The following is a 55,217-nucleotide window of genomic DNA, read 5'->3' as shown; positions in this document are numbered from 1 at the left end:
CAGATCCGCAAGTTCCTGCGCATCAGCCTGGCGTCCCAAGGCTACAAAGTACTCGAGGCCGGCACCGGTGCCGAAGGCCTGGCCCAGGCGGCGCTGAACAAGCCCGATCTGCTGGTGCTCGACCTCGGCCTGCCGGACATGGACGGCCAGCAAGTGCTGCGCGAATTTCGCGAATGGGCGACAGCGCCGGTGCTGGTGCTGTCGGTGCGCGCCAGCGAAGGGCAGAAAGTCGAGGCGCTGGATGGCGGCGCGAATGACTACGTGACCAAGCCGTTCGGCATCCAGGAATTCCTCGCCCGGGTTCGCGCATTGTTACGTCAGGCTCCGGCAGGAGAGGCGCAGCAGGCCGCATTGAAGTTCGGCCCGTTGACCGTGGATCTGGCTTATCGGCGGGTGCTGCTCGACGACGTCGAAGTGGCGCTGACTCGCAAGGAATACGCGGTGCTCGCGCAACTGGCGCGGCATCCCGGGCGGGTGATCACCCAGCAGCAGTTGCTCAAGGACATCTGGGGGCCGACGCATACCGAGGACAGCCATTACTTGAGGATCGTGGTTGGGCATCTTCGGCAGAAACTGGCGGATGATCCGACGCGGCCGCGATTTATTGTGACCGAGGCGGGGGTTGGGTATCGGTTGTTGAGTGCTGATGGGTTGTAGTTTTGTGTTGTAGGGTCGGGCGCCATCGCGGGCAAGCCCGCTCCCACAATGAGCTATGTATGACCCAGATTTCATTTCCCGCCGAGAACCCTGTGGGAGCGGGCTTGCCCGCGATGAGGCTGGAACATTCACCCACAGCTTCAGGTAATCAACCCTGCTCCTGCTCATACCGATCCAGTGTATCGCTGGCAATCTCCCGCCCCAGCGCGATCAGTTCCGGCGCCTTGTAGAACTCGAAAAACCGGCACACGCGTTTCGGCACGTTGATCAGGATATCCGGCGGGTACCCGGCGATCTTGTACTGCGCCAGTGAGGTCTGCATCACCTCGAAACTCTGGTTGATCAGATCGAGCAGCGAGGCCGGCCCGACGTTGTCGATGATGAACGAACCCGTCGCCGATTTCGGCGCGCCCTCACGCTCGGGCGCGGCGGCCGGTTGCTGGCTTTCCGGTTCGGCGCCTTCGAGCCAGGGATTGATGGCGGCCGCTTCGGCGCGCAGCGCTTCCTGTTCGAGCTTCAATAATTGCTCCGCCTGTGTGCGGCGGAACGGCAGCTTCGAACCCAGCGAATTGATAAGGCTGTCAAAACGCGAGCGGAACGCTGGCGGGCGTTCAATGATCGGCAGTTTGTATTGGCGCTGGTTGGTTGCATTGAGATTGACCGCGATGATCAGATCACAGTGGCTCGACACCACCGGCACGATCGGCAATGGATTGAGAATGCCGCCGTCGACCAGCATACGATTGCCCTGCATCACCGGCGTGAACAGGCTGGGAATCGCCGCCGAGGCGCGCATTGCCTGATGCAAACAGCCTTCCTGAAACCAGATCTCCTGTTGATTGGTGAGGTCGGCGGCGACGGCGGTATAGGGGATGCGCAAATCTTCGATATTGATCTCGCCGACGATCTTGCGGATCTGCCCGAAGACTTTTTCGCCGCGAATCGCGCCGAGGCGAAAGCTCACGTCGACCAGCCGCAGCACATCGAGGTAGTCGAGGCGTTCGATCCAGTTGCGGTACTCGTCGAGCTTGCCCGCAGCGTAGATTCCGCCGACCACCGCACCCATCGAACAGCCGGCGATGCAGGCGATTTCGTAACCGCGTCTTTCGATTTCTTCGATGACGCCGATATGGGCATAGCCCCGGGCGCCACCGGAACCCAACACCAGTGCGACTCGTTTTTTCATCCAGCTTCCTCCCCGGCAAGCTTGCACAATGCACTGATCGCCGGGCTGGCTCAATCGTCGAGGTCGCTGAGCGCGGCGGTGACGTCGTTTTTTTGCCCTTGCCTCGCGCTTCAGCGCTATCCTTCAGCCGCTTGTTTCATGCGCCGGCAAGGCACTTTTTCCCCGCCTGACCGTCTTACCTGCACGACTGTTGACCTACTTTGAGGTGTGAGTGATGAAAGCCTGGATCTGTGTGCCGTTGTTGGCGTTGGCATTGGCCGGTTGCGCCGGTAAAACGGCTTACCGCGACAGCTGTGGCAGCCAGCTCGACGCCGCCTGGCATGAGTTGGACCTGGCCAAGGCCGAAGGCTTTGCCGGCACCGTCAGTTATTCCAAAGCCTTGTCGCTGCTGACCGCAGCCAAGACCCAGCAGCAATTCGAAGGCTTCGAGGGCTGCAGCAAGAAAGCCGAAAAAGCGCGTTTCTACATCCGCGAATCCCGCGCAGGACGTTAAAACAGCAGCTGCAAGTTTCGAGCTGCAAGCCGCAAGCTCAAGCCAGTACGGGCTCAGCTTGCAGCTTGCAGCTAGGAGCTTGCAGCTGTCTACGGAGTAGACCCCATGATTGACCGGTTGGTGGCTCATATCCTGAGTCTGGAAGTGCGATTGCTGGCCTGCCAGGCGCGCATGACGGCGAGAACCGATCCTGAGGCGCTGCACGATTTGCGTACCACCGTGCGACGGTTGCGCAGTCTGTTGCGGCCGCTGCGCGGCTTGCCGGGTGTCGAGCAGCTTGAAGGCGCGGCGTCTGCAGTCGGTGAACTGACCACGCCGTGGCGCGATCGCGAAGTGCTGGCGGCGTATCTGCTCAAACATGATCAGCCGCAAGCCGCCGAGCGGCGCATGGTGCAGATGGCCGAAGCCTATCCGGCGTTGGCTGCGAGCAACGAAGTGGCGTCGTTGATGATGATCCTCGATGCGTTTCCGCGTTTCCTGCGTGCTTCCCAGCGTCAGGGCTTGCTCAAGGGCCTGGATAAACGCATCGAAAAACGCTTGGGCAAGCAATGGCAGAAACTCGATGAAGCGCTGCACGATCCCGCCCATGACCGCCATCGCTTGCGTCTGTTGATCAAACGCGTGCGCTATGGCATCGAAGCTTATCCCGAACTGGACCGCTTGCCCGCGGCAGCCTACAAGCGCTTGAAGTCTGCCCAGGGTGCGTTGGGTGACTGGCACGATTGCTGGCAGTGGCTGGCGAAGGCCGAGCTGGAAGCGGATCTGCAACCGTGTGTCGCCACTTGGCAGGCGGGGTTGATCAAGGCAGAGCTGAAGGCCGATCAAGTGCTGGAAAAACTCGATACAGACTGCTTCAAACATTCCTGAAACAACACCGATCCCCTGTAGGAGTGAGCCTGCTCGCGATAGCAATCTGTCAGCCAGCACATCGTTGAATGTCCGACCGCTATCGCGAGCAGGCTCACTCCTACAGAAGGCTTTGGGCTGTATATGGCACCTAGGCCTTTCTGTCAGTCCATTTGACCGGAATAGACGCTGCGGCGCGCGGCGGGTCTGGTTAAGATCCGTGCATCCCTTTTCCGCTTGCCGAGGTTGCCATGCGCTTTTGCGATTTGCTCGATGCTGTCCGCCAACAACCTGAAGTGACGATTCCTGCCGAATGGGGTCAGGGCCGGGCCAGTTTTGGCGGGCTGGTGGCTGCGCTGCAATATGAAGCCATGCGCGGCAAAGTGCCGGCGGAGCGCCCGGTGCGTTCGCTGGCGATCACCTTCGTCGGCCCGGTTGAGCCGGGCGTGCCGGTGAGCTTCGAAGTGGAAGTGTTGCGTGAAGGCAAAGCCGTCAGCCAGGTGTTGGGGCGGGCGTTGCAGAACGGTCAGGTGGTAACGATCGTGCAAGGCAGCTTCGGTGCCTCGCGGCCTTCGGAAGTAGCGGTTGAAGCGTATCCGGCGCCGTCGATGAAACACTGGGACGAATGCCAGGAGTTGCCGTACATCAAAAGCGTGACCCCGGAATTCATGCGGCACCTGGCGATGCGCTGGAGCGTCGGCGGCATGCCGTTCACCGGCATTGCGTCGCGCTTGATGGGCGGTTGGGTACGCTTGCGTGGAGATGTCAAGGAAGAGCCGGTCAACGAGGCGCATCTGCTGGCGCTGGTCGATGCCTGGCCGCCGGCGCTGTTGCCGTATCTGAAGAAACCTGCACCGGGCAGCACGCTGACCTGGACGATCGAGTTCGTGCAGCCGTTACACGATTTGAGCACGCTGGACTGGTGCCAGTACCTGGCCGATATCGAGTACGCCGCCGACGGTTATGGCCACGTTGCGGCCAAGCTGTGGAGCGCGAAAGGCGAGTTGATTGCCATGAGCCGGCAAACCGTAACGATCTTCGCCTGAGTCAATGCCGGCGGTGGCGCTCACGCCAGGCGCGCCACCAGCCGCCACTTAAAAAGAATCGCGGAAAGGTCAGAAACTGCTCGACCAGCAAACGCGATACCGCATCTTTGCGATCACTGAACGGCTCGGAGGCTTGCGCCTCCAGGCTGTGGCCGTGGCGCTGAAGACCCAGCGCCGCGACAATCCCGATCACGCCGATGGCCACGCTCGCCAGACTCAGGCTGAACACCCCGGACACGATCAGCAGAAACGCCACGATGAACAACGGTACCGCGATCAGGTGCAGCACCAGATTGGTCGGGTGTTGGTGATTGCCGGGGTAGGCGCGCCATTGCCACGCGGGAAGGTTGGGGTGACGTTTGCCCATGTTGCTACTCCTCGATCCATGTTTGAACTCATGGTTGAAGAATAGGCCCAGGCGCGCAGGGCGACGAATCAAGGTTGGCTATGGGAGTGATAGGCGTCATCGCCGGATTTGATGTTGTCTTGGCTGGCGCCATCGCTAGCAGGCTAGCTCCCACAGGTCATTCGTTCACGACACAAATCCAATGTGGGAGCCAGCCTGCTGGCGATAGGGCCTTCAGAGTTTCAACTGCCCGATCGCCTTGTTGAGTTCCCCGGCCAACGTCGCCAACTTGTTACTGGTGGTCGCCGAGTCCACCGTCTGCTGCACGGTGTTTTCGGTTACATCGCGGATGCTCACCACCGCCCGGTTCATTTCCTCGGCGACCTGGCTCTGCTGTTCCGCCGCCACGGCTATCTGCGTGTTGCTCTCGCGCATCTGCGCCACTGCTCCGGTAATTTCCGCCAGCGCCTCGCCAGCCTCCTGCGCCTGCTGCACGCAATCGTCGGCCTTGTATGAACTCTCCTGCATGAAATCCACCGCATCACGGGTACCGGCCTGCAATGCGGAAACCATGGTGGTGATCTCGTCGGTTGAGGCCTGCACTCGTTTGGCGAGGTTGCGCACCTCATCGGCGACCACCGCAAACCCCCGGCCCATCTCACCGGCGCGCGCGGCTTCGATGGCCGCGTTCAGGGCGAGCAGGTTGGTCTGTTCGGCGATGCTGTGAATCACGCTGACCACACCGTTGATCTTCTGACTGTCTTCGGCCAGGCGTTGAATCATTTGCGCGGTCTGCTGCACGCCGCTGGATAAACCGGCGATCGAATGCTGCACCCGGGCGACCACTTGCTGGCCGCTGCCGGCCAGGCCGTCGGCGGACTTGGACAGGTCGCGGGTGGCGCCAGCGTGTTGGGCGATGTGGTAAACCGTGGCGGTCATTTCGTTGATCGCGGTGGCTGCCTGATCGGTCTCGCTCTGCTGGCCGAGCATGCCGTGGCGCACCTCGTTCATGCTCGACGCCAGTCGCGCGGCGCCGACATCCAGCTGCCGCGCTGTATTGGCGACGGTGCTGACCACGCGCTGATAGCCGGCCTGCATGGCGTTGAACGCATTGGCCATTTGCCCGACTTCATCTTTGCCGGCCAGCGGCACCCGCGCGCTGAGATCGCCACTTTTCTCGACATGCAGCATGACGTCTTTGAGGGTGTTGAGCTGGCTGAGCAAAAAGCGGATCAGCAATTGCGAGGCGCCGAGCATTGCCAGCATCAGGATGAACACCGCTACCGCGTAATGGGTAAAACGCTCGCGGAACACTTGGCTCAGGCTCGGTCCATAGGCGATCACCGCAACCTGTTCGCCATCAGCGCGACTGAACACCTCGGCGCCCAGCAACGGGTTCTCGCCGAACAAGGGCAGGGCGTTGATCTCGTTCCAGCCGTTGCTGCCGGTGATCTCCAGCAGCGGCTGACCGTTGAGCCGCGGTGCTTCGCCGCGTTTGAAGGTCAGCACCTGCTCGACCTGAGGCAGCGGCTGGCCCGGTGGCCAGGCCTTGAGTAACTGCGCTTGCGCCTGCGCGGACGCTTGAGCGGCATGATTGCGAGCTTGTTGTTCGAGCTGCACGGCATACAACACCAGCAGCAGGGTGGTGACAAAGGCGACCGCATTGACCGCCCAGAATTTGTATTTCAGCGAGATATTGCTAAGCCAGGCACCCATGGAGGTCTTCTCTGATAGCGGAAACAGTTTTGGCAAGGTGCCATAATTGTGCCGCTATGCAGGCGCGAAGACCTTGATATGAATCAACAGACGACGCGGTCCCGCTTTTATGTAGGAGTGAGCCTGCTCGCGATAGCGGAATATCAGGCAAGAAATCCGTTGACTGACCCACCGCCATCGCGAGCAGGCTCACTCCTACATGGGGTTTCGGGTGTGTCAGGGAAGGGGGGGCAGGTTGAAAAACGCCCGCGCACAGGCGGTGGTATGCGCCGCCAGATCCTCTTCGCTTTCACCACGATGCAGCGCCACTTCGCGCAGCACTTCGGTCAGATAGGCCGGTTCATTGCGGCCGTTTTTCGGCTTCGGTCGCAACGTGCGTGGCAGCAGATAGGGCGCATCGCTTTCCAGCATCAAGCGCCCGCGTTTGATCTCTTTCACCAGCGGATGCAAGTGCGTGCCGCGGCGCTCGTCGCAGATCCAGCCGGTAATGCCGATGTGCAGATCGAGGTCGAGGTAACTGAACAACGCCTTGCGCTCGCCAGTGAAGCAATGCACCACGGCGGCGGGCAGTTGATCGCGAAAATCCTTGAGGATCTCCAGTAGGCGCTGGTTGGCATCACGCTCGTGCAGGAACACCGGCAATTGCAGCTCGACGGCCAGCGCCAGATGCTCTTCGAGGACTTTTTCCTGCTGCGGGCGCGGCGAGAAATCACGGTTGAAGTCCAGCCCGCATTCGCCCACCGCGACCACATTGGCTTCGTTGAGCAGACTGCGCAGGCGTCGCGCGCTGTCGGCATTCCAGTCGCTGGCCGAATGCGGATGAATGCCGGCGGTGGCGAACAGCCGCTGGGCGCTGGCATCCAGTTGCTGACACAGCTCCAGCGCCTGTTCGCTGCCTTCGACGCTGGTGCCGGTCAGCACCAGTTGGCAGACGCCGGCCGCGTAGGCGCGCTCGAGCACCGCCGCGTGTTTGTCGGCGAAACTGGGGTTGGTCAGGTTGACGCCGATATCGATGAGTTGCATGGTGCTACCTCGGGCCGAAGGCCGGAAAGCATACCAGAGCTGTAGATTCATAAGAAAAGCCAAGAACTACAACGACTTATGGCTGTCTGTTGAGGCCGCGAGAGTTCCGGGGTGGCGACAATGCCATCACTGTGCCAGTCTCTCGCACTTTACCAGCGCTCCAGGCGCTCTGTTTTCGTCGGTGATTTCAGCTGAAATCACCCCGTATTCTTTTCGGAGAGTGGATGCATCGTCCCTCGGTTTTGCTGCTCTTGTGCGCCTCGCTGCTGCTGCCGCTGACGGCGGCCGCGCGCTTGCCCGGGCCGTTGCAGGCAGTGCCGGCAGCCAAGGTCCGGGACTTGTCGGAGATCCGCAGCAGCCGCGTCCTGCGCGTGCTGGTCAATCAGAGCCGCAACAGCTCCGGTGAGGTTCAAGGCCAGGCCATCGGCGTCGAATACCATCGCCTGCGCGCCTTCGAGCAATACCTCAATGGCCATGCTCGCGATGGCCAGGAAGTCACCCTGAAGATCATTCCCAAGGCCAAGGACCAGTTGCTCGGCGCGTTGCAGCGTGGCGAAGGCGATATGGTCGCGCCTGGTGAATTGATGGACTTGCCGAGTGGTTATGCGGTTTCCAGTAGCGAGCCGATCGCCCGTGACGTGCCGTTGGTACTGGTCGGCATCAAGGGCCAGCGGCGCTACACCAAAGTCGAACAACTGTCCGGCAAGACCCTGGCGTTACCCACCGGCAGCGCGGCGGGGGAGGCGGTCAGTCAGCTCAATCAGAAACTGGCGCTGCACAAACTGGCGCCCATCAATATCGAATGGGTCGATCCGACGCTGGCCGTGGAAGATGTGCTGGAAATGGTTCAGGGCGGAATCTTTCACCTGACTATCGTCGAACAGCCGATTGCCGAACGCTGGGGCAAGATTCTGCCGAAACTGCGTCTTGACCGGCAACTGGTCATCAGCGAGCCGGGGGAGGAGCACTGGTTCGTGCGCCGCGATGCCTCGATGTTGCGCGCCAGCATCGACCGCTTTCTGAGCGGCTACAAGAAGCCCTCCAACGAAGACGCCGCGTTTCTGCGCATCTATCGACGCCTGTACCAGGTCCACTATCCGTTGGCGAAGGCTGACCGCCAGCGTCTGGAAAAACTGCGCCCGACCCTGCAGAAACACGCTCAGGCGCAGAACATGGACTGGCTCAATCTGGCAGCGCTGGCGTTCAAGGAATCGCGTCTGCAACCCAATGCCCGCAGCGGCAGCGGCCCGACCGGGTTGATGCAGATCACGCCGTCGGCAGCCCAGCGCGTCGGCGTCAGCAATATCCAGAATCTCGATGCCAACGTGCAGGCCGGGGCCAAGTACCTGGCGATGATCCGCCGCAAGTTTTTCAACAGCCCAAAACTCAACGAGCGTGAACGCATGGCCTTCACCCTCGCGGCGTACAACATCGGCCCGGAACGTGTGCAGGGCATGCGCGCCGAAGCCCGGCGCCGCGGGCTCAACCCCAATCAATGGTTCTTTCAGGTCGAGCGCATTGCCATGGAGCAAGTGGGGATGGGCGCCGTCAGCTATGTTAATAGTGTGAACAAATACTACTTGGCGTACGACCGGGAACGGGAGTCGTTGGAGCCCGGGGCGCAAAAAGTCGTCACACGTAAATGATCTAATAAATTGATTATTATGGCGGATTTTTTGCGCTTTTAACATGAAATTTATCGATTAATATAGCGGCCAACCAACACATACAACCTCTCGCAACAACAAGGAACGCCCCATGAGCTCTCTGATCAACAAAGTATTGTTCACCCGCGCTGGCTACGGCCTGACTGTTCTGCGCATCGTTGTCGGCGTGATCTTCGCCGCCCACGGTTCGCAGAAATTGTTCGGCCTGTTCGGTGGCTACGGTCTGGCGGGCACTGCCCAATGGATGGAAAGCATCGGCCTGACGCCAGGCTACCTGATGGCGACATTGGCTGGCGGTACCGAATTCTTCGCCGGTCTGGCGCTGATCATCGGCCTGCTGACCCGTCCGGCAGCGCTGGGTCTGGCGTTCCTTTCGCTGGTCGCGATCTTCTCGGTGCACATCGGCAACGGTCTGTTCATGGCCAACAACGGTTACGAGTTCGCCCTGGCCTTGCTGGCCGGCAGCATCGCGGTGCTGATCGAAGGCGCCGGCAAACTCTCGGCGGATCGTGCCATCGCCGGTTGAGCGCTCTAACTCAAGGCAAAGGCCCGCATTGTGCGGGCCTTTTTTGTTGCGGGCGATTCTTGACACTGGTCGGTCACGTTATCTAGGATGTTGCCCATGCGCCGATTTAAACAGCTACTTGCGGGGCGCCAGGTGACTCAGACAGTTGCCGTCAGAAGCCGGAACAGGGCTTCGAAATACCGCTAAAGCGCTGGTTCGGTGTTGCCTCTCACCTGCCATGCAGACTTTTGAGGCAGAGACACGACACGATGAATGCACTACGCCCTCCAGCACGTCCCGCACCGATCACGGCGCATATCACCCAGCGCAATCCAAAAATTCTGCTTGGCGGCAAACACCAGCCGACGCTGTTGCGCTATCTCGATGGCTGGCCACGTCGCAGCGGCGGTCCTGCCGCCTTCCTGATTCAGTTTGTTGACGACGGTGAGTCGCTGGCGCGGTTTGCCAGTGACAGTTTCGATCTGGCGGTGATTCAGGCGCCCAGCGCAGAAGAGGCGCCGGAAATGATCAAGCAACTGACCCGCGTCGCGCGGCAGGGTCTGATCACTCGGCGCTGAAGCGCTTTACGGATATTCAATCGCAACGATGTAAACCAACTGCTCGCCTGTCGGCGTCTGTACCCGGACTTCCGCGTCCAGCGCCTTGCCTATCAAGGCGCGGGCCAGCGGCGAATCGATGCTGATCAGTCCGAGTTTCAGGTCCAGTTCATCCGGGCCGACGATGCGGTAGCGCGACTGCTTGCCGTCTTCGTCCTCGATGGTCACCCAGGCGCCGAAGTAAACCTTGTTCGGATCGCTGGGTTTTTCGCTGACGACTTTCAGCGCTTCCAGGCGTTTGGTGAGAAAGCGCACGCGGCTGTCGATCTCGCGGAGCATTTTTTTGCCGTAGGTGTACTCGGCGTTTTCCGACCGATCACCTTGCGCCGCCGCCTCACTGACCGCTTGCGTCACTTGGGGGCGGCGCACATGCCACAACTCATGGAATTCGGCGCGCATCCGCGCTTCACCTTCTGGGGTGATCAGCGCGGTGCCGGCGGTGCGGGGAGGGCGATAACGGCTCATGGCAACTTCTTGTGATTGAGACCGCCGGAGTCTATCAACCCTCGCGCAACACTGTCAGTGGGCTGGCGTTCAATGCGCGACGCGTGCCGAACACACCGGCACCGCCGATCAGCACTGCGCCTATCAATGGCAGCACCAGCAACCACGGATGCGGGTGCCACGGCAGGTCGAAGGCAAAGCGATACAGCACCAGGCTCACCACTTCCGAACCGATGGCGGCGAGCAAACCGCTCACCGCACCGAGCAAGCCGAATTCGATGCGCCGCGCCTTGATCAGCAATTGCCGCTCGGCCCCCAGCGCCCGCAACAGTGCCCCTTGGCGAATGCGTTCATCCAGTGTCGCCTGCAAGCCGGAAAACAACACCGCCATCCCCGCCGCGAGAACGAACAACAACACGTATTCCACCGCCAGAGTGACCTGGGCGAGGATGCTGCGCAGTTGCTCAAGCAACGCCTCGACCTGAAGAATGGTGACCGCCGGGAAGGTCCGCGACAGTTCGACGATCTGCTGATCATGACCGGGCGCCAGATAGAAGCTGGTCAGGTACGTCGCCGGCAGATCCTTCAAGGTGCCGGGCTGGAAGATCATGAAGAAGTTCGGCTGGAAGTTGTCCCAGTTGATCTCGCGCAGGCTGGTCACTCGCGCTTCACGGTTGACCCCGCCGACGCTGAACACCATGTGATCGCCGAGTTTGAGTTTGAGACTTTCGGCGACTTTGCCTTCGACCGATACACCCGGCACGTCGTCGTCTGGCTGATCCTTCCACCATTCACCGGCGGTGAGCTTGTTGCCGGCCGGCAGATCCGCCGCCCAGGTCAGGCTCAAATCCCGTTGAATCGCCCGATCCCCCGCTGAATCCTTGCTGACGATTTGCTGCACCGCCTCACCGTTGATGCTGATCAGTCGCCCGGGCACAACCGGATAGAGTGGCGCGGCTTGCGCAGAGACTTTGATCAGGTGATCGGTAAAGGCTTGTTTGTCGCCCGGGAGGATATTCAGCGCGAAATAGTTCGGCGCGTTTTTCGGCAACTGGTTCTGCCAGGTATCGAGCAGTTCGCCGCGCAGCAAAGCGATCAAGGCCATCGACAGCAGAATCAAGCCGAATGCCAATGACTGACCCGCCGCAGCCAAAGGATGACGCAGCAATTGGCCGAGGCCCAGCCGCCACGGCAACGAAGCGCGGGCGAGCATGCGCCGCAGGCTTTGCAGCAGCAGTAACAGCAAGCCACCCAGGGCCAGCGCCGCTATTACACCGCCGCCGAGCAGGGCGAACGTCAGCAACAGATCCAGGCTCAGTCGCCACATGATCAGGCCCAGCGCGCCCAAGGCGGCGCCGTAGACCATCCAGGTGCTCGACGGAATCGGCAGCATGTCACGTCGCAACACCCGCAGCGGTGGCACGCGACCCAGTGCGGCCAGCGGCGGCAGGGCAAACCCGGCCAGTGCCACCAGCCCGGTGCCGATCCCGGCAAGCGCCGGAAACAGACCGCCCGGTGGCACATCGGTCGGCAGCAAATCATGCAGCAATGCGAACAGGCCCAGTTGCGCCAGCCAGCCCAGCAGCGCACCGCTGAGGGCGGCGAGCAGGCCGAGGACCGTCAGTTGAATACTGAACAACAGCATGGTTTCGCGCCGCGACAGACCGAGACAGCGCAGCAGCGCGCTGGCATCGAAACGGCGACTGGCGAAACGATTGGCCGACAGTGCCACCGCCACCCCGGCCAGCAACACCGCGACCAGACTGGCCATGTTGAGATAACGCTCGGCTTTGCCCAGGGCGCCGCCGATCTGCCGGTTGCCGTCGCGGGCATCCTGAATCCGCTGATTGGCGGCGAGCCCGGGCTTGATCAGTTGCCGATAGGTTTCCAGCGCCTGCGGTTCACCGCGCCACAGTTCGCGGTAACTGACTCGGCTGCCCGGTTGCACCACACCGGTAGCGGCGAGGTCGTCGAGGTTGATCATCACTCGCGGCGTCAGGCTGTAAAAGTTGCCGGCGCGATCCGGCTCGTAGGTCAGCACCCGCGCCAGCTTCAGGGATTTCATGCCGACGTCGATGCTGTCGCCGATTTTCAGATCCAGTGCAGTCAGCAGGCGTGCCTCGACCCAGGCTTCGCCGGGTTGCGGTTCGCCGCCCACTTCTTCGGACGCGAAGGGTGCGGCAGCGCTTTTCAGTTCGCCGCGCAACGGATAGGCGCGGTCGACGGCCTTGATACTCGACAACTGAATGCCGTTGTCGGTCGCGACAACACTGGAGAACTCCACCACCTGCGCATGCTGCAGGCGCAGTTCGGTGCCGCTCCTGATCTGTTCTTCGCGGGCTGGTGAGCTGCCCTCCAGCACCAGATCGGCGCCGAGAAATTCGGTGGCGCGCAGGGTCATCGCGCCATTCAGGCGGGCACCGAAGTAGCCGATGGCGGTACTTGCCGCCACGGCCACTACCAACGCAAAAAACAACACACGCAACTCGCCTGCGCGTGCATCGCGCAACAGTTGGCGTATCGCGAGACTGCACAGACGCAACAGCGGCAGGCGCACCATCAAGGCTCCAGAGGGGCGACCAGTCGCCCGGCTTCAAGACGGATCAGGCGCCGGCAACGATGGGCCAGGCGTTCGTCGTGGGTCACCAGCACCAGGGTCGTGCCGCGTTCCTTGTTCAGCTCGAACAGCAGATCGCTGATGCGCTCGCCGGTGTGGCTGTCAAGATTGCCGGTCGGTTCGTCGGCGAACAGCACGTCGGGTTCGGCGGCGAAGGCGCGGGCGATGGCTACGCGTTGCTGCTCACCACCTGAGAGCTGGCGCGGCGAGTGGGTCAGGCGCTGGCCGAGACCGACACGCTCAAGCAATTGCGTCGCGCGCTCGCGGGCATCTTTGCGGCCGTCGAGCTCCAGCGGCAGCATGACGTTTTCCAGCGCATTTAGGCTGTCGAGCAGTTGAAACGATTGGAAGACGAAGCCCACGTGCTCGGCACGAATGCGCGCGCGCTGATCTTCGTCGAGATTGCTCAGGCCTTGCCCGGCGAGCACCACTTCGCCGCTGCTCGGCAGATCGAGACCGGCCAGCAGGCCGAGGAGGGTGGATTTGCCGGAACCTGAGGCGCCGACGATGGCAAGGCTATCGCCCTTGTTCAGTTCCAGGCTGAGTTCGTGCAGGATAGTCAGTTCACCTTCCGCGCTGGCTACCACTTTGCTGAGGTCCTTCGCGGTGAGAATGCTTGCGCCCATGGAGAATCCGATGCGAGTGTGGTTTTTGAGTGCTGGCCTGGCCTTGATGTGCATGGCCCAGAACGCAGCGGCGGGTACGGTCCTGATCGTTGGCGATAGTATCAGCGCCGGTTTCGGACTGGATACCCGCCTGGGGTGGGTATCGTTGCTCGAGCAACGGCTCAAACAGGAGGGTTTCGACGACAAAGTGGTCAATGCCTCCATCAGCGGCGACACCAGCGCCGGAGGCCAGGCGCGGCTGCCGGCGCTGCTTGCAGAGCATAAGCCGGAGCTGGTGATCCTCGAGCTGGGTGGCAATGACGGCCTGCGCGGAATGCCGCCAACGCAATTGCAACAAAATCTTGCCTCGATGATCGACAGCTCGCGCCAGATTGGCGCAAAGGTGCTGCTGCTCGGCATGCAATTGCCGCCCAATTACGGCAAGCGTTACACCGATGCGTTTGCCGAGGTCTACGGCAAGCTCGCTGAGGATAAAAAGGTCCCATTGGTGCCGTTTTTCCTTGAAGGCGTCGGCGGCCATCCGGACCTGATGCAGGCCGACGGTCTGCACCCGGCAGCCGGGGCCCAAGGCAAGTTGCTGGAAAATGTCTGGCCGACGCTAAAACCGCTGTTATGAGGCTTTTCTAGCGGCAGGGTTTCGGCTAATGTGGCGCCCCCTTATTCGGAGGCCCCGATGCCGCGTCCTGCCTGGTCCCTGTTCGCCTACCAACTGATCGAGCCTGACGAACAGCTGGATCTGTTCGCCTGCCAGGAAGTGCGGGTGCATCTGGTGACCCGTCAGCTCGAGCTCGGCGGTTCGGCCGATCGCACCCTGTGCGGCAGTCTGTTGCCGGCGCAACCGCGCTGGTCGAGCGTGGATCGCCGGGTGTTCCAGGATCAGCGCCTGTGTTCGCTGTGCCGGGCCATTCTGGAATCGCAGAAGCGCGGCACCTCGCCGATCTGGCCGGAGCTGCGTTTCGAGCTCTGAACGCTGAAAATCAAAACGAGCGAGCGTCGGCAGCTGACATTTTCGTTGCTGACACACGGCTTTCGCCAGCAGGCTCGCTTCCACCCTGAACGCACCCTGTCGCCTATAGCGGCGCTACCTCCCCGAATTCCCGTGCCGCGGTGTACAATCGCGCGCTTATACCCTTGATGATCATGCGAAGGATTTTCCGGATGTTGCCGCGCTTTCCTGCCGTCACCCGCTGCCTGTCACTTGCCGCCCTGTGTGTGGCCGGTCCCGTTGCTGCATTGGAGCTTCCCCTGCCACCGCCCGGCGAAGACATCGTCGGCCAGGTGCAGGTGATCAAGGCCAAGTACGAAGATACGTTTGCCGATCTGGGCACCACCTACGATCTGGGCTATTCGGAAATGGTCGCGGCCAACCCGGGCATCGACGCCTGGCTGCCGGGCGCCGGCACCGAGATCGTTTTGCCAACGCGTTTCATCCTGCCCCCGGGCCCGCGCGAAGGCATCGTCATCAACCTCGCCGAATACCGTCTCTATTACTACCCGAAAGGTCGCGACGTGGTTTACACGTTCCCGCTGGGTATCGGCCGGGAAGGCTGGGGCTCGCCGATCGCGCATACTTCAATCATTGCCAAGACGCCGAATCCGACCTGGACGCCGCCGGCTTCGATCAAGGCCGAGCACGCCGCTGATGGTGATCCGCTGCCCAACGTAGTGCCGGCCGGCCCGGACAACCCGCTGGGGCCGTTCAAGTTCACCCTCGGCACGCCGGGTTATCTGATTCACGGTTCCAACAAGAAATTCGGTATCGGCATGCGCACCAGCCACGGCTGCTTCCGCATGTTCAACAACAACGTGCTGGAAATGGCTGGCATGGTGCCGGTCGGTACGTCGGTACGGATCATCAACGACCCGTACAAATTCGGCCGCAGTGGCGGCAAGGTCTATCTGGAGGCGCACACGCCACTGGACGACAAGGGCAACCCGTCGGTGGTCGACAAGCACACCGCGGTGATCAACGCGATGCTCAAGCGTGAAGACATCACCAGCAACCTGCGCATGGACTGGGATGTGGTACGTGACGTAGTCGCGGCAGAAGATGGCCTGCCAGTGGAGATCGCTACGCCGACCAACGCCCCGGCGCCGATGGTTACCAGCACACCGATCGACCTGCAATAAGCTCTGCTCGGCAACCCGCCGATGCGTACCGCGTCGGCGGGTTTTTATTGCCCGGACAAAAGCAGCGGGCACAAAAAAGCCGACCCAAAAAATGGGTCGGCTCGATAACAATCCCGAGGGATTATTACTTGCGGCTAGCTTTTTCCAGCATGCGCAGAGCACGCTCGTTAGCTTCGTCAGCAGTCTGTTGTGCTTTTTGAGCAGCAGCCAGAGCTTCATCAGCTTTACGGTAAGCTTCGTCTGCACGAGCCTGGGAGCGAGCAGCTGCGTCTTCAGTAGCGGTCAGACGTGCTTCGGTTTCTTTCGATGCGCTGCTGCAACCGGTAGCCAGAACTGCGGCCAGAGCCAGAGCAGAGAATTTCAGAACGTTGTTCATCGTGTTCCCCTTCAAGGACTTTCAAATTAAGTAGCTGTCTCCTCACGATTGAGGAAATAGCCGGCGTACATACTACCCATTACTTGTAGTAAGTAAACTGACGTAGCGCAAGAAGCAAAAAAAATTGTAGGCGTTGATTCTTTTTCGAGCAACTTTTAACTGCGCTGTATAAAAAACATCCAGCTACAAGCCCCGCCCCGAGCGACTTGATCGCGAAAAGTTCCCTGCCCGTGATGCTCTTTTCGCGTCTTCGGCTAAAGTCTGTCTAAATGAATTCGTCCATACTTTTGTTCCGTTTCTGTGAGCCGCTTGGCGTATCTTTTTGATGTTCAGGTGACTTTATAAAAGGTTGCACGTCTCAAGTCTCAACAACCGGCAATGTTCAGCTGAGCGGCCCGCGAAGATCTTCTTCCGAGACTGTCCTGCGTCCTCCGGGCGCCACCCCGCGCAACGCGCTCAATGACGAGCGCATCTTGAGCATTCCCACCAATGGTGCCTACTATTTATCAGGTGTCAGGGTGCGCGAGATCGGTGTGGCTCTTCTCGGTGTCCGTCAGGCACGGGGTGGCGTAGATGTTCCTTCGCCGGGAAAACATCGGTAAGGTAGGGGTCACAATCCAAGACCCGCGAGGAGTAGTGATGAGCGAGGCGTTGTCCATCCACCATGACCAGGCTGGTCATCAGTTCGAGACCAATGTGGACGGTCATCGTGCCTACCTGACCTATATGGATCTGGGGAAACAGACCCTGGATATCTACCGCACGTTCGTGCCCAACGCCCTGCGTGGCCGAGGCATTGCTGCCGCGCTGACCGAAAGTGCGTTGAAGTACGCTGAAGAAATGGGCTACACGGTGATCCCGTCGTGCTCGTACGTCGAGCGCTACATGGAACGTCACCAGCGCCGCGCCGCGAAGATCTGAATCGCACACACAAAAACGCCGGGCAATGCCCGGCGTTTTTTTATGCCTGCAAAACGTCGATCAGGTGCGCTGACGTTTCGGCAACACGTCCTTGAGCTTGGCGTGCATGCTGCGCAGGGTAGTCTCGGTGGCGGACCAATCGATGCACGCGTCGGTGATCGACACGCCGTATTGCAGATCGGCGAGGTCTTTCGGGATCGCCTGGCAGCCCCAGTTCAGATGGCTCTCGACCATCAGACCGATGATCGACTGGTTGCCTTCGAGAATCTGGTTGGCGACGTTTTCCATCACCAGCGGTTGCAGGGCCGGGTCCTTGTTGGAGTTGGCGTGGCTGCAATCGACCATGATGTTCGGCTTGATCTTCGCCTTGTTCAGCGCCTGCTCGCACAGGGCGACGCTGACCGAATCGTAGTTCGGCTTGCCGTTACCACCGCGCAGCACCACGTGACCGTAGGCGTTGCCTTTGGTGGTGACGATCGACACGCCACCTTCCTGGTTGATACCGAGGAAGCGGTGCGGGCTCGACACTGACTGCAAGGCGTTGATCGCCACGGTCAGGCCGCCATCGGTGCCGTTCTTGAAACCGACGGCCGAAGACAGGCCGGAAGCCATTTCCCGGTGGGTCTGCGATTCGGTGGTACGAGCACCGATCGCCGACCAGCTGATCAGGTCCTGCAAGTACTGCGGCGAGATCGGGTCGAGGGCTTCGGTGGCGGTCGGCAGGCCTTTCTCGGCCAGGTCGAGCAGCAACTGGCGCCCGATGTGCAGACCGTCCTGGATCTTGAACGAGTCATCCAGATAGGGATCGTTGATCAGGCCTTTCCAGCCAACAGTGGTGCGCGGCTTCTCGAAGTACACGCGCATGACCAGGTACAGGGTGTCGGATACTTCTTCGGCCAGCACCTTGAGGCGATCGGCGTATTCGTGGGCGGCCTTGATGTCGTGGATCGAGCACGGGCCGATCACGACGAACAGACGGTGGTCGGTGCCGTCAAGAATGTTGCGAATGACTTCGCGGCCCTTGGTGACGGTGCGCAGGGCGGCGTCGCTCAGAGGGATATCACGCTTGAGCTGATCGGGAGTGATCAGGGTCTCGTTAGAGGCGACGTTCAGGTCGTTGATCGGTAAATCAGCCATCGTTTACTCGTCAGGTCACGGGTGCCGGCCGCCAGCGATCCCCGCGCGGCGGGGCACAGCAGATTTAGCGCGTCGGGGGAGCCGAACCTTAGCGCGTCGGACGCTGCTCGACAATGGGCAAACGGCGCTTTAGTCCAATGTCGGCGGCATAAAAGCCTTACGCACGGTGTCGTGGGAGAACTCGTCGGCGTGCTGCTCGACCCATTGCAGGGCCAGCGCCTGAATATCCTGCAGATCGTCGTGGCTGTTTTTCATCCGGTAGAAGCGCTCGATCTGACACACTTGCTCACCCATTCGCGCACTGAACAGCGTCTGCTCATCGGTGAAGGCTATGCCCAGCAGATAACCTTTCTTGCGCCGCAGACACCACGCCACATAGCCCGGGTAACACAGCTCGGCATTCACGCTTGGCATCCGCACCTGCAGGGCCGTGCCATGGCGCCAGGCGCGGTGGTAATTGCAAGCGATGCCGCCGAGGCTGATAGTGTGCAGCTGTTGTCTGGAAATGCATTCAGGCTTGAGCAACGTCAATTCAACCGGCACTTCGTCCGGATGAGGAATGAAACGTCCCATGAGCACAGACTCCCTGTGTCGGCCATCTGACATTGTTTCCCCCAGTATAGTGGTCGAATCCGAACTGACCGATTTCGACGCCGACCAGCGCCTGTTGACGATGAGCGGCGTTTCCCTGGTGATGTTCACCAGTGTCGGTTGCGCCAGTTGCCGCTATGCCCGCGAAGTGTTGCCGGGGCTGCCACTGGCAGTGGACCGGCTGTGCTGGATCGATGCCGGCGACAACGGCGGACTGGTCGAGCGTTATCAGGTGTTTCATTTGCCGGCACTCTTTGTGGTGCGCGACGGCGAGTTCTTTGGCGCGTTGCACACGCGCCTGACTGCCGATGCGCTCAACGCCGCACTGGCGCAGGCGCTGAATCGAACTGCAGAGGAGTTGCCGTGATGGGGGCAGTGCAAAAACCCGTGGTGGGGATTATCGGCACCGGGGCGATTGGTGGTTTTTATGGGGTGATGCTGGCGCGCGCCGGTTTCGATGTGCACTTTCTATTGCGCAGCGAGTTTTCGGCCGTGGCCGAACGCGGCTTGCAGGTCAACAGCGCCGTGCATGGCCCGCTGACGCTAAACTCGGCGCAGGCCTACTGCGCGGCCGCCGACATGCCCAAATGCGACTGGCTGCTGGTCGGCGCCAAAACCACCAGCAACGCCGACCTGGCGCCGGCGATTATCGAGGCGGCCAAGCCCGACGCAAAAGTGCTGTTGCTGCAGAACGGCCTCGACGTCGAAGACAGCTTGCGCCCATTGCTTCCCGATTCCCTGCATCTGCTGGGCGGCTTGTGCCTGATCTGCGTCCATCGCGAAGGCCCCGGCGTGATTACTCATCAAGCCTTGGGCGCGGTGAACATCGGTTATCACAGCGGCCCGGCCATCGATCAGGTGACACGCATGGCGATGGTCGAGGAGGGCGCCGGACTGTTCCGTTCTGCCGGGATCGATTCCCAGGCGATGCCCAATCTGCATCAGGCGCGCTGGCAGAAACTGGTGTGGAACATTCCCTACAACGGGCTCTCGGTGTTGCTCGGCGCCGGTACCAGCGCGCTGATGGCCGATGCCGACAGCCGCGCGTTGATCCAGACGCTGATGGCCGAAGTGGTGCAGGGCGCCAAGTCCTGCGGCCACGACGTGCCGCCGGGCTACGCTGATTACCTGTTTATGATGACCGAGAAAATGCCCGACTACTGGCCGAGCATGTATCACGACTTTTTGCACAAGCGGCCGCTGGAGCTGGAAGCGATCTATGCTCGGCCATTGGCAGCCGCGAAAGCGGCAGGCTGCGAACTTCCACGCATCGAATCGCTGTACCGCACTTTAGGATTTATCGACCGACGCAACCTTTAACCGGTCGCTCTGGGGGAAAACATGGCCAACAACATCGATGACAAACTGGTGCTGGCGATTTCGTCGCGCGCCTTGTTCGACCTGAGCGAAAGCCACAAGGTCTACCTGTCGAGTGGCGTCGAGGCCTATCGGCAATACCAGATCGAACACGAAGACGAGATTCTCGCGCCAGGCGATGCCTTCCCGCTGGTAGAAAAACTGCTGAGCCTGAACAGCCGCCTCGGCCGCGCCCGGGTCGAAGTGATTCTGGTCTCGCGCAACAGCGCCGACACCGGGCTGCGTGTGTTCAATTCGATCCATCATTACGGTCTGGCGATTTCCCGCGCGGCGTTTGTCGGCGGGCGCAGTCCTTATCCTTATCTGAAAGCCTTTGGCTGCGATCTGTTTCTGTCCACCCATGCCGAGGATGTGCGCGCGGCGCTGGACGCCGGGTTTGCCGCGGCAACGATTCTGTCCGGTGGCGCCAGCCGTGCTGCCAGCGACGAATTGCGCATCGCCTTCGACGGCGACGCGGTGATTTTTTCTGACGAGTCGGAGCGCATTTATCAGTCCGGCGGCCTCGCAGCGTTTCAGGCCAAGGAACGCGAGTCGGCGCGCGAGCCGTTGCGCGGCGGCCCGTTCAAGGGCTTTCTCGCGGCGCTCAATCTGCTCCAGCGCGAGTTTCCCGACGATGACTGCCCGATCCGCACCGCGCTGGTCACCGCGCGATCGGCGCCGGCCCACGAGCGGGTCATCCGCACCTTGCGCGAGTGGGACATCCGTCTCGATGAATCGCTGTTTCTCGGCGGTCTGACCAAGTCGGCATTCCTCGAAGCCTTCGCCGCCGATGTGTTCTTCGACGATCAGACCGGGCATTGCGAGCTGGCCCGTGAGGTGGTCGCCACCGGTCACGTGCCCCACGGCATCAGCAACGAACCGTCGATTTAAAGCCCTTTGACTCAAGACGTTGCCTCGCCCGTCGTACTCGTCAAGGCACTGCTAAGCTGAATCAATCTCCGCCATGTTGGCTTGCGAGGAGGTCATATGATTCGTTCGATGCTGTATGCCACTGACCTCGGTCTGTACGCCCCGTTCGTGATGCAGCATGCCTTGGCGTTGGCGCGCACCTTCAATGCCGATCTGTACGTGGTGCACGCGGTGGAGCCGATGGGACTGTTCGCTGAATCGGTGTTGCAGAGTTATCTCGACGAGCAGGCATTGAACGAATTCCACAGCCAGGGTCTGAAAACAGTCATCGCCAATATCGAGCAGCGCGTGCTGGAGAGCTTTCGCGAAGAACTCGGCGACGATGGCGAACTGGACTTGCAGCGCATACGTGCGGTGCGTGTACTGCAGGGCGATCCGTCGCAGGTGATTCTCGACCAGGTGCAGAAACTCTCTGTCGATCTGCTGATCGTAGGCAGTCACAGCCACGGGGTCGGCGCGGAGACACCGTTGGGGCGCACGGCTGCGCGAGTCCTGCAATTGGCCAAGGTGCCGGTTTATCTGGTGCCGTTGGTCGAGCGTCGGCGGCGCGAGGATCGCTGAGGCAAAATAATGGCGCTTCGATGAAAAAGTTCTAGATTTATTCTTCAAACCATTAATATAGTTATATACCGTCGCTGATGCCCGTGGCGTCTTTCTGCTTTGAGGGATTGATATGAAGCTTCAACAACTGCGCTACATCTGGGAAGTGGCGCACCACGACCTCAACGTTTCCGCTACAGCCCAAAGCCTTTACACCTCGCAACCGGGCATCAGTAAGCAAATCCGTCTGCTGGAAGACGAACTGGGCGTCGAAGTGTTTGCCCGCAGCGGCAAACACCTGACCCGCGTCACCCCGGCTGGCGAGCGCATCATCACCACCGCTGGCGAGATTCTGCGCAAGGTCGAGAGCATCAAGCAGATTGCCCAGGAATTCTCCAACGAGAAGAAGGGCACGCTGTCGATCGCCACCACGCACACCCAGGCCCGTTATGCGCTGCCACCGGTGATCAGCAATTTCATCAAGCAATATCCCGACGTGGCCCTGCACATGCATCAGGGCTCGCCGATGCAGATCGCTGAAATGGCCGCTGATGGCACCGTCGATTTCGCCATTGCCACCGAAGCGCTGGAGCTGTTCGGCGATCTGGTGATGATGCCGTGCTACCGCTGGAACCGTTGCGTGGTCGTGCCCCAGGGCCACCCGCTGACCAAGCTGCCGAAGCTGACGCTGGAAGCCCTCGCCGAATACCCGATCGTGACGTACGTGTTCGGTTTCACCGGTCGTTCGAAACTCGACGAAGCCTTCAGCCATCGCGGGCTGACGCCGAAAGTGGTGTTCACCGCGGCCGACGCCGACGTGATCAAGACCTACGTGCGTCTGGGGCTGGGCGTGGGCATCGTGGCGAAAATGGCGGTCGACACCAAACTCGATAACGATCTGGTGGTGCTGGACGCCAGCGAGCTGTTCGAATCGAGCGTAACCAAGATCGGTTTCCGTCGCGGCACGTTCCTGCGGGGTTTCATGTGCGACTTCATCGAGAAATTCGCCCCGCACCTGACCCGCGAAGTCATGGCCAAGGCCATTCAGTGCCACAACAAACAGGAACTGGAAGAACTGTTCGACGGCGTCGAATTGCCGGTGCACTGATCCGCTGTTTCAAAGCACCTCGGTGACAGCGAACTGTTGCCGGGTGCCCGCCACCAGAATCTCCACCTCATCACCCTCGAACTTGCCCAGCAGGCTTTTGCCCAGCGGTGAGCGCGGGGTGATGACAGTGATCGGCTGACCGACCACGTCGACTTTCAGACCGGCCGCGTCCGGGGCCAGGAACAGCCATTGCTCGCGCCCTCTTTCATCTTCCAGGCCGAGCAGGGCACCGATCTCGATGCCACGCTGTTCATCGTAGGCACGCAACGTAAGGTTCTGGCACAGCGCCAGCGACTGACGAATCTCCTCGACCCGTTTCGCCTGACCGGCCGCCAGATACGACGCCTCGAGACCCAGGGTGTCGTACTTGTTTTCGGCGATGTTCTCTTCGTGGGTCGCGGTTTCGTACGCGGTCTGCGCGGCGCGTTCTGCGATGTCGAGGTCGATGCGCAGTTTGTCGAGAATCAATTGATGGACAGTGTGTTTGTTCATGATCAATCGCAGAACTGCAAAACGTTGGCGCGGCTTTTTTCGCTGGGTGCGGTCTGGTCCTGCTGCAGCCAGAACTGGCATTTGGGGTTGGACGCGTTGCGCGAACTGGCGCGCGCCTGATCCAGTCGAGCCTGCTGTTCGTTCTTGCGCAGGTTTTCTTCGTACTGCTCGAACAGTGGGCTCTGCGATGGGATGTCCGGCTGGGCTTGCACGGGCGCAGGCGGGGGCGGGTTGGCGATCTGCTGCACCGCTTGGGCGACGGGCGCCAGTTGCTCGGCAAAGATGAACCGCGAAAGCAGCCAGCAGGTCAGAGCGATGGCGAGAAAGCCCAGCCACATGCCCAGGGCGATGCTGCCGATCAGATGCAGGGCGCTAAGCTGAACAGGCAAGGGGCGACGCGAACGGGGACGGTAGGGCATGGCTGCCTCCTGGCGGATGAATGCGGGCAAGTGGCGATTGTCGCACGAAGATTAATCGGCGTCGGCTCTTCTGCGCGAGGGTATTTATGCGGACAATCGGCGCTTTTGCCAACGGGAGCCTTGAATGACTGAAACGAACACCCGCTGGGATATTTTCTGCACCGTCGTCGACAACTTCGGCGATATTGGCGTGACCTGGCGCCTGGCCCGGCAACTGGTTGCCGAGCATTCACTGACAGTGCGCCTTTGGGTGGACGATCTGCGCGCGTTCGAACGTATCTGCCCAGCGATCGATATCGACGCTGCGCAGCAATATCAGCAGGGCGTCGAGGTGCGGCACTGGCCCGTCGAGTGGGTTCACACGGACGCCGCTGACGTCGTGATCGCCGCGTTCGCCTGCAATTTGCCCAACGATTACATGGACGCCATGTCCGCGCGTGAACGCCCGCCGCTGTGGATGAACCTCGATTATCTCAGCGCCGAAGACTGGGTCGTCGGCTGTCATGGATTGCCCTCGGTCAAATACAAATCGGTGCAGAAGATTTTCTTCTTTCCCGGTTTTCAGCCAGGCACCGGCGGACTGTTGCGCGAGCGCGGCTTGCTTGAGCAGCGTCGGCAGTTTCAACAGGATGCCGCGGCGCAGCGACAATTTCTGCAAGGGTTGGGCATCGAGCGCGCACCTGATGCACAACTGATTTCGCTGTTTGCCTACGAGAACGCCGGGCTGGCCAGTTGGCTCGACGTACTGGCTGCGGCGGATACGCCGACCCATCTGCTGGTGCCGGAAGGGCGGATTCTCGGCGATGTTGCGCGTTGGCTGGAGGTGGAGACGCTGACGGTCGGCGCCATTCATCAACGTCAGTCGCTTACCGTGCAGGTGCTGCCGTTCGTCCGTCAGGATCAATACGACCATTTGCTCTGGTGCTGCGATTTCAACGCAGTGCGCGGTGAGGACTCGTTCGTGCGTGCGCAATGGGCGGGGCGACCGATGCTCTGGCACATCTATCAGCAGGACGAAGACATCCATCTGGACAAGCTCGACGCCTTTCTCGCGCTTTACACCAAACGCCTTTCGCCAGCGGCTGCCGAGGCGATGAACGGTCTGTGGCGCGCCTGGAGTGCCGGCCAGCCGATCGGCGAGCACTGGCTCGCGGCCTGCAAACACTGGCCAGAACTGCAGGATAATGCCGAAGCGTGGTGTCTGGAACAGGGCTTGCAGGCGGATCTCGCCACGGCGCTGGTACAGTTTTACCTAAATTGGATATGATACGCGGCCTAGATTTTTGTAAATCCCATCCAAATTCGGATATTCGCAATGAAAACTGGTAAAGAACTCAAACCCGGTACCGTGATCCGTATCGACAACGATCCTTGGCTGGTTCAGAAAGCTGAATTCACCAAGTCGGGCCGTAACAGCGCGATCATGAAGACCAAGCTGAAGAACCTGCTGACCGGTTACAAGACCGAAACCGTTTACGGTGCGGACGACAAGCTGGACGACGTGATCCTGGATCGTAAAGAAGCCACCCTGTCGTTCATCAGCGGTGACACTTACACGTTCATGGACACCACTGACTACACCATGTACGAGCTGAACGCCGAAGACATCGAAAGCGTTCTGCCTTTCGTTGAAGAAGGCATGACCGACGTTTGCGAAGCCGTGTTCTTCGAAGAGCGTCTGGTTTCCGTAGAACTGCCGACCACCATCGTGCGTCAGGTTGACTACACCGAAGGCTCCGCTCGCGGTGATACTTCCGGCAAGGTGATGAAGCCTGCCAAACTGAAGAACGGTACCGAGCTGTCGGTTGCTGACTTCATCGAAATCGGCGACATGATCGAAATCGACACCCGCGAAGGCGGTTCCTACAAAGGCCGTGCGAAATAAGCACTGCTTTTTACGGAAAGAAAAAACCCGACCATTGAGTCGGGTTTTTTTGTGCCTGCAATTCAGCCATCACCACCAGTCCTTGTAGGAGTGAGCCTGCTCGCGATGGCGTCAGACCAGTCGACATGTTCATCGACTGATACACCGCTATCGCGAGCAGGCTCACTCCTACAGGTGGGATGGGTTTATTTCAGATGTTCCTTCAGCTCTTGCGAAGCCTGCAACATCGCCGAACGCACCGCCGGCACCTGGCTGACCACGTTGAGCAAACCGTAATCGTGAATCATGCCGTTGTAACGCACCGACGTCACCGGCACACCGGCTTCGTCGAGTTTGCGCGCATACGCTTCGCCTTCATCGCGCAGTACATCGGCGCTGGCGGTTTGCACCAGTGCTGGCGGCAGACCTTTCAGTTGCGCAGTGGTAGCGCGCAGCGGTGAAGCGTAGATCTCGTTACGCTGCCTGGCGTCAGTGGTGTAGTTGTCCCAGAACCACTTCATCATGTTGCGGGTGAGGAAATGCCCCTCGGCATACTGGTTGTAGGACCCGGTATCGAAGTTGGCATCAGTCACCGGCCACAGCAGCGCCTGGAATCTGATCGCCGGGGTGCCCTTGTCTTTGGCCATCAGCGCAACCACTGCGGCCATGTTGCCGCCGACGCTGTTGCCGGCCACGGCCAGACGTTTGCCATCGACGTTGATCTCCTTGCCGTGTTCCGCCACCCATTTGGTCGCGGCGTAGGCCTGGTTGATCGCCACCGGATAATGCGCTTCCGGCGAAGGGGTGTAGTTGACGAATACCGCCGCCGCACCCGAACCGGCCACCAGATCGCGGACCAGCCGTTCGTGGGTCGGGAAATCCCCGAGCACCCAGCCGCCACCGTGGAAGAACATGAACACTGGCAGCTCGCCCTTGACCCCGGCCGGCCGGACGATGGTCAGGCTCAACGGTTGGCCATCGACCTGGATGGTCTTCTCGCTGACATCGGCTTTTGGCAATGTCAGTTTGACCCCGGACTGCGCGCCGACCAGCACGGCGCGAGCGTCCTTGGGCGACAGCTGCTCGATCGGCTTGCCGCTGCCGGCATTCAGCACATCGAGAAACGCCTGGGTGTTGTGCTCGACATCACCGGCGAAGGCGCTGTGCACGGACAGGGCGAGAAGGGTACCGGTCAAGACTTTGCTGAAAGTGTTCATATTCAATTTCCTTGTTCGGGCCGGGGCTCAGTGATTACACGGTCACGTGCAGACGGACGTCGACGTTGCCGCGGGTGGCGTTGGAGTACGGGCAGACCTGGTGAGCGGCGTCGACCAGGCTTTGCGCATCGGCTTGTTCCAGACCTGGCAGGCTGATGTGCAGGTCAATGTCCAGACCGAAGCCACCGGGGATCTGACCGATACCGACGTGGGCGGTGATCGAGGCGTCATCGGGGATCTTGCGTTTGGTCTGGCTGGCAACGAATTTCAGCGCGCCGATGAAGCAGGCCGAGTAGCCGGCAGCGAACAGTTGCTCAGGGTTGGTCGCCGCACCGCCAGCACCGCCGAGTTCTTTTGGCGTGGCGAGTTTGACGTCGAGGATGTTGTCGCTGGAGATCGCACGACCGTCACGGCCGCCAGTGGAGGTTGCGATTGCGGTGTAGAGAGTTTGCATGGTGTGAGCCTCGTTGGGTTGTGGTTTTGTGCGCTAATTGTTTGCGCGCTAAGTAGGTGTGAGGCGAATGTATAGTGCTAATGTTTAGCGCGCAAGATAAATTTTCAAAAAAGTTTTGCCGAGCGTGCTTTTCGAATGATCAATCAGCTGGAGAGCATTGAAATAGAAGGGACAGCGGGGATCTTGAAAGCTGAGAATATTTTTCAGGCGAAGGAGATCAAATGTAGGAGTGAGCCTGCTCGCGATAGCGCTGGGTCAGTCAGCACATGTGTTTCTGACTCACCGCTATCGCGAGCAGGCTCACTCCTACAGGGGGACGGGGGGCTTAAATCAGGCTGTCTTGCAAATGCCCGCGCAGCGCTTGCAATTCCGCTTGCAGTTTCTGCAGGCGCTCAAGGGTAAAGCCGCTGGCGCCAAGAATGCACTGGGGAATGCTTTGCGCCTTATCGCGCAGGGCGCGACCTTGTTCGGTCAATTCGACGATGACCACCCGCTCATCCTCGCGACTGCGTGTGCGGCTAAGCAAGCCTTCCGCTTCCAGACGCTTGAGCAGTGGCGTCAGCGAGCCCGGATCGGTGAGCAGGCGCGTGCTGATTTCTCCGACCGTCAAACCATCCTGTTCCCACAACACCATCATCGCCAGGTACTGCGGGTAGGTCAGGTTCAGCGCTTGCAGCAGCGGCTTGTAGACCTTGGTCATCATCAGCGAAGTGGAGTGCAGGGCGAAGCAGGCCTGGTTAGCCAGCAGCAGGTCGTCGCAGGTGTCGCGTTCGGAAGTCATGGTGCAAGCCTTGTTCAGTGATGCAATGAATCTAGCGCTCGAATCTTTCATGCGCCAGATAATTTTCCCTGTAGCTTGAGCCTAGTGCCGGCCCAGATCCCGTTGCAACGCCAGATCCCACGGAGGAACAGGGCTGAAGCGGCTTTTCAGATATTCCAGTAGCAAGCGGCTGCGCGAATGGGTCTGTTGGCCCATGCGCAAGGCGTAGATGCCGGCGGATTCCGCCTCGGGCAAGCCGTTGTCGCAGAACAGCGGCAGCAGTTCGCCGCGCAGCAGGTATTCGCTGGCCAGCCAGGTCGGCAAATGGGCGATTCCCAGTCCGGCCAAAGCGCCGCAGACCAAGGCCTCGGCGTTGTTGGCGCTCAGACGGATGCGCGCCGGACGGTGCAACTGCAATTGCCCGTCGAGTTGAAAGCGCCAGGCGAAGGGCGGGGCGAGGCCGTCCCAATCGAGCCCGTCGTGTTCATTCAATTGCGCGGGATGGCTCGGCACGCCACGGCGTTTCAGGTAATCGGGGCTGGCGCAGGCGATGCGCACGATGCTCGCCAGTGGCGTGGCGACCAGACGCGTGTCAGCCAGTTGCCCGGCGCGCAGGACGAGATCGACTTTGCCCAGGTTCGAGCCGTCCATGTCGATGAAGCTGTCGATCAAATGCAACTGCACATCCAGGCCCGGGTATAGCAACAAAAAGTCAGCGAGCACCGGCGCCAGATGTCGGCGTCCGAACGCGGCGGGCGCGTCGATGCGGATCAAGCCTTCCGGCGCACTGCTCAGAGACACCGCTTCGGCGCGGGCCAGTTGTAGCTCGGCGACAATTCGCCGTGCACGCTCGGCAAAGGCCAGCCCGGCTGGCGTCGCGCGCACGGCGTGGGTGCTGCGCACAAACAGCTGACTGCCCACCGCGCTTTCGAGATTGTCGATACGCCGTGCGACCGCCGAGGGTGTTAGCGGATGGCGGCGTGCGGCGGCGGAAAAACTGCCGCTTTCCAGCACGTCGAGGAACAGTCCGAGCTGATCGGTTAATTGATTGGGATTCATGGATCGGGCGCTTATGCGAAATCGGCACAGCCATTGTGCGCTGCTGTGCGTTTCCCCGCCAGCCGCGACTGCGTAGCATGGCAAGCCTGACGAAGAGGAATGCGCTGTGATGGATTTTCTGATTTACCTGCTGTTCGGCGCTGCGCTTGGCACGCTCGGCGGCATTTTCGGTATCGGCGGCGGCTTGATCGCCATTCCGTTGCTCGGTGTGTGGTTCGGGCTCGATCAGCAGATCGCCCAAGGCACGGCACTGGTAATGGTGGTGCCTAACGTAATGCTGGCGCTGTGGCGTTATCACCAGCGCAATCGCATCGAGCTACGCCATGCGCTGCCGTTGGCGCTGATGGGTTTCTGCTTTGCCTGGCTCGGTTCGATCTGGGCGGTAGGCATTGACGCGCAAACCATGCGCATCGGTTTCGTGGCTTTTCTGGTGGCGCTTTCGGCGTACAACCTGTTGAAAATGTTCGGTCCGAAACCCGCGGTGAGCGCAGAAATGCGCTACTCGTGGCCGTGGCTCGGTGTGCTCGGCGCCGCGTCGGGGACCATGGGCGGTTTGTTCGGTGTCGGCGGGGCGGTGGTGGCAACGCCGGTGCTGACCAGTCTGTTCGGCACCTCGCAAGTGGTCGCTCAGGGTTTGTCCCTGGCACTGGCCCTGCCCAGCACCGGCGTAACCCTGGTGACCTACGCAGTACACCACGAAGTCGACTGGATGATCGGCTTGCCACTGGCGCTTGGCGGTCTGGCCAGCATCAGTTGGGGCGTGAAAGTCGCCCACGCGATGCCGGAAAAACTTCTGCGCGGGCTGTTCTGCGGTTTCCTGGTGCTGTGTGCGGTGATGCTCGCGTTTAAAGTTTAAAGCCTTCGACGATGTGCTCGGCCAGACATTCAGTGATCGGCGATGGGTTGTTCAGATTGCGGATCAGCATGATGCTGGCCTCGGGCAGTAGTGGCAGGTCTTCGGCGGCGCCGAGAATGCGCATGTCCGGGGTGATCAGACTCTCCAGTTGCGCGGTGATCGCCAGGCCCGCGCTGACAACGGCCATCAACGCCGACAGGCTGGTGCTGTTATAGGCGATGCGGTATTCGCGGCCCATGGCGTCCAGCGCATTGCACGCCCATAAACGGCAGAAACAATCACTGTTGAACATCGCCAGCGGCAGCGGCGTCTGTTCGTGGGCGCTGAAATTCTGCGCCTCGGCCCAGACAAAACGCTCCTTGCGCAACAATTGGCCGATCTCGTTACCCGGCTCGCGGGTGACGATCGACAAGTCCAGATCGGTGCGCTGCAGCAACTGTTTGGTCGACTCGCAATGCACCTCGATCTGGATCAGCGGATAGAACTGCGCAAACCGCGAGAGAATCCCCGGCAGAAAACGCATCACGTAATCATCCGGCGTGCCGATGCGCACGGTGCCGACCATGTGCGGCTCGCGCAAAGTGTTGAACACTTCGCTGTGCAACTTGAGGATGCGCCGCGCATAGCCGAGCAATACCTGGCCTTCGGCGGTGAGGCGCACCTGACGGCCATCGCGCTCGAACAACTGGCGCTGCAGCACGTCTTCTTCCAGACGCTTCATCTGCATGCTCACGGCCGATTGCGTGCGGTTGACCATCTCGCCGGCGCGGGTGAAACCGCCCTGATCGGCAATCGCCACAAAGGTGCGCAAGACATCGGTATCGATACTGGGGTAGGCGGACAATTGATGAATCTCCGTGATGCATGCCATCAGAAACATTCGTTGGATTGATCTTAGCGTCGGGACGAGACTTGAGTCATCCACAAAGGGAGGCAAGACGATGAAAGGTCAAAGAGAGTATGTGAACCAAGAGCAGCTGTCCGGCCACGGCCATATCGTTTCCGATCTGCTGCACAAGTTTAGCCGCTGGTACGAACTGCACCGTGAACGCGAGTTGCTCGCCAGTCTGAGTGACGAAGCGTTGAAGGACATCGGTGTCAGCCGCGCCGACGTTGAGCACGAAACCGTGCGGCCGTTCTGGGATGATCCGATGCATAAATGATCAACCCGGTGCTACACAAACCCACTTTCGGTGAGGTAGGTTGCGAGCAGACAAGGAGATCTTCATGCCCGCGACTCTGGCCTTTTCCCTCAAACAGGCGCGACGTCTGGCGCTGGCTGCCCAAGGGTTCAACGGGCGCCAGCCGCCGAACGTCAACGCGAACCATCTCAACCGGCTGATCGAACGGCTGGGCCTGCTGCAAATCGACTCCGTCAACGCCGTGGTGCGCTCGCACTACCTGCCGTTGTTTTCCCGTCTCGGTTCCTATTCCTTTGACTTGCTCGACCAGGCTGCCTGGAGTTCGGGGCGTCGGCGCACGTTGTTTGAATACTGGGGGCATGAAGCGTCGCTGCTGCCGCTGTCGATGTACCCGTTGCTGGGCTGGCGCATGCAGCGGGCCCGGCGCGGCGAGGACATTTATCAGCAACTGGCGACATTCGGCCGCGAGCAGCAAGAGACGATTCGCCGCGTGCTGGCATCGGTAGAAGAGCAGGGCGCCTTGGGCGCTGGCAGTTTGTCAACTCGCGAAGACAAGGCCGGCCCGTGGTGGGACTGGAGCGCTGAAAAACTTGCGCTGGAATGGTTGTTCGCCGCCGGTGAGGTGACAGTGGCTGGCCGACGCGGTTTCGAGCGTTTATACGATTTGCCCGAGCGAGTGATCCCTGCGGCGATCCTGCAGCAGCCGATGCCTGATGAGGCCGAAGCGCAACGCGGTCTGTTGCTGCATGCGGCGGGGGCGTTGGGCGTCGGCACGGAGAAAGACTTGCGTGATTATTTCCGCTTGAGCCCGACGGATGCGCGGCCGCGTCTGGCCGAGCTGGTCGAGGCGGGGCAATTGCAGATGTGCGAGGTGGCCGACTGGCGACAGATTGCCTATTGCCTGCCGGAGCCCACAGTGCCGCGCAAGGTTATCGCCAGTGCGCTGTTGTCGCCGTTCGATTCGCTGATCTGGGAACGCAGCCGCACCGAGCGCTTGTTCGATTTCCGCTATCGACTGGAGATTTACACGCCGCAACCCAAGCGCGTCTACGGCTATTACGTGTTGCCGTTTTTGCACAATGAGCGGATCGCTGCACGGGTCGATTTGCGCGCCGAGCGAGCAGCGGGGCAGTTGGCGGTGCATGCGGTGCACGAGGAAGAAGCCGGGCTGGACGAGGAGGGGATGCTGGCGCTGGCGGCGAATTTGCGCAGGATGGCAAGTTGGCTGGGACTGGCGCGGGTGCAGCTCAATTGTCAGCGGGAGAGTGCGGCGCGGCTCGGGCTTGCGTTGGCACAGATTGGTTGTGACTGAACTGACGCCATCGCGAGCAGGCTCACTCCTACATTTGGAATGCGTTCCCCTGTAGGAGTGAGCCTGCTCGCGATATGAGCGACGCGGTCTAGCGTCGAACCTGCTTCAGAGTCTCGGCAATCAAAAACGCCAGCTCCAGCGACTGATCGGCATTCATCCGCGGATCACAATGGGTGTGATAACGGTCCGACAAGCCATCTTCAGTAATCGGCCGTGCACCACCGATGCATTCGGTAACGTTCTGCCCGGTCATCTCGATATGAATGCCGCCGGCGTAGCTGCCCTCTGCTTCGTGCACCTGGAAGAACTGCTTCACTTCACCAAGGATCTGCGCAAAGTCGCGGGTCTTGTAGCCGCTGCTGGCCTTGATGGTGTTGCCGTGCATCGGGTCGGAGCTCCACAGCACTTGCTTGCCTTCACGCTGCACCGCGCGAATCAGTGCCGGCAAATGATCGCCGACCTTGTTCGCGCCCATCCGCGCGATCAGGTTTAGACGGCCGGGATCGTTGTCCGGGTTGAGCACATCGATCAAGCGGATCAGGTCGTCGGGGTTCATGCTCGGGCCGACTTTCACGCCAATCGGGTTGTTCACCCCGCGCAGAAATTCCACATGTGCGCCGTCGAGCTGGCGGGTGCGGTCGCCGATCCACAGCATGTGCGCCGAACAGTCGTAGTAATCGTTGGTCAGGCTGTCGCGGCGCACGAAAGCTTCTTCGTAGTTAAGCAGCAGTGCCTCGTGGGCGGTGAAGAAACTGGTTTCGCGCAGTTGCGGCGAGCTGTCCATGCCGCAGGCGCGCATGAACGCCAGGGTTTCATCGATACGGTCAGCGAGGTGGCTGTACTTCTCGGCCAGCGCCGAGTTGGCGATGAAGTCCAGGTTCCACTTGTGCACTTGATGCAGGTCGGCAAAACCGCCCTGAGCAAAGGCACGCAGCAGATTCAACGTCGCGGTGGACTGGTGATAGGACTGCAGCAGGCGCTCCGGATCGGGCACGCGACTCTTTTCGTCGAAACCGATGCCGTTGACGATATCGCCACGATAGGCCGGCAGCGTCACGCCTTCGATGGTTTCATCGTTGGCCGAACGCGGTTTGGCGAACTGACCGGCCATGCGCCCGACTTTGACCACCGGGCAACCGGCGGCGAAGGTCATGACGATCGCCATTTGCAGCAACACTTTAAAGGTGTCGCGAATCTTGGCAGCGGAGAATTCGGCAAAGCTTTCTGCGCAATCGCCGCCCTGCAACAGGAAGGCCCGACCTTGGGTGACTTCGGCAAACTGACGGCGCAGCTCGCGTGCTTCGCCGGCAAACACCAATGGCGGATAACTGGCCAGGGTTTGCTCGACCTGGCGCAGGTGCGCGGCGTCGGGGTATTGCGGTTGTTGCTGGATCGGCAGGGCGCGCCAGCTGTCAGGGCTCCACGGTTGGCTCATCACGGTCTCGAAATTTCATACGCAGGGAAACGCCATGGTAGCAGCAATTAGTGCGTGACCTGTTCCCGCCCCATCACCGACAATTGCCGCTTTGCCACGGCACCACAGCGGTGCCATCGCGTCACCGCGCCCGGTGACCATCAGGAGACGAAATGACTGAGGAGCGCGTCGAGCATCTGCTCGCCGAAGTACAGGATGAGTTCGGCGTGATTCGCGTGCTGGAAGTGGCCGATTACCGCTTTCTCGAATTCGGCGATGCCATCGAGCAGAGCTGCGTCTTCACCGCCGATCCAAGCTGGCTCGAATATGACTACACCCGCGCCATGCTGATTGGCGCGCTATGTCATGAACACCCGGAAAGCGCGCTGTTTCTCGGCCTCGGCGCCGGCACGCTGACCCAGGCCTGCCTGAAATTCCTGCCGCTGGAAGACGTCGAAGCCATCGAATTGCGCCCGGACGTGCCGCGCCTGGCGATTGAATACCTGGGGCTGGATGACGATCCGCGTTTGTACATTCGGGTCGGCGATGCCCTCGAATTGCTGCCGAGCGCCGAACCGGCTGATCTGATTTTCGTCGACCTGTACACCGATGTCGGGCCGGGCGTCGGGCATCTGGCCTGGAGCTTTCTCGGCGACTGCCAGAAACGCCTGAACCCCGGCGGCTGGCTGGTGATCAATCAATGGGCGACGGATGACGGCAAACCGCTGGGCGCGGCGTTGCTGCGCGGACTCTATCATCGGCATTACTGGGAGCTGCCGGTGAAGGAGGGCAATGTGATACTGATTGTCCCGGCGGACCTTGATCAGGTGCTCGACGTGCAGGCGCTGACGGCAAGGGCTGAAGCGCTGGCGCCGCGGTTGGGGTATTCGTTGCAATCGTTGATCAACGCGATTCGCCCGGCCACCTGAAACGAGGGCCGTGCCGGCCCTATCGCGAGCAGGCTCACTCCTACAGGGGATTGCATTTCAAATGTAGGAGTGAGCTTGCTCGCGATGGCGCCTCGATAGGCGACAGACTTCTCAAAACCCTTTGAAAACCCCGGGCCGCCGCTCCACCAATGACCGCACGCCTTCCCTGGCATCTTCAGTGGCCAGCAATTTCTTCACCAGTGCAGGCAATCCCTGCGCCGCCGCCGTCTCGCCCTCATAGCGCGCCTGCCGTGCCGACAGCAACGTCGCCTGCACCCCCAGCGGCGCCTGCCGGGCAATCCGTTCTGCCAGCTCGATGGCACGCGGCATCAGGTCTTCGCTGGCCATCACTTCCTGCACCAGGCCCAGATGCAACGCGTCATGCGCATCGAATTCATCCCCGGTCAGCAGCCAGCGCATCGCGTTGCCCCAACCGGCGATCTGCTGAAAGCGTAAAGTCGCGCCACCAAAAGGAAAGATCCCACGCTGAACCTCCATTTGCGCGAAGCGGGTATTGCTCGCGCAAAGGTTGATGTCGGCGGCCAGCATCAGCTCGATACCGATGGTCAGGCAGTAACCCTGCGCCGCGACGATCACCGGTTTGCTCACCCGCGGCCCGACGAACACGCCCCACGGATCGCAACCACCGGCTGGAACCTGCCAGCCCTCGGCAAGGGCTGCGCTGGCATTGAGCAGATCCAGACCGGCGGTAAAATGCTCGCCATGGCCGAACACCACCGCCACCCGCGCGTCGCGGTCGGCTTCGAACTCGCCGTAGGCCAGGCTTAGATCGTTGAGCAGGTCGATGTCGAAGGCGTTGCGCTTGGCGGCCCGGTCAAGTCCGATCAAGTGGACATGACCGCGACGTTCGCGGCTGACGCGGCCGGGGCAGGGTTGGTTCATGGCTGAATCCTCGGGCGGCAAGAGCAGCGCCGCGACGGTATGTCGCAGCTCGGTGAATCGTTTAAGCGCCATCGCACGCCAGGGCGGGCCTTTGCAAAATAGACCCTGGCGCGATTATCTGCAAAACCCTATTACACAGCGCTGACACAGCGATCCGGTCGATAAAAAAAGCTCCCTTTTCGGGCAAAATCCGGTATAGTGCGCGCCGGCCTTTAACCGGGCCGCGTTTAGGTAGCGCAATTCCCCGAAGTCAGCTTCGGCTGCACGTCCGCACTGCGGGCTCTTCCTTGACGACTCATCTTCATTCATTCGTTTTCGCAAATCCCCGCCGACAAAGCTGCCAGGGCGACTCTTGAGTCTCAACACGGCATGCGCAGCTTTGGAGCATGGGTCTTTGCGGATGCACTTAGAGGCAGACCCATGACCCAGGAAACCGGCGGATTCGCCGCTTTTAATCTCAACCCGAATATTCTTGCAGCCGTCGCAGCGACTGGCTACGAAGAGCCTTCGGCGATTCAGCAGCAATCGATCCCGATCATCATGGCCGGCCAGGACATGATTGGCCAGGCGCAAACCGGTACCGGTAAAACCGCCGCGTTCGCACTGCCTATTCTGCACCGCATCGATCCTGCCAAGCGCGAACCGCAAGCCCTGATCCTGGCGCCGACCCGAGAGTTGGCGCTGCAAGTAGCAACCGCTTTTGAAACCTACGCCAAGCAAATGCCAGGCGTCACTGTCGTGGCCGTTTACGGCGGCGCGCCGATGGGCCCGCAACTCAAGGCTATCCGTAATGGCGCACAGATCGTTGTCGCTACCCCGGGTCGTCTGTGTGACCACCTGCGTCGCGACGAGAAAGTCCTGTCGACCGTGAACCATCTGGTTCTCGACGAAGCTGACGAAATGCTGAAGCTGGGCTTCATGGATGACCTGGAAGTCATCTTCAAGGCTCTGCCAGCGACCCGTCAGACCGTTCTGTTCTCGGCGACCCTGCCGCAGTCGATCCGCGCCATTGCCGAACGCCACCTGCGCGATCCGCAACACGTCAAGATCCAGACCAAGACCCAGACCGTTACCGCGATCGAACAGGCTCACCTGTTGGTTCACGCTGACCAGAAGACCTCGGCCGTGCTCAGCCTGCTGGAAGTCGAAGACTTCGACGCGCTGATCATGTTCGTGCGCACCAAGCAAGCGACTCTGGATCTGGCCAGCGCCCTCGACGCCAAAGGCTACAAAGCCGCGGCGCTGAACGGTGACATCGCCCAGAACCAGCGTGAACGCGTCATCGACTCGCTCAAGGATGGCCGTCTGGACATCGTTGTCGCCACCGACGTTGCCGCCCGTGGTCTGGACGTTCCGCGCATCACTCACGTGTTCAACGTTGACATGCCGTACGATCCGGAATCCTACGTGCACCGTATCGGCCGTACCGGCCGTGCCGGTCGCGAAGGTCGTGCGCTGCTGCTGGTGACTCCGCGTGAGCGCCGCATGCTGCAAGTGATCGAGCGCGTCACCGGCCAGAAGGTTGCTGAAGTCCGCCTGCCGGACGCTCAGGCCGTTCTCGATGCACGCATCAAGAAACTGACCAACAGCCTGTCGCCGCTGGTTGGCGATGCCGAGTCGACTCACGGTGATCTGCTCGATCGCCTGACCGCTGACATCGGTTGCACTCCACGTGCACTGGCAGCAGCGCTGCTGCGCAAAGCCACCAACGGTCAAGCGCTGAACCTGGCGGCGATCGAGAAGGAACGTCCACTGGTGCCGAACAACGCACCGCGTGGCGACCGTCCTGAGCGTTCCGGTGAGCGTCCTGATCGTGGTGACCGCGAGCGTCGCGCGCCAATGCCTCTGGGTGAAGGCCGTGCTCGTTGCCGTACCGCGCTGGGCGCGCGTGACGGTATCGCAGCGAAAAACCTGCTTGGCGCGATCCTCAACGAAGGTGGCCTGGCCCGCGAAGCGATCGGTCGCATCCAGGTGCGTGACAGCTTCAGCCTCGTCGAGCTGCCGGAAGATGGTCTGGACAAACTCCTGACCAAACTGAAGGACACTCGCGTTGCCGGCAAGCAGCTGAAACTGCGTCGCTACCGCGAAGATTGATCCGCCCTCGGGCTGATTGATCGCACATAAAAAATCCCCGACTGGTTCGGGGATTTTTTTTGCCTGTCTTTCCGGTTCACACAAAACCCTGTGGAGCCAGCCTGCTGGCGATGGCGTCAGCCAAAACGATAGATATCCATTCCCAACGCCCCCATCGTGAACCCCTTGTGCGCCACGCTGAACTCACCGCCGGCGCCCCGCGCGAAATACAACGGCAGCAAATGCTCATCACTCGGATGACTGCGCACCGCATGCGGCGCCTGCTGGCGGTAATCATGCAGCGCCGCCTCGTCATCGGCTGTCAGCCTGTCGATTATCCAATCACGGAACTCCCGTGCCCACGGCTCGACGCTTTCCGGGCCGGCATGCCAGTCGAGTTCGCGCAGGTTGTGGGTGATGCTGCCGGAGCCGATCAACAGAATGCCCTGATCGCGCAGGCTCGCCAGGGCTCGGCCAACCCGCGTTTGCAGCGCCGGTCCCGCGTGACTCGGCAAAGACACCTGTAACACCGGAATGTCCGCTTGCGGATACATCAGCGACAGCGGCACCCAGACGCCATGATCGAACGGGCGTTGCGAGTCGAGGCGCGCCGGCAGGTGGTTGGCAGTCAACAGGGCGGCGACCTCAGCGGCCAGTTGCGGATTGCCTGGTGCCGGGTATTGCACCTCGAACAATGCGCGGGGAAAACCGCCGAAGTCGTGCCAGGTTTCCGGTTGCGGATGACTGCTGATCAACAACTCCTGGCTTTCCCAGTGCGCGGAAACCATGACGATGGCTTTGGGCTTAGGCAGTTCGGCCGCCAGCCGCGCCAATGCAGGGCCGCTGGCGCCGGGTTCCAGGGCCAGCATCGGTGAGCCATGGGAAATGAACAGGCTGGGCAACATGGTTGATTCCTGAGGGTTAAGATGGCTCATCTTCGGTCAGTTGACCGATTTGAATCTAATATAAGTTTTCGCGGTTTTTCATCGATTTTTCGGGAGTGATGCATGCAGCCTGAGTTTTGGTACAAGAAATGGGATTCGAACCAGATCGGCTTTCATCAGCCCGAGGCCAATCCGTATTTGCGACGCTATTGGCCCGACCTGTCGATTGAGCCCTCGGCGCGCGTGCTGGTGCCGCTGTGCGGAAAAAGCCTGGATTTGCTATGGCTTGCCGAGCGCGGTCATCAAGTGCTCGGAGTTGAATTGTCGGAAAAAGCGATCGAGGATTTTTTCAGCGAGCATCAGGTTGAACCGCAGATCAGCCAGGAGGGCGCTTTCAGGGTTTATCGCAGTGATGCCATCGAGTTGTGGTGCGGGGACTTCTTTGCGCTGACGGCGCAGGACGTTGCCGGTTGCACTGCGTTGTACGACCGCGCCGCGCTGATCGCCTTGCCGGCGCCGATGCGTGAACGTTATGCGGCGCATCTCCAGCAAATCCTTGCGCCCGGTGTGCAGGGGTTGTTGATCACCCTCGATTACCCTCAGGCGCAAATGCCCGGGCCACCGTTTGCGGTGGATAATCAAGAGGTGCATCGGTTGTTCAGTCAAGGCTGGCAGGTGCAGAGGCTTGAAGAGCAGGATGTGTTGGCCGAGAGCCCGAGGTTTTCCGATGCGGGGGTGAAGTCGTTGGTGGAGCGGGTTTATCGGGTTTACAGCCGTTAGTTATATGCATGCAGTTCCGGCCTCATCGCGAGCAGGCTCGCTCCCACAGGGCTGGTTGTGGAACACAGATTTTGTGTACACCATCAATACCTGTGGGAGCGAGCTTGCTCGCGATGAGGCCGGCACTCGCGACGCATAACCCCGAGATATAAAAAAGGCCCGCATCACTGCGGGCCTTGTTTTTACAGCCTTGGAATCAACCGCGACGACGCAGGGCGTCGATTCGCTCTTCCAGCGGCGGGTGGCTCATGAACATGCGGGCGAAGCCCTGTTTGATGCCACCGTTGATGCCGAACGCGTTCAGGGTGTCCGGCATGTGCACCGGCAGGCCCTGTTCGGCGCGCAGGCGTTGCAAAGCGCCGATCATCGCGTTGGTGCCAGCCAGACGGGCGCCGGCTTCATCGGCACGGAATTCGCGCTTGCGCGAGAACCACATGACAATCGCGCTGGCGAGAATGCCCAGTACCAGTTCGGCGACGATGGTCGCTACGTAGTAGGCGATGCCCTGGCCTTCTTCGTTCTTGAAGATCACCTTGTCGACGAAGTTGCCGATGATCCGTGCGAAGAACATCACGAAGGTGTTCACCACGCCCTGGATCAACGCCAGCGTGACCATGTCGCCGTTGGCGACGTGGCCGATTTCGTGGGCCAGCACGGCTTTTACTTCATCGGGCGAAAACCGCTCGAGCAGGCCCTGGCTGACCGCGACCAGCGCGTCGTTCTTGTTCCAGCCAGTGGCGAAGGCGTTCGCTTCGTAGGCCGGGAAAATACCCACTTCGGGCATCTTGATCCCGGCTTCGCGGGACAGTTGCTCGACGGTTTGCAGCAGCCATTGCTCATGCCGGGTGCGCGGCTGGCTGATGATCTGGGTGCCCGTGCTCATCTTCGCCATCCACTTGGAGATGAACAGCGAGAACAGCGAGCCGGCGAAACCAAAGACGGCACAGAAAACCAGCAGCTGACTGAGGTCGAGGTCGACCCCGTTGGCCGCCATGAACCCGTTGAAGCCGAACAGGCTCAGGGTGATGCTGGCTATCAGCACGACCGCCAGGTTAGTGGCCAAAAACAGCAGGATGCGCATCATGGTTGTAGAAATCTCCTCAAGCTAAAGATGTAGCGTACTGCGGGGTATATAAGGTGCTGCACCGGGCGATTCAACTGAGTGACTATTTCAAACTGTGTCCTACAGCGTATTCTTCAGCACCCGGCACATTTCCCACGTCAGATCAGGACAAGGATGACGGGCAGCCGCGACCCGTCGCCACTACCCCGGACGCTGTCAGCGGGCACGAAACGCAAGTGTAGAAGGCCTGTGCGCAGGCGGAACGCAGAAGTGTTGCTGAATCAGACAGTGCGCAACATTGGGCCGTTGCGCACTGCTGGCCAGTTACTGGCGGTAGGACTTGAGAAAGTTGCCGATGCGGCCGATGGCCATTTCCAGATCGTCGACGCGGGGCAGGGTGACCACACGGAAGTGGTCGGGCCATGGCCAGTTGAACGCCGTGCCTTGCACGACCAGCAGCTTTTCCGAAAGCAGCAGATCGAGGACGAATTTCTCGTCGTTGTGGATCGGGCAGACTTTCGGGTCGATTTTCGGGAACGCATACAGCGCGCCCATCGGCTTGACGCAACTCACGCCAGGAATGTCGTTGAGCAGTTCCCAGGTGCGATTGCGCTGTTCCAGCAGGCGTCCCTGCGGCAGCACCAGATCATTGATGCTCTGATAGCCGCCCAGCGCGGTCTGAATCGCATGCTGGCTCGGCACGTTGGCGCACAGGCGCATGTTGGCCAGCATGTCGATGCCTTCGATGTAGCTCTGCGCGTTGTGTTTCGGCCCGGAAATGGCAATCCAGCCCGAGCGGAAACCGGCGACGCGGTAGGACTTCGACAGGCCGTTGAAGGTCAGGCACAGCAGGTCCGGCGCCAGCGACGCGGTGCAGACATGCACGGCATCGTCGTAGAGGATCTTGTCGTAGATCTCGTCGGAGAACACCACCAGATTATGCGCCCGGGCGATTTCCAGCATGCCCAGCAGCACTTCCTTCGAATACACCGCGCCAGTCGGGTTGTTCGGGTTGATGATCACCATGGCCTTGGTGTTCGGGGTGATCTTGGCCTTGATATCCGCCAGATCAGGGAACCAGCCGGCGCCCTCGTCGCACAGGTAATGCACGGCGTTACCGCCCGCGAGGCTGACGGCAGCGGTCCACAGCGGGTAGTCCGGGGCCGGCACCAGCACTTCGTCGCCGTTGTTGAGCAGCGCCTGCAGCGACATCACGATCAGCTCGGACACGCCGTTGCCCAGGTAGATGTCTTCGATGCCGACGCCTTCGACATTCTTCTGCTGGTAATACTGCATCACGGCCTTGCGCGCACTGAACAGGCCTTTGGAGTCGCTGTAGCCTTGCGCGGTCGGCAGGTTGCGGATCACATCCTGAAGAATTTCGTCCGGCGCTTCGAAACCGAACGGTGCCGGGTTGCCGATGTTCAGCTTGAGGATGCGCTGGCCTTCCTCCTCCAGACGTTTGGCGTGCTTGAGCACCGGGCCGCGAATGTCGTAGCAGACGTTGGCGAGCTTGTTCGATTTGCTGAACTGCATGGCGATGTGATCCTGAAAATGAACGATCCAGGCGGCGAATGGACAACCGTACTGGGAATCCTGCGTCCTCACACAGGCGGACCGCTCGAGCCATGGCTCGGAGAATCCGTTTGAATGCGCCCGGTCTGGCTGCCAGACTGGTGCGTGACGAGGCGCAATCATACGTGCCGCCCGATCCGTGGAAAAGGTACAGATCGGGCTTTTTCAGCCGCTGAGGTGTGATGATGGAAAAGTTGCAGAAAACCCTGGAAGAATGGAAAGCCATGCTCGATCCAGAGCAGTACAACGTGTGTCGCCTCAGTGCCACCGAGCGCCCGTTCTCCGGCAAATACAACGACACCAAGACCGATGGTGTCTATCACTGTGTCTGCTGCAATGAGGCACTGTTCGATTCCACGACCAAGTTCGACTCCGGCTGCGGCTGGCCAAGTTTTTATGAGCCGATCGGCGCAAGCGCGATGACGGAAATCCGTGACACCAGCCACGGCATGATCCGCACCGAAGTGAAGTGCGCGCGTTGCGATGCGCATCTGGGCCACGTGTTCCCGGACGGCCCGCCACCGACCGGCCTGCGCTACTGCATCAATTCGGTGTGCCTGAATCTCGAACCACGCCAGTAGGCACCAACAGGGCGACCGCCGGGTCGCCTTTTTATCGAGTAATTAGATTGCGTACAATTGAATTGCTCGCTATGTTTGGCCTTTGCCGACCCTTCGTGGAGCCCGACTCATGAGCGACAACCTGCTGAACATTCCGTGCACCACCATCAAGGGTGAGCAAAAGACCCTGGCCGATTTCGCCGGCAAAGCGGTGCTGGTGGTTAACACCGCGAGCAAATGCGGCTTCACTCCGCAGTACAAAGGCCTTGAAGAGCTGTGGCAGACCTACAAGGATCAAGGGCTGGTAGTGTTGGGCTTTCCCTGCAACCAGTTCGGCAAGCAGGAGCCCGGCAACGAAGGCGCGATCAGCGAATTCTGCGAGCTGAATTTTGGTGTCAGCTTCCCACTGTTCAAAAAGGTCGAGGTCAATGGCGCCGGCGCTCATCCGTTGTTTGTGCAGTTGAAGAAACGCGCGCCCGGTGTGCTCGGCTCGCAAGGCATCAAGTGGAATTTCACCAAGTTTCTGATCGGCAAGGACGGCCAGTTGGTCAAGCGCTTCGCCCCGGCAACCAAGCCGCAGGACCTGAGCCGCGAGATCGAAGCCCTGCTCAAATGAACAGCCTGCCGCTCGATTCGCTGAAGCTCGACAGCCAGTTGTGCTTCAAGCTGTACGCTGCGTCGCGAGCGGTGACTCGCGCCTACAAGCCGATGCTCGATCAGCTCGGCCTGACGTACCCGCAATACCTGGCGATGCTGGTGTTGTGGGAATGGCAGGACGTCGCACCGCAGCAACCGACCGTGAAAGCCTTGGGCGAGCGTCTGGCGCTGGATTCGGGCACATTGACGCCGCTACTCAAACGTCTGGAGCAATTGCAAATGGTCCAGCGCCAACGTTCGGTCCGCGACGAGCGTGAAGTTCACTTGAGCCTGACGCTTGCGGGACAGGCGCTGCGTGAACAGGTCGGGCCGCTGAAGGCCCGCCTGTTATGCGACAGCGGGGTGGACCTGGACCGGCTCAATCAACTGCGTGACGGCCTCGACCATTTGTTGGGGCAGATCAAGGCGTTGGCGTAGTCGGCACCCACTGATCGAGCAGGGCTGCCAGTTCCTCACGGCGGAACGGCTTGGCCAGATAATCGCTCATGCCGGCCGCGCGGCAACGTTCACGTTCCTCGGACATGGCGTTGGCGGTCAGGGCGACAATCGGCAGCTGCGGCCAGCGTCCGCTCTGGCGGATCTGTCGACTCGCTTCGTAACCGTCCATCACCGGCATGTTGCAATCCATCAGCACCAGATCGAAATCGTTGAATTCAAGCTGATCCAGCGCTTCGGCACCGTGGGCAGCGACGACGACTTCACAACCCAGCTTGCCGAGCATGCCCTTGGCCACCAGTTGATTGACCGGGTTGTCCTCGACCAGCAACACCCGCCCGCGAGTTATTGCGGTCGATGCGTCTTGCTGTGCATCGTTGATCGCGATCACTTCCGGCTGCAAAGTGCGCCGCAGGTTCTGGTATAGCGCGTTACGTGCCAGCGGACGGGCCTGTTGTTGCAGAGGGGCGAGGGCGGCGGCTTCTTCGCTCGGCAGGAAACTGCCGTAGGCCGTCACCAGCAGAATCGGTGCGGTGATGGTCGGTCGCAACCCGAACAGGCACTCCGGGCAATCGGTAATCAACACGTCAGGTTTCAGGCCCAGCAGCGAATCATCGATGGTGCGCTGCGTGTACTCCAGGCCCCAGACCGGCAGCAGACTTTGCAGCAGCTCCGCCAGGCCACTGCTGGCTGCGGTAATGGCGAGAATCTTGCCTTGCAGCGGCGCCGGCGCCAGGGCGCGGGTGTGACAGGGCAGGGGCAGCTCGGCGCAGAACTGACTGCCGAAACCGATCTCGGAACTGATCGTCAACCGGCCCTGCATCGCTTCGCAGAGGTTGTAGGTCAGCGCCAGCCCCAGGCCGGTGCCGCCGTACTGGCGGGTGATACCGGCGCCCGCCTGGGTGAACGGCTGGAAGATTTTCAACTGCGCTTCCTGGGCGATGCCGATGCCGGTGTCGCAGACTTCGATGCGCACGCCCTCCCTGTAAGTCGACAGACGCACGTCGACGCGGCCGAAGCGGGTGAATTTCAGCGCGTTGGACAGCAGGTTGCTGACGATCTGTCGCACCCGGGTCGGGTCGCCAAGCACCAGCGCCGGAAAGTGCGGATCGATCAGGCAGGTCAGCTCGACGCTTGGCGCGGCGTTCTGCGACAGCAGGTTGGCGGTGTCTTCGATCAGCGAGCCGAGGTCGAACGGGATGTGTTCGAGCTCCAGTTGCCCGGCATCGAATTTCGACAGGTCGAGAATGTCGTTAAGCAGCTCGACCAGCACCTTGCCCGAGTCATGGGCGATCGAGAGCTGTTGCTGCTGTTCGGCGTTCAGCGGGCCGTCGAGCGACAGCGCGATCATCCCCAGCAGGCCGTTGAGCGGTGTGCGGATTTCGTGGCTCATGTTGGCGAGAAACGCCGAGCGCGCTTCGGCCATGTCCAGCGCGGTGCTGCGCGCGACCTCCAGTTCCTGGTTGGACTGGCTGAGCCGCGCGTTGATGGCCTTGAGTTCGGCAGTGCGCGCCGAGACGATGTTTTCCAGTTGACCGAGATAGTCGGTCAGACGGTTTTCCGCATTGCGCCGCTGCTGGATCTCGGTGGCAATGTTCTCGAATTGCTGATTGGCGACTTTGACCAGCACGCCGATTTCATCGTTGGCATGGCCAGCGGGGCATTCCAGAGTGGTCGGCTCGGCGCTGCGCGGGTCGCGGCCGCTGAGTTCGCGGATGACCCGCACCAACGGCTTGGTCAGCATCACGTAGAACAGCGCAAGCAGAATGCCGGTCAGCAGCAGGCTGCGGGCGAAACCGTTGAGCAGGGTGATCTCGGCCCGGCGCAGGAACCGACTGCCGAAGGCGTAGGTGTCGACTTCCAGATTCAATACGCCAAGCGATTCGTTGGGCAGATGATCCAGATACAGGCGATCCTCGAACTGGCGCTTGGCGCCAAACAGAAAATCGCTGATCACCCGATAGCCGCTCTGCAGCTCCGGGCGCTTGACGTTGGCCAGTACCGTGCCGTTGTTGTCGGTGAGCGTCGCCGAGATGATCGCCGGCGAGCGCAATAGGCCCAGGGTCAGTTCCTGCGCCAGTTCGGCATCGATGTTATAGGCGATGCGCGAGGCCGGATTGTGGCTGATTTCCAGCAGCGACAGGATTTCACGGTTGATGGAGGCGTCTTCGCTGGCATAATCGATGCCGATTTGCAGCAGGCTGAGCAGCGTGCCCAGAATGAACCCGACCAGCACGGTAAGCCTGGCTTGTTTGAACGACAGCCGGTGGGTGAATTTGATATCCATGGGGTGTTGAACCACTTCCGTTTCCCTTCGCTGCTCAAGCATAGTCGATCATGTATGGATACCGAGGTTCCCGAATCGCCTTGTAACAAGGCTTGCTCGGGTGATTTCGGGTCTGTGTGTCGTCGCTGGATCGTCATCATCACTGTGAACGTGCCCGAGGAGAAGACGTGGATTCCCGATTGAATGCTTTTCTTGAACGCGCCGAGTCGGTTCTGGCGCGCATCGAACCATTGTTGCCGGCGCCACGGCCGGTAATCGACTGGGGCACCTGCCTGGCCGCGCGCTGGCAGCGCGACGGGCGCAGCGGCTATCTGCTGCCGCTGGAAGTCAGCCTCGACATGCGCTTGTCGGACCTGATCGGTGTCGACCGGCAACTGGAACAACTGGGTCGCAACACCCAACAGTTTCTCGATGGCATGCCGGCCAACCATGCGTTGCTCTGGGGCTCGCGCGGTACCGGCAAGTCGTCGCTGGTGCGCGCGCTGCTGGCGGAACACGCCGCAGCGGGCCTGCGCCTGATCGAGATCGAGCGTGACCATCTGGCAGACCTGCCACGAGTGGTCGAGCAGATCGCCAAACTGCCGCAACGCTTCGTGCTGTTTTGCGATGACCTGTCGTTCGAATCCGGCGAAGGCGATTATCGCGTGCTGAAAAGCGTGCTCGATGGCTCGCTCGAGCAGGCGCCGGACAACGTCTTGCTGTACGCCACCTCGAACCGTCGCCATCTGGTGCCGGAAAAGGAAAGCGACAACGAAAACTGGAAACGCGTCGACGGCGAATTGCATCCCAGCGAAGCCGTTGAAGACAAGATCGCGTTGTCGGACCGTTTCGGCCTGTGGCTGTCGTTCTACCCGTTTACCCAGGAACATTTCCTCAACGTCGTCGAACACTGGATCGGCCAGTTGGCGGCCAAGGCCGGCCTGAGCTGGCAGCGTGATGAAGCGCTGGACATTCTTGCCGTGCGTTGGGCCACCGGCCGCGGCAATCGCAACGGACGTTGCGCGTATCAGTTTGCCCGCTATTGGGTGGGCCTGAAATTGCTGGAGCACAAGGCATGATCGATTTGCAACAAAGTGGCCAGGGCCTTGAAGGCTATGGCTTGTTGGCGGCACAGCTGGAATCGCTGCTGGCGGACGAGCGCGATTTTATCGCCAACGCCGCGCAGTTTTCGGCATTTCTGTTCAACCAGCTCGATGACCTGAACTGGGCCGGTTTTTACCTCAATCGCAACGAAGAACTGGTGCTTGGCCCGTTTCAGGGCCAGATCGCTTGCGTGCGCATTCCGTTCGGTCGCGGCGTGTGCGGTGCGGCAGCGGCCACCCGGCAAACCCAACGCGTCGAGGACGTGCATGCTTTTCCCGGTCATATCGCCTGTGACAGCGCGTCGAACAGCGAACTGGTCGTGCCGCTGGTCAAGGACGGTCGCCTGATCGGTGTGCTTGATCTCGACAGCCCGAAACTTTCGCGTTTCGCTGCGCAGGATCAGGCCGGCATCGAGCAACTGGCGGCGATTTTCCTGCGTCTGACCGATTGCTGATCACGGATCGAGGCCAGCCTTGAGCAACAGGCTGGCCGGGTCGACGCTGTCGATCTGCGCCGGGTCGAGAAAACGCTCGGCGTACTGCCGGTACACGCCTTCGCTGATGAACAGGCCAAACAGCTGCGCATCGATGTGCGCTTCGCGGCACATGGTTGCCATGATCGCCAGTGCCTCGCTGAGGGTCTTGGCTTTCTTGTAGGGGCGATCGGCGGCGGTCAGTGCTTCGAAGATATCGGCAATCGCCATCATCCGCGCCGGCAGGCTCATTTCTTCGCGCTTGAGACGTTTCGGGTAGCCGGTACCGTCCATTTTTTCGTGATGGCCGCCGGCGATTTCGGCAATGCTCTCGAGGTGGCCGGGAAAGGGCAGGTGGCTGAGCATCATGATCGTCTGCACCATGTGGTGGTTGATCACATAGCGCTCCTCGCGGGTCAGCGTGCCGCGGCTGATGCTCAGGTTGTAGAGTTCGCCGCGATTGTATTTGTAGCGCGGCACATCGAGCTTGAAACCCCACGGATTGTCTTCGGGAATCAACTCGTTGGGGTCACGTTCGAGCAGATGTTCGGGCTTGTCCGCCAACAGCTTTTCCCGGACCGGTAAGCTTGGCGCGGGTGTGCGTGCCTGCCGCCGGTTCTCCTCCCACGAAACGCCCAGACGATCATCCAGCGTACGCATCCAGGTGCGCTGCGCCAGTGTGTTCAGGCGTTGCAGATCGGCGTCAGCCATGGCCTCGCTGCCCAGGTTGCAACGCGCGACAAACGCAAAATCGTCATCCAGCGCCGCCAGCGTCGTGTCGCGCAGGCCCGCCAGGGCGGACTCATCGCCGCCCATGGCAAGTGCCTGCCAATAGCTGACCCAGGCATCGCGCTTGAGTACTTCGAAACGCGTGCGGATTTCGTGGATGCGGTCGTTGATGGTTTCCAGTTTGGTGGCCTTGTCGACCACGTATTCCGGCGTTGTTACCTTGCCGCAGTCGTGCAACCACGCGGCGATGTGCAGGGCTTCCCATTCATCTTCGCTGGGCTGGTAGGCACGAAAGGCCGGCGCATCGCTGGCCGCTGCCGCCTGAGCCAGCATCAGTGTCAGCTCCGGCACGCGCTGGCAATGCCCGCCGGTGTAGGGGCTTTTCGCATCGATGGCGCCTGCCAGTAATTGAATGAACGCATCCAGCAGTTGTTTCTGCCGCGCTTGCAGGCGCTGGCTCTCGATGCTCACTGCGGCGGCTCCGGAAACGGCCTGCAAGAAGGCGATACGGTCCGGTCGCAGTTTTTCCAGATCGGCCGTGGTGCCGCTGTCATTGACCAGCAGAATCAGCAGGCCGATGGTTTCGTCATGGCGGTTGTGCAGACGGATGCCGATCAGATGGATGCGCGGTGATTGCATCGCCAGCAGGACTCTTTGCAGATCCCCGGCCTGATCGAAACCCAGATGGCTCACGACATTGTTGGCGCTGATCAATTGCTCGAACCACTCGGGGCCGTTGCTGTGCTGCAGGTCGTGGCCCTGTATCTCGAAAGTTTCCAGTGCCTGGGGCGCGCCATCGATGACCAGCCCGTAGGGCTCCATGCGTGTGCTGTCGCTTTCGCGCAGGTAAATCAGTCCGGCCTGCGCCTGGGCGATCTGCACCGTTTCGAACAGCACCCGTTGCAACAGAGAGGCGAAGCGCGTTTCCGCGCCGAGGGTGTCGGTGATGCGGAAAAAACTCGCCAGGGTGTCTTTCATCCGCGCCATCGACACGCTCAATTGATCGACTTCGAGCACCGGTGAGCGGCGTGCCGAGGGAAAGTCGAAATTGAAACTACGGATCGCGTCGGCCTCCTTGACCAGCGCGTGCAAAGGCTTGACCAGAATCCGGGAAATCACCCAGCCCAACGGCAGGCACAGCAGCAGGATCGCCAAGGTGATCAGCGCGCCTTGCCAGCGCAAGCGGTAGGCATCGACGAGCAATTCGTCTTCTGGCACCAGCAGCGCCAGTTGCAAGCCCTTTGGCCCGCCTTCCTCGACGGTGCTGCGGGCGACGATCCACTGGCGGCCTTCGGCGCTTACGCGATTGCTGGTCTGGTCCCCCGTCAGTAGTGCATGCAGGGCAGGGCTCAGATCGGCGGCCTTTGCCAGGCTGGCCGCGCTGCCCTCCACGATCAGGCGTTGGCTGTCGGGGTAGGCCACGGCATTGCCGTCTGCATCGAACAGGGCGATCTCGGTGGACGGCGTGACCACATGCTTGCTCAAGGTTGCCGACAGGGCGACCAGTGTCAGGTCGGCGCCGATCACGACGTTGACGCCACTGCGTCGGGCCAGGGTGGTGCCGACATTGTGTGTGGAGAAAAATACGTAGGGTTCGGTGGTGATCTGCTCGTTTCGCAGTCGCGCCTGAGTGAACCAGGCGCGACTGCGTGGATCGTAGCGGTCGGCGAGGTTGTCCTGACGGCCGACCGGCAGAAGTGCCGGGTCGAAAAACAGCGACTGCGAGTGCAGGTTGCCCTGCGCATCGTGCTCGATGCTCCAGACCTGAAACGCAGCGGCCTCGGGCGCTTTGAGCAAGGTCTTGATGGCGGCGCTGCGCAATGGCCGAACCATGAAAAAGTCGCCGTTGGCATAACCCAGGTACAGCGAGGCCAGGCTTGGGTTGTCCGTCAGCGACTGGCTGAACGGTCGCAGCAAGGGCAGGCGTTGCTCGAGGTTGACGGCCTGCGCGGCCGGATCACCGGCCAGCAGGCTCAGCAGATGGCGGATCGGTTGATAGGTGGCGGCCATGTCCAGACGCACATCCTGTTCGATGCGGTTGAACAGTTTCTCGCTGCTCGACAGGATGATCTGCGTGGTCTGGCGGTAATTGAAAAGCCCCAGCACGACCCCGGTGAGCAGCAGCAGGCAGGTGAACATGACGCTGATGTGGACGTGCAGCGGTAACCGGCGTTGTTCCGGGCGCAGTGGGCTGGGCATTTCTGGCTCTCCATGATGGTTAACTCACTGCTCAGCACCCAGCATAGTTAAGGCGAGCTCATTGTGCTTTGCTCCGACAGTGTCAATTGTTGTTGCAAAGCCTGCTCCAGTTCGAGCATCGCCTGATCGCTCGCTTCGCAATGGCGGGCAAGCTCATCGGCTGGCGCCGCGTTGATGCAAGCCTGCTCGAGGGCTTCGCAACATTCGATGACGCGTTTGGCCTGAGCGATCCGCGCGGCGCCCTTGATCTTGTGCGCGACCTCCGCCAGCGCCGCACGGTCACTCTCCGGCGATAACGCCAGCAACTCCTGGCGGTCAAGACGACTGCTCTTGAGTAACTCGGCGACCAGGCGACGGGTCTGTGTCGGGTTGCCGCCGGTCAGCGTGTCGAGGTTTTGCACATCGAACGCCTGGCCTGACGACGCCGGGGTGATGCCGTCGACCCATTCACTGAGCAGGCTGAGACTCAGCGGCTTGAACAGGCAATCGTCCATGCCTGCCTGCTTGCAACGCTGGACCTCTTCCGGTTGCGCATTGGCGGTAAAGCCCAATACGGTGCAGGGTGGACAACGCGCCTGCATTTCATGCTGGCGAATGGCGCGGGTCAGTTCATAGCCGTTCATCAGCGGCATGTTGCAGTCGACGATCACCAGATCGAAGTGACCGGCCTTCCATCGTTCCAGACCGACGCAGCCATTTTCGGCAACACTGAAGCGATGGCCGAGAAATTCCAGCTGCTGGCACATCAGCAGGCGATTGGCCGGGTGATCATCCACCACCAGTACGCATAAAGGCGTTCGCGCTTTTTTGATCGCAGCTTCGTTTTTGCCGGCGCTCACCTGTGCCGGCAGGGTTTCCACAGCAAGCGTGATGCACACCTGAGTGCCGATTCCCGGCTGGCTGCTTAATTGCAACTGGCCGCCCATCATTTCGCACAGGTTACGACTGATCACCAGGCCCAGACCGGCGCCGCTTCGGCTTTGTCGATGGCTGTTCTGTGCCTGGGCAAATGGCGCGAACAGGCGTTGCTGGTCCTCGGCGTTAATACCGACGCCGCTGTCCTGCACGGTCAACTGCATCAGCGCGCGGCCTGGCGCTTCGGTGTTCATCAGATCAAGGGTGATCCTGACCTGGCCCTGCTCGGTGAATTTGATCGCGTTGCTGACCAGATTCGACAGCACCTGCTTGAAACGCAGTGGGTCGAGATAGACATCGACGGCCAGCTCCGGTGGATTGAGCAGGGTTTGCAGGACGAGGTTTTTCTGCCGGGCGAGGCCGTCGAAAATGCGCGTGACCGATGCCACGGTGTCGACCAGATTGACCCGCTCCGGGCACAGGCTCAGGCGCCCGGATTCGATGCGCGCAATGTCGAGAATGTCACCGATCAAACCGAGCAGATCCTTGGCCGAATGGTAGGCGGTGTCGATCGAAGAACGATCCGGGTGTTGTTGATCCATGCGTTTGAGGGTCAGTTCGAGCATGCCGATCACCGCGTTCATCGGTGTGCGGATCTCATGGCTCATGGTCGCCAGAAAGGTGCTTTTCGCCCGGTTGGCCTCGTCCGCCTGCTCCTTGGCCGCGCGCAGTTCATCGAACAATTGACGACGCTCGCTGATGTCGATCCAGCCGCCGATGATGCCCTGTACAGCGCCGCTGGAATCGCGGTACGGCAATATCCAGTGGTAGATCGTCAGGCGCCGGTTGCCGATGTGCAACGGCCGGTCGACCACCATCGGCGTGCCTTCGGCAACCACTCGCTGGTAATCGGCGTGAAAGGCGTGGGCCTCGAAAGCATTGCTCAGGGTGCCTTCAATGACGCTTTTGCCAATCACGTCCTCACGCTTGGCAGCAAATGCTTCGAGGTAGCTTTCGTTGCAACTTTGCAGCAAGCCCTGGCGGTCGCGCACGTAAATCGGATGCGGCGTGCCGTCGACCAGTGAACGCATGAACTCCAGTTGATCGTTCAGCGCGCGTTCGGCGGCCTGGCGCTGTTTGATCTGGTGGCGCATGTAGGCGTTCCAGGCCAATAGCAGTAACAACAGCAGACATGCGCCGAGAATGACCTGATAAAACAGGCGCTGGTAGTTGTGCCAGATGTTCTGTGAGGCGGTGGAATAACCGCGCCACCGGCCATTGATAACGCCCAGTTCATCCGGTGCGATGCTCAGTAGCGCCTTGTTGATGATCGAGGTCAGCTCGGTGTTGTCACGCGCCGTCGCCAGCGAAAATGCGGCCTGGCTCGTACCAATGGTGGTAGTGATCTGCAGCGGCTGATTGAAGATCCGCGAGGAAATGAAGTAGTTGGCGATGACCAGCGAGTTCACCGCGCCGTCGACCCGGCCTTCGGCAAGTAGCGACACTGCACTGAAGGTGTCCGCGGTTTCAATCAGATGGATGCGCGGATATTCCTCGCGCAGGTAGTCCACCATTGGATTGCCCTGGGCAATTGCCAATTGCTTGCCGCGCAACTGGCCGAGATTGGTCGGGCCGTCGGCGCTTTTGCGCGTGAGCAACACGTAGGAGTTTTCCAGATAGGGCCGACTGAAGCTCAGGTGTTTCTCGCGTTCTTCCGACGGCAGCAGCGCGGCGATCAGATCGGCTTGATGGCGATCGATCTGCTCGATCATTTCCGCGTCGTTACGGCTGCGCCGGATCTCGAAACGCAGATCGGTACGCAGGCGGATCAGCTCGAGCAGGTCGGCGCTGATGCCGCGAAAATTGCCGTCGTTATCGAAAAACGTCAGTGGTGCAAACGCCTCGTTGACCACCACGCTGACCACCGGATGCTGTTTGAGCCAGGCTTCTTCGCGTTCAGTCAGTTGCGGTTTCTGCTCGCTGAGCAGCAGATCGCTACCGGCGCTCCAGCGTTTGGCAATGCTGTCACGTTCACTGGCCGGCACGGCTTTGAGCACACGGTCGATGATGCTCAACAGTTGCGGGTTGCTGCGGCGCACCGCGAAGCTGAAGCCCTGGGCTTCCTGCTTGCCGAAGTTGGCCATGCGCACGTTGTTCAGGTAGCCCTTGTTGATCATGTAGTGGGTGGAAAGGGTATCGCCGAGAAACACATCGGCCTGGTCGAACGCCACCGCGTTGATTGCGTTCTGGTAGGAGGGATAGCAGGTGATGAGCGCTTTCGGATACAGCGCCTTTACTTCGGGCAATGGCAGATAGTGATAGACCATGCTCAGCCGCAGCCCGGCGAGGCCTTCGCTGAGCGAGCGGGTTTCGTCCTCGCGGGTGACCAGCACCGGTTGATCAAAAGCGTAAGGGGTCGACAGGGCGAGGTTGGCGTTGCTGGCTTCGAAGCCGTTGGCGGTCCCGAGCAGGTCGACCTGGCCATCGAGCAAGGCGCGAATCGCTGCATCGCGCGAAGGGAAGCGCTGCACCCGGATAGGCAGACCGGTGGCCTGGCCCAGCAGTCCGGCGTAGTCGGCAGTGAGGCCTTCGTAATCCTTGCCGCTGACCGTCATGTCAAAGGGCGGGTAGTCGGGCGCCGAGGTGCCCAGCACCAGTTCGTTGCGTTCAAGCAGCCACTGCCGCTGCGGCCGGTCGAGCATCACCGTCACCGCATCGCTCGCCGACCGGCTGAGCAAGGCGTAGTCCGGCGAGGAGACGGGCAGGGCAAAGACGTTTGCGCTCAGCAACAGTCCTGCGCTCAACGCGATTAGATAGTCCTTCAAACGACTGGGCATGCTGGCTCTCACACGAGTGCGTTGCGTTTGGCCATCTCGATAAGTTCTACAAGGGATTTGGCTTTGAGTTTTTGCATCAGGCGCTTCTTGTAAGTGCTAACGGTTTTATTGCTCAGAAACATGCCCTTGGCGATTTCCTTGTTGGTGCGGCCCTGGGCAAAAAGTTGCAAGACCATCAACTCGCGATCATTAACGGATTTGAACAGTTCAAGTTCGGCATAACGAACGTCGTCATTGCGAACGGGGTTCAACGCTTGACTGGGAAAGTAGTTGTATCCGGAAAGTACCGCTTTGATCGCACTGACAAGTTCGCTCAGGTCCTCCTGTTTGCAGACATAGCCTGAGGCGCCGGATTGCATGCAGCGAATGCCGAAGAGGGTCGGGCACTGTGCGGTCAGGATCAGGATTTTCAGCGGTGAGCCCATGGCGTTGAAGCGCGCCAGTACTTCCAGGCCGTCCAGTTTGGGAATGCTCACGTCGAGGATGACCAGATCGGGCATGCATTCGCGGACCATTTGCATGGCATCGACTCCGTTGTCGGTCTCGCCGACGACCTTGTAACCTTCATGTTCGAGCAGCATTCGAACGGCGAGACGGATGACCGGGTGATCGTCGACAATAAATACGGAGTTCATAATCAAATCCCATGCGAACACGAATAAAGCGCGCACCTTAGCTCAGTTGCATGAGCACTCGCAGGGAGTGACGGGGTCTGCGTCATGGTATCGGATAAATCCTACAATCATTGAGGAAGCGGACTACAGTTGAACTGGGTTTGGCGTAAGGAAGTGCAGGATCGGGATGGGCTTTTAGTTTGGCTTGAACGAGTGGTAAGTGTTGGCGGGGGATCGCGTTTTTTTATTGTTTAAAGTTGCGGGTGTGTGGGGTTTATTTGGGGGCATATCCGTTGCTGCGGTAACGGCTTCTTATGGTTTCGCCCTTACGGCGAGGCACTTTTTCCAGACGCCGAAAAAGTACCCAAAAAGGCTTGCTCCTGCGTTCGGCCCTCGCAGGCTCGGGTCCCTTCGC

55 protein-coding genes (1 of these 55 running past the window's edge) are annotated in these 55,217 nt (G+C 60.6%); 29 read left to right on the top strand and 26 right to left on the bottom strand.

Going from position 1 to position 55,217, the window contains the following annotated elements:
- On the top strand, positions 1 to 657 hold the 3' portion of the coding sequence (locus ACYYKW_RS15190) for a response regulator (RefSeq protein WP_464990470.1). Its footprint begins 42 nt before the window's first position; 657 of the gene's 699 nt are visible here — the last part of the coding sequence; its start codon lies off the left edge, out of view; it ends in the stop codon at positions 655 to 657.
- Between the two features lie 148 nt (positions 658 to 805).
- Here the strand turns inward: ACYYKW_RS15190 and ACYYKW_RS15185 are convergent, their stop codons facing one another.
- A complete protein-coding gene (locus ACYYKW_RS15185; RefSeq protein WP_336356401.1) occupies positions 806 to 1,843 on the bottom strand; it encodes a patatin-like phospholipase family protein in 1,038 nt (345 codons plus the stop codon).
- 214 nt (positions 1,844 to 2,057) lie between these two features.
- Between ACYYKW_RS15185 and ACYYKW_RS15180 the strand changes: the two genes are divergently transcribed.
- From ACYYKW_RS15180 to ACYYKW_RS15170, 3 genes are all read left to right on the top strand, one after another.
- A complete protein-coding gene (locus ACYYKW_RS15180; RefSeq protein WP_090285007.1) occupies positions 2,058 to 2,336 on the top strand; it encodes a hypothetical protein in 279 nt (92 codons plus the stop codon).
- Between the two features lie 105 nt (positions 2,337 to 2,441).
- Positions 2,442 to 3,203 carry a CHAD domain-containing protein gene (locus tag ACYYKW_RS15175; protein ID WP_464990469.1) on the top strand — a complete coding sequence of 254 codons (762 nt, stop codon included), beginning with the start codon at positions 2,442 to 2,444 and terminating at the stop codon, positions 3,201 to 3,203.
- Positions 3,204 to 3,433: 230 nt separating this feature from the next.
- The gene (locus tag ACYYKW_RS15170) at positions 3,434 to 4,228 is read left to right on the top strand and encodes an acyl-CoA thioesterase (RefSeq protein ID WP_093099591.1); all 795 of its coding nucleotides are present in this window, start codon (positions 3,434 to 3,436) and stop codon (positions 4,226 to 4,228) included.
- A 1-nt stretch (position 4,229) separates the two neighbouring features.
- Here ACYYKW_RS15170 and ACYYKW_RS15165 read toward each other — a convergent pair whose 3' ends face one another.
- From ACYYKW_RS15165 to ACYYKW_RS15155, 3 genes are all read right to left on the bottom strand, one after another.
- A complete protein-coding gene (locus ACYYKW_RS15165) occupies positions 4,230 to 4,595 on the bottom strand; it encodes a DUF962 domain-containing protein (protein ID WP_007908547.1) in 366 nt (121 codons plus the stop codon).
- A 213-nt stretch (positions 4,596 to 4,808) separates the two neighbouring features.
- Positions 4,809 to 6,290, bottom strand: a complete 1,482-nt coding sequence (locus ACYYKW_RS15160) for a methyl-accepting chemotaxis protein (RefSeq protein WP_464990468.1) — start codon at positions 6,288 to 6,290, stop codon at positions 4,809 to 4,811.
- 216 nt (positions 6,291 to 6,506) lie between these two features.
- Positions 6,507 to 7,313 (bottom strand): TatD family hydrolase, encoded by an 807-nt coding sequence (locus ACYYKW_RS15155; RefSeq protein WP_093099595.1) that lies wholly within the window; start codon positions 7,311 to 7,313, stop codon positions 6,507 to 6,509.
- 224 nt (positions 7,314 to 7,537) lie between these two features.
- Between ACYYKW_RS15155 and ACYYKW_RS15150 the strand changes: the two genes are divergently transcribed.
- From ACYYKW_RS15150 to ACYYKW_RS15140, 3 genes are all read left to right on the top strand, one after another.
- Positions 7,538 to 8,959, top strand: a complete 1,422-nt coding sequence (locus tag ACYYKW_RS15150) for an MltF family protein (RefSeq protein WP_464990467.1) — start codon at positions 7,538 to 7,540, stop codon at positions 8,957 to 8,959.
- A 112-nt stretch (positions 8,960 to 9,071) separates the two neighbouring features.
- Positions 9,072 to 9,506 (top strand): DoxX family protein, encoded by a 435-nt coding sequence (locus ACYYKW_RS15145; RefSeq protein ID WP_093099599.1) that lies wholly within the window; start codon positions 9,072 to 9,074, stop codon positions 9,504 to 9,506.
- A gap of 248 nt (positions 9,507 to 9,754) precedes the next feature.
- Entirely contained in the window at positions 9,755 to 10,063 is a 309-nt protein-coding gene (locus ACYYKW_RS15140) for a hypothetical protein (protein ID WP_093099601.1), read from the top strand.
- Positions 10,064 to 10,069: 6 nt separating this feature from the next.
- Here ACYYKW_RS15140 and greB read toward each other — a convergent pair whose 3' ends face one another.
- From greB to ACYYKW_RS15125, 3 genes are read right to left on the bottom strand one after another with little or no spacing between them, the layout of a single operon-like run.
- The gene (greB, locus tag ACYYKW_RS15135) at positions 10,070 to 10,567 is read right to left on the bottom strand and encodes a transcription elongation factor GreB (protein ID WP_090284991.1); all 498 of its coding nucleotides are present in this window, start codon (positions 10,565 to 10,567) and stop codon (positions 10,070 to 10,072) included.
- Between the two features lie 34 nt (positions 10,568 to 10,601).
- On the bottom strand, positions 10,602 to 13,106 hold the full coding sequence (locus ACYYKW_RS15130; protein ID WP_464990466.1) for an ABC transporter permease: 2,505 nt from the start codon (positions 13,104 to 13,106) through the stop codon (positions 10,602 to 10,604).
- Entirely contained in the window at positions 13,106 to 13,789 is a 684-nt protein-coding gene (locus ACYYKW_RS15125; RefSeq protein ID WP_090284986.1) for an ABC transporter ATP-binding protein, read from the bottom strand. Before ACYYKW_RS15125 ends, ACYYKW_RS15130 begins: the two co-directional genes overlap by 1 nt.
- A gap of 10 nt (positions 13,790 to 13,799) precedes the next feature.
- On the opposite strand from ACYYKW_RS15125, the gene ACYYKW_RS15120 reads away from it, so the two are divergent.
- From ACYYKW_RS15120 to ACYYKW_RS15110, 3 genes are all read left to right on the top strand, one after another.
- Complete coding sequence (locus ACYYKW_RS15120; protein WP_464990465.1) at positions 13,800 to 14,405, top strand: arylesterase; 606 nt, start codon at positions 13,800 to 13,802, stop codon at positions 14,403 to 14,405.
- A 57-nt stretch (positions 14,406 to 14,462) separates the two neighbouring features.
- Entirely contained in the window at positions 14,463 to 14,756 is a 294-nt protein-coding gene (locus tag ACYYKW_RS15115; RefSeq protein ID WP_003226812.1) for a hypothetical protein, read from the top strand.
- A gap of 191 nt (positions 14,757 to 14,947) precedes the next feature.
- On the top strand, positions 14,948 to 15,919 hold the full coding sequence (locus tag ACYYKW_RS15110; protein ID WP_090284982.1) for a L,D-transpeptidase family protein: 972 nt from the start codon (positions 14,948 to 14,950) through the stop codon (positions 15,917 to 15,919).
- A gap of 124 nt (positions 15,920 to 16,043) precedes the next feature.
- Here ACYYKW_RS15110 and oprI read toward each other — a convergent pair whose 3' ends face one another.
- Positions 16,044 to 16,295, bottom strand: coding sequence for an outer membrane lipoprotei OprI (oprI, locus tag ACYYKW_RS15105; protein WP_003183784.1), 252 nt, complete (start codon positions 16,293 to 16,295; stop codon positions 16,044 to 16,046).
- 639 nt (positions 16,296 to 16,934) lie between these two features.
- Between oprI and ACYYKW_RS15100 the strand changes: the two genes are divergently transcribed.
- Complete coding sequence (locus ACYYKW_RS15100) at positions 16,935 to 17,216, top strand: GNAT family N-acetyltransferase (RefSeq protein WP_090284980.1); 282 nt, start codon at positions 16,935 to 16,937, stop codon at positions 17,214 to 17,216.
- A gap of 60 nt (positions 17,217 to 17,276) precedes the next feature.
- Here ACYYKW_RS15100 and ACYYKW_RS15095 read toward each other — a convergent pair whose 3' ends face one another.
- Together ACYYKW_RS15095 and ACYYKW_RS15090 are read right to left on the bottom strand one after the other, a co-directional pair.
- A complete protein-coding gene (locus ACYYKW_RS15095) occupies positions 17,277 to 18,353 on the bottom strand; it encodes a 3-deoxy-7-phosphoheptulonate synthase (RefSeq protein WP_090284978.1) in 1,077 nt (358 codons plus the stop codon).
- A 129-nt stretch (positions 18,354 to 18,482) separates the two neighbouring features.
- Positions 18,483 to 18,926, bottom strand: a complete 444-nt coding sequence (locus tag ACYYKW_RS15090) for a PilZ domain-containing protein (protein ID WP_093099685.1) — start codon at positions 18,924 to 18,926, stop codon at positions 18,483 to 18,485.
- On the opposite strand from ACYYKW_RS15090, the gene ACYYKW_RS15085 reads away from it, so the two are divergent.
- The 5 genes from ACYYKW_RS15085 to cysB all read left to right on the top strand — a co-directional run bounded on the left by ACYYKW_RS15085 (position 18,925) and on the right by cysB (position 22,878).
- Complete coding sequence (locus ACYYKW_RS15085) at positions 18,925 to 19,311, top strand: YbbN family protein (RefSeq protein WP_464990464.1); 387 nt, start codon at positions 18,925 to 18,927, stop codon at positions 19,309 to 19,311. The genes ACYYKW_RS15090 and ACYYKW_RS15085 overlap by 2 nt on opposite strands.
- A complete protein-coding gene (locus ACYYKW_RS15080) occupies positions 19,308 to 20,264 on the top strand; it encodes a putative 2-dehydropantoate 2-reductase (RefSeq protein WP_464990463.1) in 957 nt (318 codons plus the stop codon). Before ACYYKW_RS15085 ends, ACYYKW_RS15080 begins: the two co-directional genes overlap by 4 nt.
- A gap of 21 nt (positions 20,265 to 20,285) precedes the next feature.
- A complete protein-coding gene (locus ACYYKW_RS15075; protein ID WP_090284970.1) occupies positions 20,286 to 21,191 on the top strand; it encodes a 5'-nucleotidase in 906 nt (301 codons plus the stop codon).
- A 96-nt stretch (positions 21,192 to 21,287) separates the two neighbouring features.
- Positions 21,288 to 21,791: a universal stress protein gene (locus ACYYKW_RS15070; RefSeq protein WP_090284968.1), complete on the top strand. Its 504-nt coding sequence runs from the start codon at positions 21,288 to 21,290 to the stop codon at positions 21,789 to 21,791.
- A gap of 112 nt (positions 21,792 to 21,903) precedes the next feature.
- Complete coding sequence (gene cysB / locus ACYYKW_RS15065; RefSeq protein WP_003183769.1) at positions 21,904 to 22,878, top strand: HTH-type transcriptional regulator CysB; 975 nt, start codon at positions 21,904 to 21,906, stop codon at positions 22,876 to 22,878.
- 9 nt (positions 22,879 to 22,887) lie between these two features.
- Here the strand turns inward: cysB and ACYYKW_RS15060 are convergent, their stop codons facing one another.
- Together ACYYKW_RS15060 and ACYYKW_RS15055 are read right to left on the bottom strand one after the other, a co-directional pair.
- Positions 22,888 to 23,370 (bottom strand): GreA/GreB family elongation factor, encoded by a 483-nt coding sequence (locus ACYYKW_RS15060; RefSeq protein WP_093099691.1) that lies wholly within the window; start codon positions 23,368 to 23,370, stop codon positions 22,888 to 22,890.
- 2 nt (positions 23,371 to 23,372) lie between these two features.
- A complete protein-coding gene (locus tag ACYYKW_RS15055) occupies positions 23,373 to 23,789 on the bottom strand; it encodes a hypothetical protein (RefSeq protein WP_090284962.1) in 417 nt (138 codons plus the stop codon).
- A 124-nt stretch (positions 23,790 to 23,913) separates the two neighbouring features.
- On the opposite strand from ACYYKW_RS15055, the gene earP reads away from it, so the two are divergent.
- Together earP and ACYYKW_RS15045 are read left to right on the top strand one after the other, a co-directional pair.
- Entirely contained in the window at positions 23,914 to 25,056 is a 1,143-nt protein-coding gene (gene earP, locus ACYYKW_RS15050) for an elongation factor P maturation arginine rhamnosyltransferase EarP (protein WP_336356412.1), read from the top strand.
- A gap of 48 nt (positions 25,057 to 25,104) precedes the next feature.
- Complete coding sequence (locus ACYYKW_RS15045; protein WP_003226785.1) at positions 25,105 to 25,674, top strand: elongation factor P; 570 nt, start codon at positions 25,105 to 25,107, stop codon at positions 25,672 to 25,674.
- Positions 25,675 to 25,859: 185 nt separating this feature from the next.
- Here the strand turns inward: ACYYKW_RS15045 and ACYYKW_RS15040 are convergent, their stop codons facing one another.
- The 4 genes from ACYYKW_RS15040 to ACYYKW_RS15025 all read right to left on the bottom strand — a co-directional run bounded on the left by ACYYKW_RS15040 (position 25,860) and on the right by ACYYKW_RS15025 (position 29,143).
- Complete coding sequence (locus ACYYKW_RS15040; protein ID WP_093099695.1) at positions 25,860 to 26,870, bottom strand: alpha/beta hydrolase; 1,011 nt, start codon at positions 26,868 to 26,870, stop codon at positions 25,860 to 25,862.
- A gap of 34 nt (positions 26,871 to 26,904) precedes the next feature.
- On the bottom strand, positions 26,905 to 27,324 hold the full coding sequence (locus tag ACYYKW_RS15035; protein WP_034155242.1) for an organic hydroperoxide resistance protein: 420 nt from the start codon (positions 27,322 to 27,324) through the stop codon (positions 26,905 to 26,907).
- Positions 27,325 to 27,649: 325 nt separating this feature from the next.
- Complete coding sequence (locus ACYYKW_RS15030) at positions 27,650 to 28,105, bottom strand: MarR family winged helix-turn-helix transcriptional regulator (RefSeq protein ID WP_090284955.1); 456 nt, start codon at positions 28,103 to 28,105, stop codon at positions 27,650 to 27,652.
- Between the two features lie 81 nt (positions 28,106 to 28,186).
- A complete protein-coding gene (locus ACYYKW_RS15025) occupies positions 28,187 to 29,143 on the bottom strand; it encodes a LysR family transcriptional regulator (RefSeq protein WP_090284953.1) in 957 nt (318 codons plus the stop codon).
- 106 nt (positions 29,144 to 29,249) lie between these two features.
- Between ACYYKW_RS15025 and ACYYKW_RS15020 the strand changes: the two genes are divergently transcribed.
- The gene (locus ACYYKW_RS15020) at positions 29,250 to 29,999 is read left to right on the top strand and encodes a sulfite exporter TauE/SafE family protein (protein WP_172833255.1); all 750 of its coding nucleotides are present in this window, start codon (positions 29,250 to 29,252) and stop codon (positions 29,997 to 29,999) included.
- Here ACYYKW_RS15020 and ACYYKW_RS15015 read toward each other — a convergent pair.
- Positions 29,989 to 30,843 (bottom strand): LysR substrate-binding domain-containing protein, encoded by an 855-nt coding sequence (locus ACYYKW_RS15015; protein WP_007908606.1) that lies wholly within the window; start codon positions 30,841 to 30,843, stop codon positions 29,989 to 29,991. The genes ACYYKW_RS15020 and ACYYKW_RS15015 overlap by 11 nt on opposite strands.
- 97 nt (positions 30,844 to 30,940) lie before the next feature.
- Here ACYYKW_RS15015 and ACYYKW_RS15010 point away from each other — a divergent pair, with 97 nt between their 5' ends.
- Both ACYYKW_RS15010 and ACYYKW_RS15005 read left to right on the top strand, forming a co-directional pair.
- Positions 30,941 to 31,162 carry a DUF1127 domain-containing protein gene (locus ACYYKW_RS15010; RefSeq protein WP_336356995.1) on the top strand — a complete coding sequence of 74 codons (222 nt, stop codon included), beginning with the start codon at positions 30,941 to 30,943 and terminating at the stop codon, positions 31,160 to 31,162.
- Between the two features lie 64 nt (positions 31,163 to 31,226).
- Positions 31,227 to 32,453, top strand: coding sequence for a winged helix-turn-helix domain-containing protein (locus ACYYKW_RS15005; RefSeq protein WP_464990462.1), 1,227 nt, complete (start codon positions 31,227 to 31,229; stop codon positions 32,451 to 32,453).
- An 88-nt stretch (positions 32,454 to 32,541) separates the two neighbouring features.
- Here the strand turns inward: ACYYKW_RS15005 and ACYYKW_RS15000 are convergent, their stop codons facing one another.
- Positions 32,542 to 33,888: a class II 3-deoxy-7-phosphoheptulonate synthase gene (locus ACYYKW_RS15000; protein WP_090284945.1), complete on the bottom strand. Its 1,347-nt coding sequence runs from the start codon at positions 33,886 to 33,888 to the stop codon at positions 32,542 to 32,544.
- Positions 33,889 to 34,040: 152 nt separating this feature from the next.
- On the opposite strand from ACYYKW_RS15000, the gene ACYYKW_RS14995 reads away from it, so the two are divergent.
- Positions 34,041 to 34,796 carry a spermidine synthase gene (locus ACYYKW_RS14995; protein WP_336356997.1) on the top strand — a complete coding sequence of 252 codons (756 nt, stop codon included), beginning with the start codon at positions 34,041 to 34,043 and terminating at the stop codon, positions 34,794 to 34,796.
- Between the two features lie 111 nt (positions 34,797 to 34,907).
- Here the strand turns inward: ACYYKW_RS14995 and ACYYKW_RS14990 are convergent, their stop codons facing one another.
- A complete protein-coding gene (locus tag ACYYKW_RS14990; RefSeq protein WP_464990461.1) occupies positions 34,908 to 35,699 on the bottom strand; it encodes a crotonase/enoyl-CoA hydratase family protein in 792 nt (263 codons plus the stop codon).
- A gap of 420 nt (positions 35,700 to 36,119) precedes the next feature.
- Between ACYYKW_RS14990 and ACYYKW_RS14985 the strand changes: the two genes are divergently transcribed.
- Positions 36,120 to 37,793 (top strand): DEAD/DEAH box helicase, encoded by a 1,674-nt coding sequence (locus tag ACYYKW_RS14985; protein ID WP_093099708.1) that lies wholly within the window; start codon positions 36,120 to 36,122, stop codon positions 37,791 to 37,793.
- A gap of 116 nt (positions 37,794 to 37,909) precedes the next feature.
- Here ACYYKW_RS14985 and ACYYKW_RS14980 read toward each other — a convergent pair whose 3' ends face one another.
- Positions 37,910 to 38,677, bottom strand: a complete 768-nt coding sequence (locus ACYYKW_RS14980) for a DODA-type extradiol aromatic ring-opening family dioxygenase (protein WP_464990460.1) — start codon at positions 38,675 to 38,677, stop codon at positions 37,910 to 37,912.
- 102 nt (positions 38,678 to 38,779) lie between these two features.
- Here ACYYKW_RS14980 and ACYYKW_RS14975 point away from each other — a divergent pair, with 102 nt between their 5' ends.
- Positions 38,780 to 39,436 (top strand): thiopurine S-methyltransferase, encoded by a 657-nt coding sequence (locus tag ACYYKW_RS14975; protein ID WP_464990459.1) that lies wholly within the window; start codon positions 38,780 to 38,782, stop codon positions 39,434 to 39,436.
- 196 nt (positions 39,437 to 39,632) lie between these two features.
- Here the strand turns inward: ACYYKW_RS14975 and htpX are convergent, their stop codons facing one another.
- Complete coding sequence (gene htpX, locus ACYYKW_RS14970; RefSeq protein WP_090284933.1) at positions 39,633 to 40,520, bottom strand: protease HtpX; 888 nt, start codon at positions 40,518 to 40,520, stop codon at positions 39,633 to 39,635.
- A gap of 303 nt (positions 40,521 to 40,823) precedes the next feature.
- The gene (locus ACYYKW_RS14965; protein ID WP_090284931.1) at positions 40,824 to 42,035 is read right to left on the bottom strand and encodes a pyridoxal phosphate-dependent aminotransferase; all 1,212 of its coding nucleotides are present in this window, start codon (positions 42,033 to 42,035) and stop codon (positions 40,824 to 40,826) included.
- Between the two features lie 224 nt (positions 42,036 to 42,259).
- Here ACYYKW_RS14965 and msrB point away from each other — a divergent pair, with 224 nt between their 5' ends.
- From msrB to ACYYKW_RS14950, 3 genes are all read left to right on the top strand, one after another.
- A complete protein-coding gene (gene msrB / locus ACYYKW_RS14960; RefSeq protein ID WP_464990458.1) occupies positions 42,260 to 42,655 on the top strand; it encodes a peptide-methionine (R)-S-oxide reductase MsrB in 396 nt (131 codons plus the stop codon).
- Positions 42,656 to 42,764: 109 nt separating this feature from the next.
- On the top strand, positions 42,765 to 43,250 hold the full coding sequence (locus tag ACYYKW_RS14955) for a glutathione peroxidase (protein ID WP_093099714.1): 486 nt from the start codon (positions 42,765 to 42,767) through the stop codon (positions 43,248 to 43,250).
- Positions 43,247 to 43,708 carry a MarR family winged helix-turn-helix transcriptional regulator gene (locus ACYYKW_RS14950; protein WP_464990457.1) on the top strand — a complete coding sequence of 154 codons (462 nt, stop codon included), beginning with the start codon at positions 43,247 to 43,249 and terminating at the stop codon, positions 43,706 to 43,708. The genes ACYYKW_RS14955 and ACYYKW_RS14950 overlap by 4 nt, the downstream gene beginning before the upstream one ends.
- On the opposite strand, the gene ACYYKW_RS14945 is transcribed toward ACYYKW_RS14950, so the two are convergent.
- Positions 43,692 to 46,013, bottom strand: a complete 2,322-nt coding sequence (locus tag ACYYKW_RS14945) for a hybrid sensor histidine kinase/response regulator (RefSeq protein ID WP_464990456.1) — start codon at positions 46,011 to 46,013, stop codon at positions 43,692 to 43,694. The two genes, ACYYKW_RS14950 and ACYYKW_RS14945, sit on opposite strands and share 17 nt — an antisense overlap.
- 167 nt (positions 46,014 to 46,180) lie before the next feature.
- Here ACYYKW_RS14945 and ACYYKW_RS14940 point away from each other — a divergent pair, with 167 nt between their 5' ends.
- Positions 46,181 to 47,071 (top strand): ATP-binding protein, encoded by an 891-nt coding sequence (locus ACYYKW_RS14940; RefSeq protein ID WP_093099720.1) that lies wholly within the window; start codon positions 46,181 to 46,183, stop codon positions 47,069 to 47,071.
- Positions 47,068 to 47,550: a GAF domain-containing protein gene (locus ACYYKW_RS14935; RefSeq protein ID WP_208940319.1), complete on the top strand. Its 483-nt coding sequence runs from the start codon at positions 47,068 to 47,070 to the stop codon at positions 47,548 to 47,550. The genes ACYYKW_RS14940 and ACYYKW_RS14935 overlap by 4 nt, the downstream gene beginning before the upstream one ends.
- On the opposite strand, the gene ACYYKW_RS14930 is transcribed toward ACYYKW_RS14935, so the two are convergent.
- From ACYYKW_RS14930 to ACYYKW_RS14920, 3 genes are read right to left on the bottom strand one after another with little or no spacing between them, the layout of a single operon-like run.
- Positions 47,551 to 50,496 (bottom strand): HD domain-containing phosphohydrolase, encoded by a 2,946-nt coding sequence (locus tag ACYYKW_RS14930; protein ID WP_464990455.1) that lies wholly within the window; start codon positions 50,494 to 50,496, stop codon positions 47,551 to 47,553.
- Between the two features lie 47 nt (positions 50,497 to 50,543).
- Positions 50,544 to 54,188: a transporter substrate-binding domain-containing protein gene (locus ACYYKW_RS14925; RefSeq protein ID WP_464990454.1), complete on the bottom strand. Its 3,645-nt coding sequence runs from the start codon at positions 54,186 to 54,188 to the stop codon at positions 50,544 to 50,546.
- Positions 54,189 to 54,196: 8 nt separating this feature from the next.
- The gene (locus ACYYKW_RS14920) at positions 54,197 to 54,823 is read right to left on the bottom strand and encodes a response regulator transcription factor (protein WP_090284913.1); all 627 of its coding nucleotides are present in this window, start codon (positions 54,821 to 54,823) and stop codon (positions 54,197 to 54,199) included.
- Between the last annotated feature and the right edge of the window lie 394 nt (positions 54,824 to 55,217).

Source organism: Pseudomonas sp. 15C, from assembly GCF_055484735.1.
This window is presented reverse-complemented; position numbering and strand designations above follow the sequence as displayed.

Coding starts and splice junctions, on each gene's coding strand:
- earP (WP_336356412.1), top strand. CDS start 23,914: ATGACTGAAACGAACACCCGCTGGGATATTTTCTGCACCGTCGTCGAC.
- ACYYKW_RS14990 (WP_464990461.1), bottom strand. CDS start 35,699: ATGAACCAACCCTGCCCCGGCCGCGTCAGCCGCGAACGTCGCGGTCAT.
- ACYYKW_RS15045 (WP_003226785.1), top strand. CDS start 25,105: ATGAAAACTGGTAAAGAACTCAAACCCGGTACCGTGATCCGTATCGAC.
- ACYYKW_RS15130 (WP_464990466.1), bottom strand. CDS start 13,106: ATGGTGCGCCTGCCGCTGTTGCGTCTGTGCAGTCTCGCGATACGCCAA.
- ACYYKW_RS15165 (WP_007908547.1), bottom strand. CDS start 4,595: ATGGGCAAACGTCACCCCAACCTTCCCGCGTGGCAATGGCGCGCCTAC.
- ACYYKW_RS15110 (WP_090284982.1), top strand. CDS start 14,948: ATGTTGCCGCGCTTTCCTGCCGTCACCCGCTGCCTGTCACTTGCCGCC.
- ACYYKW_RS15095 (WP_090284978.1), bottom strand. CDS start 18,353: ATGGCTGATTTACCGATCAACGACCTGAACGTCGCCTCTAACGAGACC.
- ACYYKW_RS14955 (WP_093099714.1), top strand. CDS start 42,765: ATGAGCGACAACCTGCTGAACATTCCGTGCACCACCATCAAGGGTGAG.
- ACYYKW_RS15010 (WP_336356995.1), top strand. CDS start 30,941: ATGAAAGGTCAAAGAGAGTATGTGAACCAAGAGCAGCTGTCCGGCCAC.
- ACYYKW_RS15180 (WP_090285007.1), top strand. CDS start 2,058: ATGAAAGCCTGGATCTGTGTGCCGTTGTTGGCGTTGGCATTGGCCGGT.
- ACYYKW_RS14965 (WP_090284931.1), bottom strand. CDS start 42,035: ATGCAGTTCAGCAAATCGAACAAGCTCGCCAACGTCTGCTACGACATT.
- ACYYKW_RS14950 (WP_464990457.1), top strand. CDS start 43,247: ATGAACAGCCTGCCGCTCGATTCGCTGAAGCTCGACAGCCAGTTGTGC.
- ACYYKW_RS14935 (WP_208940319.1), top strand. CDS start 47,068: ATGATCGATTTGCAACAAAGTGGCCAGGGCCTTGAAGGCTATGGCTTG.
- ACYYKW_RS15070 (WP_090284968.1), top strand. CDS start 21,288: ATGATTCGTTCGATGCTGTATGCCACTGACCTCGGTCTGTACGCCCCG.
- ACYYKW_RS15155 (WP_093099595.1), bottom strand. CDS start 7,313: ATGCAACTCATCGATATCGGCGTCAACCTGACCAACCCCAGTTTCGCC.
- greB (WP_090284991.1), bottom strand. CDS start 10,567: ATGAGCCGTTATCGCCCTCCCCGCACCGCCGGCACCGCGCTGATCACC.
- ACYYKW_RS14945 (WP_464990456.1), bottom strand. CDS start 46,013: ATGGATATCAAATTCACCCACCGGCTGTCGTTCAAACAAGCCAGGCTT.
- ACYYKW_RS14995 (WP_336356997.1), top strand. CDS start 34,041: ATGACTGAGGAGCGCGTCGAGCATCTGCTCGCCGAAGTACAGGATGAG.
- ACYYKW_RS15115 (WP_003226812.1), top strand. CDS start 14,463: ATGCCGCGTCCTGCCTGGTCCCTGTTCGCCTACCAACTGATCGAGCCT.
- ACYYKW_RS14975 (WP_464990459.1), top strand. CDS start 38,780: ATGCAGCCTGAGTTTTGGTACAAGAAATGGGATTCGAACCAGATCGGC.
- cysB (WP_003183769.1), top strand. CDS start 21,904: ATGAAGCTTCAACAACTGCGCTACATCTGGGAAGTGGCGCACCACGAC.
- ACYYKW_RS15000 (WP_090284945.1), bottom strand. CDS start 33,888: ATGAGCCAACCGTGGAGCCCTGACAGCTGGCGCGCCCTGCCGATCCAG.
- oprI (WP_003183784.1), bottom strand. CDS start 16,295: ATGAACAACGTTCTGAAATTCTCTGCTCTGGCTCTGGCCGCAGTTCTG.
- ACYYKW_RS15090 (WP_093099685.1), bottom strand. CDS start 18,926: ATGGGACGTTTCATTCCTCATCCGGACGAAGTGCCGGTTGAATTGACG.
- ACYYKW_RS15150 (WP_464990467.1), top strand. CDS start 7,538: ATGCATCGTCCCTCGGTTTTGCTGCTCTTGTGCGCCTCGCTGCTGCTG.
- ACYYKW_RS14920 (WP_090284913.1), bottom strand. CDS start 54,823: ATGAACTCCGTATTTATTGTCGACGATCACCCGGTCATCCGTCTCGCC.
- ACYYKW_RS14985 (WP_093099708.1), top strand. CDS start 36,120: ATGACCCAGGAAACCGGCGGATTCGCCGCTTTTAATCTCAACCCGAAT.
- ACYYKW_RS15005 (WP_464990462.1), top strand. CDS start 31,227: ATGCCCGCGACTCTGGCCTTTTCCCTCAAACAGGCGCGACGTCTGGCG.
- ACYYKW_RS15145 (WP_093099599.1), top strand. CDS start 9,072: ATGAGCTCTCTGATCAACAAAGTATTGTTCACCCGCGCTGGCTACGGC.
- ACYYKW_RS15160 (WP_464990468.1), bottom strand. CDS start 6,290: ATGGGTGCCTGGCTTAGCAATATCTCGCTGAAATACAAATTCTGGGCG.
- ACYYKW_RS15170 (WP_093099591.1), top strand. CDS start 3,434: ATGCGCTTTTGCGATTTGCTCGATGCTGTCCGCCAACAACCTGAAGTG.
- ACYYKW_RS15085 (WP_464990464.1), top strand. CDS start 18,925: ATGAGCACAGACTCCCTGTGTCGGCCATCTGACATTGTTTCCCCCAGT.
- ACYYKW_RS14930 (WP_464990455.1), bottom strand. CDS start 50,496: ATGCCCAGCCCACTGCGCCCGGAACAACGCCGGTTACCGCTGCACGTC.
- msrB (WP_464990458.1), top strand. CDS start 42,260: ATGGAAAAGTTGCAGAAAACCCTGGAAGAATGGAAAGCCATGCTCGAT.
- ACYYKW_RS15075 (WP_090284970.1), top strand. CDS start 20,286: ATGGCCAACAACATCGATGACAAACTGGTGCTGGCGATTTCGTCGCGC.
- ACYYKW_RS15030 (WP_090284955.1), bottom strand. CDS start 28,105: ATGACTTCCGAACGCGACACCTGCGACGACCTGCTGCTGGCTAACCAG.
- ACYYKW_RS15055 (WP_090284962.1), bottom strand. CDS start 23,789: ATGCCCTACCGTCCCCGTTCGCGTCGCCCCTTGCCTGTTCAGCTTAGC.
- ACYYKW_RS15125 (WP_090284986.1), bottom strand. CDS start 13,789: ATGGGCGCAAGCATTCTCACCGCGAAGGACCTCAGCAAAGTGGTAGCC.
- ACYYKW_RS15060 (WP_093099691.1), bottom strand. CDS start 23,370: ATGAACAAACACACTGTCCATCAATTGATTCTCGACAAACTGCGCATC.
- ACYYKW_RS15025 (WP_090284953.1), bottom strand. CDS start 29,143: ATGAATCCCAATCAATTAACCGATCAGCTCGGACTGTTCCTCGACGTG.
- ACYYKW_RS15120 (WP_464990465.1), top strand. CDS start 13,800: ATGCGAGTGTGGTTTTTGAGTGCTGGCCTGGCCTTGATGTGCATGGCC.
- htpX (WP_090284933.1), bottom strand. CDS start 40,520: ATGATGCGCATCCTGCTGTTTTTGGCCACTAACCTGGCGGTCGTGCTG.
- ACYYKW_RS15100 (WP_090284980.1), top strand. CDS start 16,935: ATGAGCGAGGCGTTGTCCATCCACCATGACCAGGCTGGTCATCAGTTC.
- ACYYKW_RS15040 (WP_093099695.1), bottom strand. CDS start 26,870: ATGAACACTTTCAGCAAAGTCTTGACCGGTACCCTTCTCGCCCTGTCC.
- ACYYKW_RS15140 (WP_093099601.1), top strand. CDS start 9,755: ATGAATGCACTACGCCCTCCAGCACGTCCCGCACCGATCACGGCGCAT.
- ACYYKW_RS15175 (WP_464990469.1), top strand. CDS start 2,442: ATGATTGACCGGTTGGTGGCTCATATCCTGAGTCTGGAAGTGCGATTG.
- ACYYKW_RS14925 (WP_464990454.1), bottom strand. CDS start 54,188: ATGCCCAGTCGTTTGAAGGACTATCTAATCGCGTTGAGCGCAGGACTG.
- ACYYKW_RS14980 (WP_464990460.1), bottom strand. CDS start 38,677: ATGTTGCCCAGCCTGTTCATTTCCCATGGCTCACCGATGCTGGCCCTG.
- ACYYKW_RS15035 (WP_034155242.1), bottom strand. CDS start 27,324: ATGCAAACTCTCTACACCGCAATCGCAACCTCCACTGGCGGCCGTGAC.
- ACYYKW_RS15185 (WP_336356401.1), bottom strand. CDS start 1,843: ATGAAAAAACGAGTCGCACTGGTGTTGGGTTCCGGTGGCGCCCGGGGC.